Annotated in this window: 41 protein-coding genes and 3 pseudogenes (2 of these 44 running past the window's edge); 25 read left to right on the forward strand and 19 right to left on the reverse strand. The window is 42.8% G+C overall.

Annotated features, from left to right (window positions below; genetic code table 11):
- Nucleotides 1-696 carry the 3' portion of an alkene reductase gene (locus tag I6E84_RS07005; RefSeq protein WP_197217097.1) on the forward strand. It extends 441 nt beyond the left edge of the window, so the window shows 696 of its 1,137 coding nt (coding positions 442-1,137); its start codon lies beyond the left edge, outside the window; it ends in the stop codon at nucleotides 694-696.
- Nucleotides 697-913: 217 nt separating this feature from the next.
- On the forward strand, nucleotides 914-1,135 hold the full coding sequence (locus tag I6E84_RS07010; RefSeq protein WP_197217099.1) for a hypothetical protein: 222 nt from the start codon (nucleotides 914-916) through the stop codon (nucleotides 1,133-1,135).
- A gap of 238 nt (nucleotides 1,136-1,373) precedes the next feature.
- Here I6E84_RS07010 and I6E84_RS07015 read toward each other — a convergent pair whose 3' ends face one another.
- From I6E84_RS07015 to I6E84_RS07035, 5 genes are all read right to left on the reverse strand, one after another.
- A complete protein-coding gene (locus I6E84_RS07015; protein WP_197217100.1) occupies nucleotides 1,374-2,270 on the reverse strand; it encodes a 3-hydroxyacyl-CoA dehydrogenase in 897 nt (298 codons plus the stop codon).
- Between the two features lie 561 nt (nucleotides 2,271-2,831).
- Nucleotides 2,832-4,478 (reverse strand): BCCT family transporter, encoded by a 1,647-nt coding sequence (locus I6E84_RS07020; RefSeq protein ID WP_197217101.1) that lies wholly within the window; start codon nucleotides 4,476-4,478, stop codon nucleotides 2,832-2,834.
- 159 nt (nucleotides 4,479-4,637) lie between these two features.
- Nucleotides 4,638-7,145 (reverse strand): CoA transferase, encoded by a 2,508-nt coding sequence (locus I6E84_RS07025; RefSeq protein ID WP_197217102.1) that lies wholly within the window; start codon nucleotides 7,143-7,145, stop codon nucleotides 4,638-4,640.
- 234 nt (nucleotides 7,146-7,379) lie between these two features.
- On the reverse strand, nucleotides 7,380-8,870 hold the full coding sequence (locus tag I6E84_RS07030; RefSeq protein ID WP_197177067.1) for a CoA-acylating methylmalonate-semialdehyde dehydrogenase: 1,491 nt from the start codon (nucleotides 8,868-8,870) through the stop codon (nucleotides 7,380-7,382).
- Between the two features lie 59 nt (nucleotides 8,871-8,929).
- Nucleotides 8,930-10,120 carry an iron-containing alcohol dehydrogenase gene (locus I6E84_RS07035; RefSeq protein WP_197217103.1) on the reverse strand — a complete coding sequence of 397 codons (1,191 nt, stop codon included), beginning with the start codon at nucleotides 10,118-10,120 and terminating at the stop codon, nucleotides 8,930-8,932.
- 241 nt (nucleotides 10,121-10,361) lie between these two features.
- Between I6E84_RS07035 and I6E84_RS07040 the strand changes: the two genes are divergently transcribed.
- Entirely contained in the window at nucleotides 10,362-11,132 is a 771-nt protein-coding gene (locus tag I6E84_RS07040; protein WP_197217104.1) for an IclR family transcriptional regulator, read from the forward strand.
- 229 nt (nucleotides 11,133-11,361) lie between these two features.
- On the opposite strand, the gene I6E84_RS07045 is transcribed toward I6E84_RS07040, so the two are convergent.
- Both I6E84_RS07045 and I6E84_RS07050 read right to left on the reverse strand, forming a co-directional pair.
- Nucleotides 11,362-11,976, reverse strand: a complete 615-nt coding sequence (locus I6E84_RS07045) for a GNAT family N-acetyltransferase (protein WP_197217105.1) — start codon at nucleotides 11,974-11,976, stop codon at nucleotides 11,362-11,364.
- 138 nt (nucleotides 11,977-12,114) lie between these two features.
- Nucleotides 12,115-12,990, reverse strand: a complete 876-nt coding sequence (locus tag I6E84_RS07050; protein ID WP_197217107.1) for an MBL fold metallo-hydrolase — start codon at nucleotides 12,988-12,990, stop codon at nucleotides 12,115-12,117.
- Nucleotides 12,991-13,137: 147 nt separating this feature from the next.
- Between I6E84_RS07050 and I6E84_RS07055 the strand changes: the two genes are divergently transcribed.
- Nucleotides 13,138-14,031, forward strand: coding sequence for a LysR family transcriptional regulator (locus I6E84_RS07055; RefSeq protein WP_197217109.1), 894 nt, complete (start codon nucleotides 13,138-13,140; stop codon nucleotides 14,029-14,031).
- A gap of 168 nt (nucleotides 14,032-14,199) precedes the next feature.
- On the opposite strand, the gene I6E84_RS07060 is transcribed toward I6E84_RS07055, so the two are convergent.
- Nucleotides 14,200-14,805: a TetR family transcriptional regulator C-terminal domain-containing protein gene (locus I6E84_RS07060; RefSeq protein ID WP_320158634.1), complete on the reverse strand. Its 606-nt coding sequence runs from the start codon at nucleotides 14,803-14,805 to the stop codon at nucleotides 14,200-14,202.
- A gap of 567 nt (nucleotides 14,806-15,372) precedes the next feature.
- On the opposite strand from I6E84_RS07060, the gene rutA reads away from it, so the two are divergent.
- From rutA to I6E84_RS07110, 10 genes and pseudogenes are all read left to right on the forward strand, one after another.
- On the forward strand, nucleotides 15,373-16,476 hold the full coding sequence (gene rutA, locus I6E84_RS07065; RefSeq protein ID WP_197217111.1) for a pyrimidine utilization protein A: 1,104 nt from the start codon (nucleotides 15,373-15,375) through the stop codon (nucleotides 16,474-16,476).
- A 14-nt stretch (nucleotides 16,477-16,490) separates the two neighbouring features.
- Nucleotides 16,491-17,210 carry a pyrimidine utilization protein B gene (gene rutB, locus I6E84_RS07070; protein ID WP_197217113.1) on the forward strand — a complete coding sequence of 240 codons (720 nt, stop codon included), beginning with the start codon at nucleotides 16,491-16,493 and terminating at the stop codon, nucleotides 17,208-17,210.
- 75 nt (nucleotides 17,211-17,285) lie between these two features.
- On the forward strand, nucleotides 17,286-17,669 hold the full coding sequence (gene rutC / locus I6E84_RS07075; RefSeq protein WP_110923384.1) for a pyrimidine utilization protein C: 384 nt from the start codon (nucleotides 17,286-17,288) through the stop codon (nucleotides 17,667-17,669).
- Nucleotides 17,670-17,848: 179 nt separating this feature from the next.
- Nucleotides 17,849-18,385 (forward strand): NADH-dependent FMN reductase RutF, encoded by a 537-nt coding sequence (rutF, locus tag I6E84_RS07080; protein ID WP_227681351.1) that lies wholly within the window; start codon nucleotides 17,849-17,851, stop codon nucleotides 18,383-18,385.
- 33 nt (nucleotides 18,386-18,418) lie between these two features.
- The gene (locus I6E84_RS07085; protein WP_197217117.1) at nucleotides 18,419-19,777 is read left to right on the forward strand and encodes a solute carrier family 23 protein; all 1,359 of its coding nucleotides are present in this window, start codon (nucleotides 18,419-18,421) and stop codon (nucleotides 19,775-19,777) included.
- Nucleotides 19,778-19,816: 39 nt separating this feature from the next.
- Complete coding sequence (locus tag I6E84_RS07090; RefSeq protein WP_197217119.1) at nucleotides 19,817-21,316, forward strand: CoA-acylating methylmalonate-semialdehyde dehydrogenase; 1,500 nt, start codon at nucleotides 19,817-19,819, stop codon at nucleotides 21,314-21,316.
- Nucleotides 21,317-21,425: 109 nt separating this feature from the next.
- Nucleotides 21,426-22,103: pseudogene (gene ribB, locus I6E84_RS07095) on the forward strand (3,4-dihydroxy-2-butanone-4-phosphate synthase); the annotation flags it as partial.
- A 111-nt stretch (nucleotides 22,104-22,214) separates the two neighbouring features.
- Nucleotides 22,215-22,991, forward strand: coding sequence for a pyrimidine utilization protein D (rutD, locus tag I6E84_RS07100; protein ID WP_197217124.1), 777 nt, complete (start codon nucleotides 22,215-22,217; stop codon nucleotides 22,989-22,991).
- An 18-nt stretch (nucleotides 22,992-23,009) separates the two neighbouring features.
- Nucleotides 23,010-23,606, forward strand: coding sequence for a malonic semialdehyde reductase (locus I6E84_RS07105; protein ID WP_197217125.1), 597 nt, complete (start codon nucleotides 23,010-23,012; stop codon nucleotides 23,604-23,606).
- Nucleotides 23,607-24,313: 707 nt separating this feature from the next.
- Nucleotides 24,314-25,930, forward strand: a complete 1,617-nt coding sequence (locus I6E84_RS07110; protein ID WP_197217126.1) for an NAD(P)/FAD-dependent oxidoreductase — start codon at nucleotides 24,314-24,316, stop codon at nucleotides 25,928-25,930.
- Between the two features lie 309 nt (nucleotides 25,931-26,239).
- Here the strand turns inward: I6E84_RS07110 and I6E84_RS07115 are convergent, their stop codons facing one another.
- Nucleotides 26,240-27,130: a LysR family transcriptional regulator gene (locus I6E84_RS07115; RefSeq protein WP_197217127.1), complete on the reverse strand. Its 891-nt coding sequence runs from the start codon at nucleotides 27,128-27,130 to the stop codon at nucleotides 26,240-26,242.
- An 83-nt stretch (nucleotides 27,131-27,213) separates the two neighbouring features.
- Here I6E84_RS07115 and I6E84_RS07120 point away from each other — a divergent pair.
- The 3 genes and pseudogenes from I6E84_RS07120 (at nucleotide 27,214) to I6E84_RS07130 (ending at nucleotide 30,993) form a co-directional block, all read left to right on the forward strand.
- Nucleotides 27,214-28,130: pseudogene (locus tag I6E84_RS07120) on the forward strand (DMT family transporter).
- A gap of 457 nt (nucleotides 28,131-28,587) precedes the next feature.
- A complete protein-coding gene (locus I6E84_RS07125) occupies nucleotides 28,588-29,508 on the forward strand; it encodes a LysR family transcriptional regulator (RefSeq protein WP_197217129.1) in 921 nt (306 codons plus the stop codon).
- 168 nt (nucleotides 29,509-29,676) lie between these two features.
- The gene (locus I6E84_RS07130; RefSeq protein WP_197217130.1) at nucleotides 29,677-30,993 is read left to right on the forward strand and encodes an NAD(P)/FAD-dependent oxidoreductase; all 1,317 of its coding nucleotides are present in this window, start codon (nucleotides 29,677-29,679) and stop codon (nucleotides 30,991-30,993) included.
- A 360-nt stretch (nucleotides 30,994-31,353) separates the two neighbouring features.
- Here the strand turns inward: I6E84_RS07130 and I6E84_RS07135 are convergent, their stop codons facing one another.
- Nucleotides 31,354-32,292 carry a LysR substrate-binding domain-containing protein gene (locus I6E84_RS07135; RefSeq protein WP_197217132.1) on the reverse strand — a complete coding sequence of 313 codons (939 nt, stop codon included), beginning with the start codon at nucleotides 32,290-32,292 and terminating at the stop codon, nucleotides 31,354-31,356.
- Nucleotides 32,293-32,465: 173 nt separating this feature from the next.
- Here I6E84_RS07135 and I6E84_RS07140 point away from each other — a divergent pair, with 173 nt between their 5' ends.
- Nucleotides 32,466-33,239 (forward strand): SDR family NAD(P)-dependent oxidoreductase, encoded by a 774-nt coding sequence (locus tag I6E84_RS07140; RefSeq protein ID WP_110923530.1) that lies wholly within the window; start codon nucleotides 32,466-32,468, stop codon nucleotides 33,237-33,239.
- A 387-nt stretch (nucleotides 33,240-33,626) separates the two neighbouring features.
- Here the strand turns inward: I6E84_RS07140 and I6E84_RS07150 are convergent, their stop codons facing one another.
- The 5 genes from I6E84_RS07150 to arcD all read right to left on the reverse strand — a co-directional run bounded on the left by I6E84_RS07150 (nucleotide 33,627) and on the right by arcD (nucleotide 40,215).
- Nucleotides 33,627-34,448 (reverse strand): alpha/beta fold hydrolase, encoded by an 822-nt coding sequence (locus tag I6E84_RS07150; protein WP_197217134.1) that lies wholly within the window; start codon nucleotides 34,446-34,448, stop codon nucleotides 33,627-33,629.
- 649 nt (nucleotides 34,449-35,097) lie between these two features.
- Complete coding sequence (gene arcC / locus I6E84_RS07155) at nucleotides 35,098-36,051, reverse strand: carbamate kinase (RefSeq protein WP_197217135.1); 954 nt, start codon at nucleotides 36,049-36,051, stop codon at nucleotides 35,098-35,100.
- A 238-nt stretch (nucleotides 36,052-36,289) separates the two neighbouring features.
- Complete coding sequence (locus I6E84_RS07160) at nucleotides 36,290-37,300, reverse strand: ornithine carbamoyltransferase (protein WP_197217136.1); 1,011 nt, start codon at nucleotides 37,298-37,300, stop codon at nucleotides 36,290-36,292.
- Between the two features lie 89 nt (nucleotides 37,301-37,389).
- Nucleotides 37,390-38,634: an arginine deiminase gene (arcA, locus tag I6E84_RS07165; RefSeq protein WP_197217137.1), complete on the reverse strand. Its 1,245-nt coding sequence runs from the start codon at nucleotides 38,632-38,634 to the stop codon at nucleotides 37,390-37,392.
- A 144-nt stretch (nucleotides 38,635-38,778) separates the two neighbouring features.
- A complete protein-coding gene (gene arcD, locus I6E84_RS07170; protein ID WP_197102690.1) occupies nucleotides 38,779-40,215 on the reverse strand; it encodes an arginine-ornithine antiporter in 1,437 nt (478 codons plus the stop codon).
- Between the two features lie 689 nt (nucleotides 40,216-40,904).
- On the opposite strand from arcD, the gene I6E84_RS07175 reads away from it, so the two are divergent.
- From I6E84_RS07175 to I6E84_RS07200, 6 genes are all read left to right on the forward strand, one after another.
- Nucleotides 40,905-41,978 (forward strand): HlyD family secretion protein, encoded by a 1,074-nt coding sequence (locus I6E84_RS07175; protein WP_197217138.1) that lies wholly within the window; start codon nucleotides 40,905-40,907, stop codon nucleotides 41,976-41,978.
- 114 nt (nucleotides 41,979-42,092) lie between these two features.
- On the forward strand, nucleotides 42,093-44,864 hold the full coding sequence (gene rbbA, locus I6E84_RS07180; protein WP_197217139.1) for a ribosome-associated ATPase/putative transporter RbbA: 2,772 nt from the start codon (nucleotides 42,093-42,095) through the stop codon (nucleotides 44,862-44,864).
- Nucleotides 44,865-45,983, forward strand: a complete 1,119-nt coding sequence (locus I6E84_RS07185; protein ID WP_197217140.1) for an ABC transporter permease — start codon at nucleotides 44,865-44,867, stop codon at nucleotides 45,981-45,983.
- A 146-nt stretch (nucleotides 45,984-46,129) separates the two neighbouring features.
- Entirely contained in the window at nucleotides 46,130-47,599 is a 1,470-nt protein-coding gene (locus tag I6E84_RS07190; RefSeq protein ID WP_197217141.1) for an efflux transporter outer membrane subunit, read from the forward strand.
- Nucleotides 47,600-47,949: 350 nt separating this feature from the next.
- Nucleotides 47,950-49,329, forward strand: a complete 1,380-nt coding sequence (locus tag I6E84_RS07195) for a glutamate decarboxylase (protein ID WP_197217143.1) — start codon at nucleotides 47,950-47,952, stop codon at nucleotides 49,327-49,329.
- Nucleotides 49,330-49,338: 9 nt separating this feature from the next.
- Complete coding sequence (locus tag I6E84_RS07200) at nucleotides 49,339-51,126, forward strand: aspartate:alanine exchanger family transporter (RefSeq protein WP_197217145.1); 1,788 nt, start codon at nucleotides 49,339-49,341, stop codon at nucleotides 51,124-51,126.
- 572 nt (nucleotides 51,127-51,698) lie between these two features.
- Here I6E84_RS07200 and I6E84_RS07205 read toward each other — a convergent pair.
- Genes I6E84_RS07205 through I6E84_RS07220 form a run of 4 tightly spaced genes read right to left on the reverse strand, consistent with a single transcriptional unit; the run spans nucleotide 51,699 to nucleotide 56,416 of the window.
- Complete coding sequence (locus I6E84_RS07205; protein ID WP_197217146.1) at nucleotides 51,699-52,721, reverse strand: spore coat U domain-containing protein; 1,023 nt, start codon at nucleotides 52,719-52,721, stop codon at nucleotides 51,699-51,701.
- Nucleotides 52,721-55,180: a fimbria/pilus outer membrane usher protein gene (locus I6E84_RS07210; protein ID WP_197217149.1), complete on the reverse strand. Its 2,460-nt coding sequence runs from the start codon at nucleotides 55,178-55,180 to the stop codon at nucleotides 52,721-52,723. Before I6E84_RS07210 ends, I6E84_RS07205 begins: the two co-directional genes overlap by 1 nt.
- Nucleotides 55,131-55,892: a molecular chaperone gene (locus tag I6E84_RS07215; RefSeq protein ID WP_197217151.1), complete on the reverse strand. Its 762-nt coding sequence runs from the start codon at nucleotides 55,890-55,892 to the stop codon at nucleotides 55,131-55,133. The genes I6E84_RS07210 and I6E84_RS07215 overlap by 50 nt, the downstream gene beginning before the upstream one ends.
- Before the next feature lie 5 nt (nucleotides 55,893-55,897).
- A complete protein-coding gene (locus I6E84_RS07220; RefSeq protein WP_197217153.1) occupies nucleotides 55,898-56,416 on the reverse strand; it encodes a spore coat protein U domain-containing protein in 519 nt (172 codons plus the stop codon).
- Nucleotides 56,417-56,901: 485 nt separating this feature from the next.
- Between I6E84_RS07220 and I6E84_RS07225 the strand changes: the two are divergent.
- Nucleotides 56,902-57,671: pseudogene (locus tag I6E84_RS07225) on the forward strand (type I restriction-modification system subunit M); it runs 1,609 nt beyond the window's last position.

Consider the following 57,671-nt stretch of genomic DNA (forward strand, 5'->3'; position numbering starts at 1 on the left):
GCATTGGCCGATCCAAGCGATCCGCGTGCGCTCAGTACCGATGAAGTTGGTGAACTGGTAAGTATGTATGCGGCCGCTGCGCGCAATGCATTGGAAGCGGGGTTTGATGGGGTAGAGTTGCATTGTGCCAATGGCTATTTGGTCAATCAGTTTATTTCTGAACATAGCAACACACGTGATGACCAATATGGTGGGTCGTTGACCAATCGTTTGCGCTTCTTAAAAGAGATAGTAGCCGCTGTCAGTGATGTGGTTGGTGCTGATCGTTTGGGCGTGCGTTTTGCGCCATTATTTGCCAGTACCACTGAGACACGTGTGTATTTAGGCTTGGTAGAGTCAGACCCTCATCATACGTATATTGAGGCGATTAAAGTCCTTGAGCAAGCTGGCATTGCTTACTTGTCGATTGCTGAAGCTGATTGGGATAATGCGCCTGATTTACCAGACACTTTTTATCGAGCGGTCAGAGAAGAGTTTTCAGGCCGTATTATTTATGCTGGCAAGTACACGGTACAAAAAGCCGTGAACATTTTAGAAAAAGGCTACGGTGATTTATTCGCGTTTGGTCGTCCTTTTATCGCTAATCCAGATTTACCCGAGCGTATTGCTAATAACTGGCCATTGAATGAGGCAGACCCTGCCACTATGTATGGTGGTACCGATGTTGGCTATAGTGATTATCCTTACTATCGTTAATCCTCTATAAAAGAGTGACAGCGTTAACCTCGCTTGAAGTATCACATATACATCTGCACTCGGTTGCCTTGACTCTTTTTTAAATTGAATCAACTATATTAATAATAGTGAAGCATTTAAACAGTGAATGAGATAAGGCCATAAATGGCCTTATCTCCATTTGTAAATTTAACGCTTTTATATAAGCAGAGGCTTAATCATCAATCGGTATCATGCCATGAATCAGAATTCCAAAGACAGACTTATACGCATATTGGTAGGGTATGTTGGACTTTATCCAACGCTCTTGATCGTATTGACGTTATTGAAGCCTTTGACTCAAGGCTTAAGCCTACCAGTGGTGGTATTAATTGAAGCTATCATACTCGTTCCGCTGACACAGCTAGTTTCTTTTCCATTAGCGGGTAAGCTGGTTGATATACTAAGAAGAGGAAAATAATGGTTCTTTGCACAGCGCATTTACCGCAATATTTGTGTTTACCAAGCTGATTTCTAACGAACCTCTAACGAACTCCAAAGTTTGGTTATACAAATCTGATAGTAGGGTTGTTCTTCCGCACATTAAAAAAGACCTTCAATTGCTTGAAGGTCTTTTTGGTTTTATAAGTAATGTGAGCTTTCTAAGCATTTAACATAAAAGTCATGCTAACAAACTCTCATAAATAAAGAGCGGTTTTTTATTTCAAAAAGTCAGGTTGCATAAAGGCAGGGTTTGGATAAGTATAAAATCCTTCGCCAGTTGCAGCACCCATTTTATTTTGATCAATCATCTGCTCTTTTAGGTATTTAGCAGCCTTTAATCTTGCAGGATTTTGAGTCGTTTCAGCGGCTAGCTTAGTGATGTTGTAGGCCGTGTTTATACCGATAGTATCTAAGATGCCAAATGGTCCTACAGGCGCACCAGTCACTATCATCCATGTCTTATCTATTGTATGCGGGTCTGCAACCTCTTTGGCTAATAACTGCAGTCCTGCATCTATAAAGGGCGCCAATAAACTGTTCATTATGTAGCCAGGTTGTTCTTTGTACAGCGGCATTGCCACCATACCGATGGCAGTAGCAAAAGCAACAACGTCATCAAATACGTTAGGATCTGTGCCAGGATGTCCCATAATTTCAGCGACATTATGCATCCAAATCTTATTGGCAAAATGGAGCGCTAAAAACTGCGCAGGTCGTCCCGTTGATTCTGCAAACTGGCTAGGGAGTAGGGTTGAAGTATTGGTGGCAAATATGGTTTTCTCTGGCGCTAATTTGGCAAGCTTTCCATAAAATTCGATTTTAATTTGAGGAATCTCGGGAATGGCTTCAATCATTAGGTCAGCATCTTTGACTGCTTCTGCTAAGTCTGAGGTATAGCTCAGATTATCAAAAGCGTTGTCCAACTGCTCTTGAGTTGCCCTCAAATCCTTTCGAAAAGCTTTGCACATCAATTGAAATTTTGCCTTTGCTTTTTCCAAAACCTCATCATTGATATCATAGACACTGACATTAAAGCCATGAAATGCGGCTTGAAAAGCAATTTGATAGCCTAGGATGCCGCTTCCAGCGACTGTTACATTTTTATACGTCATTGTATTAATTTCCTAAAAATAGTGGATATAAGTCGCTAGATAAATGTTTAGAACTTATAACCCTATTATTAGATTGTTTTACCTCATTATTCAACCTTCATTTTTATAAAAACATTAAAGAGAACCCAAAAATATTGCTAGGCAAGCACTAGCTAATTTCACATCACTTGACTTATTATTTTGTTAAACAATTCAATAACTTGCTGTTAGTGCTTATAGGTTTACACCTGATTATTGTACGATGATTGAAAGCTGTTTCGATAGTATAATGACATTTTTAATGACTACTGATGTCAAAGTATTGTCGATGAGGTTGTGACAGAAAGGAAAGTATGGGTATGGGTAATGAGTTATATATTAGTGGTTTTCTATCAAGACAATGTGGAGATGGAAATACGTGGTAGTGTTACTTGCTACTAGGTAATGATAAGTAATCAATAATGAGTCGCCCTAGAATTGTCGTATTCTCTCAGAATATTGAGTTTCCAACAATCTCAGGGCGGTTCACTCGTTATTATTTAGCGTTGCGCGTGCTGTGTTTCCTAGGTTTGTATATCTATGTTATGGTTCGTCGACCGGTTTTATCGTCTCTAGCCTATCCGGACTGGTATCATAAAGAATGGCTTTGACCAGCGATATTCCCATTAGTACCATCACAAAACTAAAGGGCAAGGCACCAATAACCATCGCCGTTTTAATCGCACCCAATCCTCCGCTTATCAGCAGTACCCCAACAACCAATGCCAGTATTACGCCCCAAAAGATAATATGTGGACGGCCTTTTGGACCCTCGTTACCACCTGAATTGATGGTGTTGATAACTAAAATTGCCGAATCTAAAGTCGTGACTAAGTAGGTCAATAGTAAGACCAGAACTAAAATTGCCATTATCCAAGCAAAACCTGGTGATAGCATCACATCAAGCATTGCCAATAATTGAGATTCTTGACCCACGCTTGAGATGGCATTGGTGCCACCTAGTGTTAAGTCAATCGCGGTACCACCCACCATTGAAAACCAAATAAAACACATCAGAGCAGGTAGGATAACGGTACCGAATAAATAAGTCCGAATACTACGACCACGTGAAATGCGAGCAAAGAAAACACCAACAAAAGGACCAAAAGCAATCCACCATGCCCAATAAAACACAGACCAGTCTTTTTGCCATGTGGCAAGTGTGTCACCGACCACCGTACCATCTGGCTGCCAAACCGTAAATAGCAGCTTAGGAAGTGCGACGACATAGTCAAACACACCTAAGAAGAAAGATTGTAAACCAAAGAATGTCGAACCGAATATTAAGAAAAAGGCAAACAGAACCAGACTCAATCCCATGTTGATATTCGACAGCCATTTCACCCCTTTACCTAGCCCAGAAAGCGCAGATAGGGTTGCTATACTAACGATAACAACCAGTGCAACGATAATAGCTGCTGTTGATGACGTGCCATCAGCATTCATCAACCATTCGCCCAAACCAACACGGTACATACTAGAAACGAATTGCTCAACCCCAAACCCTAATGTCTGTGCAACGCCCAAGATAGTTGCAATAACGGCAACGATGTCAATGGTATTACCGAGCTTACCTGATAGTTTTTGGCCGAATAATGGCGCAAGACCTGAGCGAATGGTTAGCGGTAATTTACGTCGAAACGAAAAATAGGCCATCGATAATCCGACTAAGGAATAACAGATCCATGCGCTGAATCCCCAATGTAGAAAGGCCCATTTATAGGCATATCGTACATTGTCGGCACCAGAGCCCGTTGCCAACCCTTTGATCACTTCAGGGTTATTGGCAAAGTGATACATCGGCTCTGCGGTCGCAAAAGTCAACATACCAACACCGATACCTGCGCCAAAAATCATCGAAAACCATGAAAAGTTGGAGAACTCAGGTTTATCTCCGGTGTCCCCTAAAATCAACCTCCCATAGCGTGGCACAACGGCCAGAATCAACGCCAAAATTAAGAAAAAGGCGACGCATAAAATATACCATGTCGAAAAGTGATTGAGTAAGAAAGTATTGAGCGACCCTAATATCGTCGTTGAATTATCAGGAAAAATGACAGCCCAAACAATGAGCAGACCCAGTAAGATTTTAGCGGTAATCGTAACGTCTTTATTAAACCCTTCATAAAAACCTTCTGTGGCCACTTTAATCGGCAATTTGGTTAAAGGTTTTCTGCTGCTATTTTTCATATCTAATCCTTTAGATGGTCTTCCTTTTGTTCAAATGAGCATCAAGCTGCACTGTCCTTCGAGCAGCTTAACCCCTATCATCCAGGGCGTGTCATCAGCCAGATACCAACCAACTTGCATCATGGTTAGCAGGGCACTCCAACTGATGACACTGCCTATTTAACTTGGTAAAAACTCTTGACTCCAACTATCACTCAAATCACCACTGGCAATACTGGCGTCAATGTCTGCCTCGCTATAGCCAAGTTCTAGCATAATTTGACGGGTTGATTGCCCAAATTTTTCGGGTCTAGAGAGTGCATACACGATGCTGTTCGACGGACGAATAGCATAAGGATCAAGCTGTGTCACTGTATGGCCACTTGGATGATCTTCATAAATTGAGAAAGAATAACTACCATTGTCAGTACCTGGTGTGCCATCTGCTGTGCGGCTGTATTCAGCACGTAACGCATTAATATCTGCACAGACGACAGCTGCAATATCAGCAGCTTGTAGACGTTCAACCCAGTCATGAGCAGGCGCTTTTTGAAAAGTATTAGACAAGAATGCCGCACGTTCAGTTTTATCCAACTCACTGAAACCTTGTAAGTCTTCAACGTTTTCGAAGTTTTTTACATCGACTTCATACGCGTTTAATAACAAGTAGTTCCCTGAAGAGGTATAGTAAAAGCGCGTCAATTCATCATGGCCGTTGGTTTCACGACCTGATGGCTCATTGAATAACCCGCGTTTTTCAAAGTCATAGCAATAGGGGATTTGTAGCAAGGCACTATTGGCGACCAATGAAGTACGACCACGTCCAATGCGGCCTGTACGATATTTTTGATAGAGCGCCACGCCAATACTCATGGCGCCGCCAAAGCCGCACATGACATCAATGGTACCAACGTGTGCGTGCTCTTCAGGAGTATCCATAGCACCGCCGCAACGCAACATGATGCCGGTAGATGCCTGTACCACATCGTCATAGCCTATGAAATCACTACTCGGACCCTTACGGACACCGCTAAAACAATCAAGCTTACAGAATATAGCATCAGGATTTAAGACTTTTAGGCCTTCAGTATCTAAGCCCATTTTCTTGATTTGTGTGTCTGTTGCATTCCAAACAATAACGTCAACGGAACGAACCAACTTCTCGAACACTTCTCGTCCTGTGCCCTTGCTAATATCAGCAAGTATGGAGCGTTTACCGACCATTTGAGACATACCATAAATGACAGTATTCCAGCTGTCGTACAACGGAGAGGCAGAATCAAGCTTAATAACTTCTGCACCAAAACGCGCCAAATAACAGGCCGAATGCGGGCCTGCAATGACATTGCAAAGATCAAGTACTTTAATACCGTCTAACCAACCGATTTTTTCATCAACATTATTGATTGAAGGCAACTTGGTTTTGATTGCTTTTAATTTTTTCAATGCACCCTCAAAGTCGATAGGCTGCGGTGCTTTCGGTTGTAACATCAACTCGCCACATTCTTCTAGCCACACAATTGGGCCTGGCTGAATCATCTTGCCATAAGTGGGGTCATCAACTTCAATCATGAGTCCTGTTGTTTCTGCATGATCATCATGGATCCACTCTTGTAGCCAACGCTGCGGTGCACCAGGTATGCCGCGTTTACCAAAAATCTTCTGCCACTCTTTTGACGTACGTAATAAAAACGCCACTTTCATTTTTTCGGCAATACGATCTGCCCAATGTTTTGGCATGGGATAAACCCCAAGCGATGTATCAGATGTCCACTGACTAGAAGGCAAATAAGTGTCTTCCTCCTCAGTCAATCCTTCCTCAAGTAATTCGTCGTATAACCCCAATACTTGCAAACAACGCTTGGCGTGATGTTTATGGCTAGGGCATACCACGTAAAACATACGGCCATCTTTACACATGTAACTGCGGTAAAAAGGATCTAGCAGTTCTTGCAACGCTTCGTAGTCCATATTCATGGGAATACCTTCAACGCGGCGACGTTGAATCTCAACTTCACGTTGGGTCAAATAGCGTTCAGGTAGGTTTTCGATATCTATTGAGTTGTAGCAAAGACCTTCCATCACAGCCGCAGCAAGTGGAACTTCGATAGCATCGCCAAGCCCTGTGTTTTCACGTGCTTGTAGTGCAAAAACAACGGAAGAACCTGCTAGCATTGCGCCATAAGCAGAGGGTAGTGGTAGGGGTGAGAACGATGGGTTAATGCCCATGAGCACACGGTTTAAACCCATGTCAGTAAACACGCCCGAGCTCGCTGCTACAATGCTTTCATAGGCACGTAACTCACGGCGATTTTCGTCATTCGATGCAAATCCAGGGATTGACAGCGTGATCAGCTGTGGCCGCTCTTTTCGTAGCGCGACCAGATCTAATCCCATTTCTGCCATTTTTCCAGGGCGAAAGCCTTCGATAACGATGTCACTTTCTAAAATTAATTGCCTAGCTTGCGCCAAGCCTTCATCCGTCTTAAGATCGAGTATTAAAATCAATTTATTGCGATTCAATACCGCATTGGCTGGACTGTGCCACTTTGGGCCTGATGGTGGGTCTATATGAACCACGGTTGCGCCTAAGTCGCCAAGCATCATACCGACAGCGGGACCGGCAATATATTGACCAAAATCGATGACTTTGACACCCAGTAATGGCAATTCAAAAGTTTCTCGCATAGTTATCTATCCTTAGAATTTTATGGTACGACTATGAAAAATTAGAATTCAGTCAGAGCACTTGCCGGTCGTCCACTATTGGAGAGAGTCAGAAGCAAGCAGCATTTTTTGAATACAAACGACTGCTTTTAAGCGCACTGATTATGCAGTGCGCTTAAAAGGTAAGAGCTTTATAATGTAGCGCCTTTATAATGTAATGTTCTTAAAGGCTAGCGCCTTGAAAAGGCGGTGCTATTAAGTTGGCATAGAGAACTGTTTTTCTTCTCTCAATGCCGCACTAGGCCAGCGCTGCGTAATGGTCTTACGACGAGTGAAGAATCTTACGCCGTCTGGTCCGTACATGGCCAAGTCACCAAATAATGAACGCTTCCAGCCACCAAAGCTTTGAGACGCTACAGGTACTGGTAGTGGAATATTGACACCAACCATACCGACTTGAATGTTGTCAATAAAGTAACGCGCCGCTTCTCCATCTCTCGTATAAATACAGGTGCCGTTACCATATTCGTGATCGTTTATGAGTTGCACTGCCTCGGCCATGGTCTGCACACGCATTACCTGTAACACGGGACCGAAAATTTCTGCCTCGTAGCTGTGCATCTCTTTAGTGACATGATCAATCAGAGTAGGACCTACGAAAAATCCATTTTCATTGCCTTCTGGTGCAGCATCAGAGCCATCGATGATGAGCTCTGCACCTTGCTCGGCAGCACTTTTGATGTAATCTAAAATCTTAGATTTGTGTGCCGCTGTAATGACAGGGCCAAAGTCGTTGCTCTTATCTGAATGAAGGCCTAGTTTTAGCTCTTTAATAGCAGGCTGTAGGGCCGCAATCATCTTGTCAGCCGTTTCATCACCGACGGCAACAGCAACAGATAGTGCCATACAACGCTCTCCTGATGAGCCAAAAGCAGCACCCAATAGTGAGGTTACGACGTTGTCTAAGTCTGCATCTGGCATGACAATCGCGTGGTTTTTTGCACCGCCTAATGCTTGGCAACGTTTGCCTTGTGCAGCAGCTGTGGTATAGATGTATTCAGCGATAGGGGTCGAGCCGACAAAGCTAACGGCTTTGACATCTGGGTGATGCAAAATAGCATCAACGGCTTCTTTGCCACCATTTACGACGTTGATGACACCATCTGGTAGGCCTGCTTGCTGCAAAAGCTGCGCTATAAAAAGTGTGGCACTTGGGTCACGCTCAGACGGTTTTAATACAAAGGTATTGCCGCAAACGATGGCCATCGGGAACATCCACAATGGCACCATCACAGGGAAGTTAAACGGTGTGATACCAGCGACGACGCCTAGTGGATGAAACTCACTCCAAGAGTCTATATCGGTACTAACATTGCGGCTGTGCTCGCCTTTGAGCAGCTCAGGTGCGCCGCATGCATATTCGACGTTTTCAATACCGCGTTGTAGTTCGCCTGCTGCATCGTGTACGATTTTTCCGTGCTCTTCGCCAACCAGTCTGCAGATTTCATCCGCATTTTGCTCTAACAACTCTTTGAATTTGAACATGACGCGCGCGCGTTTTAGTGGCGAGGTTTTGCTCCATGCGGGAAAAGCCGCTTTAGCCGCAGCGACTGCTTCGCCGATTGTTTTTTCACCACCCAAAGCGACTTGCTTGCTGACTTCACCCGTTGATGGGTTGTAAACATCTTGAGTTTGGCTGTCATTATTTGACAGGCTGCCGTTAATAAAATGTCCGATCGTTTGCATCAGTTTAATTCCTTTAAACGTGTGAGTAATTAGTAGGTTAATCGTAAATGATGGCTGTCTTAACTGACTGAACTCTCAGCAACAGTGTTGTCAGCCCATAGCAAGGTATAGAGTTGAACCATTTCTTCTAGCGTAGGTATTCGAGGGTTGTTGTTAGGTGAACCTGATGCGAATGCTTGCTCACACATCGTGTTTATTAGCGCATCAAAATCTGCTTTTTGGACACCAAACTGTGCCAATGTGGGCACGTGAAGCTCATCATTTAAGCTTTTTAGATAATGGACCAAGCTGACGTTGGCCTGATCATCTGTCTCGCTATGATCCGCTATGCCTAGTGCACGCGCGCAGTCCGCATAACGGTCGGGGGCACTAGAAATGCCGAATTCTGTAATGGTTGGCAATAGCATCGCGTTTGATAGGCCATGTGGCACATGGAAAAAGGCACCAATCGGACGACTCATGCCATGTACCAGTGCTACTGAAGAGTTACAGAACGCTATACCTGCCAAGGTAGAACCTAGCATCATTGCTTCACGGGCGGTTTCATCTTTGCCGTCGTGATAAGCGGTTTGGATATTGGGTCCAATTAAGCGTAAGGCTGCGAGCGCCTGTTGGTCGCTATAGGCATTACGTTTGGGGCTGATATAGGCTTCGATAGCATGGGTCATCGCATCGATACCCGTATCTGCGGTAGTACGAGGCGGTACGCTGAGTGTGAGGCTATAGTCGATAATGGCTGCGACGGGCATAAATCCCATACCCACGCACAACAGCTTTTCGTTATTAGCCTCATCAGTAATGATGGTAAAGCGTGTCACTTCTGATCCTGTGCCTGCCGTCGTCGGTATGGCAATAATAGGCAAACCTGCTTCATCAACTTGACGAGGAAACTTATAATCACGAATCACGCCGCCAAATTTTCCTAGAATTGCAATGGCCTTTGCACTATCGATAGGGCTTCCGCCACCTAAAGCAATTAGACCATCGTAATCTTGTGCTTTTACTTGAGACACGCCAGCCTCAATAGAGCTTTCAGTAGGCTCTGGCACCGTATCTGAAAACACATCGGCATTGATTTGTGCTGCTTTCAAAATGGCTTGAATGTTATCGACATAGCCGAGTTTGACCATCATCTCGTCAGTGATAATAAGGGGTTTTTTCACCCCTAAGCTGGCCAATATTGCTGGCAGCTTTTGGCAGGCATCGCGTCCAATTTCCATCGTTCTTGGGAGCAGGATACTGTGTGACATAGTGACTCATCCTTGAATTAATGACTTCAGATATAAGCGTAGTAGTTCGCTCAATCGTCGTACGAGCTATTCACAAAAGTGTATAGTATTTAAATATTAAATTCATATAACGATAAATATATTATCGATATGTAAAAGGTAACAGGATGTTTTTGTAATAGCAAGACGCAAAAGCGTAAATTTTATCGTTATAATAAATAAATTTATTTGCTGCGAGTCAGCCAGAGGTTTAAACCAAACAATGAGTAATACTAAAAAGAAGGGCTCAAGCGTTGAGCGTGTCTTACAGATAGTAGAGGTACTGGCCAGCTCGCAAAGACCAATGAGTGTCAGCGATCTAGCAGAAACATTGGATGTGCCAGTGCCGAGTATGTATCGGCTATTGGATCAACTGCAGGGTCTTGGGTTTGTGCAGTTAGATTTGCCAGGAAAGGTCACTTGCGGTAAGCGCACTTATAAGCTTGCCATGAACTTATTGCAAAACAGTGACTTTAAAAATGAAAGGCTAGCGATACTGAACGAGCTGTCAGCGCAAATAGGGGAGACGGTGGGTATTTCGATTTTGCAAGACTTAGATGTGGTTTATATCGATCGCGTTATGTCGGATTGGCCGCTACAAATATTTCTACCTTCGGGCACGCATGTACCCGTTTGGGCCAGTGCCAGCGGCAAATTATTATTGGCACAGTTGGTGGATGAGAAATGCGAGCGCATCGTTGAAAAAATGTCGATACATGCGCTAACGACCAAAACGCAGACCGATAAAAAACAACTGATGCAAACGATTACTACAACGCGTGAGACGGGAGTAGGCATAGATAATGAGGAGTTTATTCCAGGTATGGTCGCGTGTGCGGTCATGATTCCTAATGGCGATCAGCAAGCATTTGCGACAGTGTTTACACACGGTCCGACAGTGAGAAAAAGTCTAGAAGAGTTGCTTAGTTATGTACCTCTTATGCAAGAAGCTGCTAATGAGCTATCGGTAATTTTCAATCAAAACTATGAATAGACAAGTAGGCGCAAAGCAGGGTAATAAATTACTATGAGTGTTAGTTGATCTTATAGCAAACGCCAGTCAGAACATCATCACCTCAGTAAAAAAGGTTGGTAACGCTATATTATATATAGCGTTACCAACCTTTTTTACTGCAAATCATATTTTGTAAGTAACAAGATACTGTACCGTCCAATTTAGTATATCTATGATGTCAAACCCATTTGTCGTTTTTACAAACTCGTTAAGATAAATGTTTGACATAGGTATAGTGCGTTATCTGCGGGTTTAGGTCGTTGGGATACTGATCAACACGTTGATAGCCATTGTTGTCGTAGTACTGATAAGTACACAAAGTATCTGTGTGCAGTGCATACGTGGTTACGCCCTGTGCCACGAGATAAGTCTCAAATGCCTGAATCAACGTTGCACCAATACGGTGGCGACGATAATCTGGATCTACACAGAAAAACTGTAATTCGTTATCAAAATCGACTTTCTTTCGTTTCGCGCTAGCCGATTCTTTTTTCTGTAAATCACTTAATACCTGTTGTCCTTGTTCAGATAGGCGCAGCTTGCTTTCTATCTGATCAATAATAGGCTTATCATCGAATAATAAAGCTTTATATGGATCGTGTTTAGTGACCCCTATTACCACACCGCAAATAATGTCACCATATTCTGCAACTTGTATGAAAGTAGCATGATGATAGTCTTTAGCTAGAAATAGGGTAGCCAGTTGCTTTAGAACCCGCTTATCTGTGGCGCTAGTAAATACACTCAAATTCATATTGACGACAAAAAGGTCGACAATGGCTGAAAAGTCTTCAGGCGTAGCACGACGATATTGTATTGTCATAAGTTGCTCTCTTTTATCATTAGAAGTGCTAGCGTATGCTTCTTGACAAAGCGTTCATACGGCAGCACCTTGACACTAACATCTGAATAATAGATATAGCCAGATGTTAGTATTTTTTACTTAATAGTTGTCCTATATTTACCACTCTATCTCACCTGTATTGACTTGACTGCTCAACTCTAAATCACCTCCTCCGGGCAACGCTGGATAAGCCGATTTCATGGTGGTAATCACTTTTTCTGATTGCTTAGAATCTTGTCTTTTTGCCTCATCGAGTGCTTGTTCAAAAGTTTTTAGATAATTGAGGGTAAAATCAACAGCGTAGTCTTTTTTGAGTAGGTTGCCTGAATAGTGGCCTGGAATAACAACGTTTGGCTTTAATTGCTTCATTTGTTCTAACGATTGCATCCAAGCGCTACGAGCTTCTTTAGTTTGAGTATCGGCAGTCCACACATGCATGCCTGATGTTACCGACACACCACCGAACACAGTTTTTGACTCTGGTACCCACATGTATGCTTGAGAGGTTCCGAACGCTTTGATTTCAATTTTATGGCCTTCTAAGGTCAGTGTAGACTGATTAAGTGTTTGAGGTACTGTAATTTTGGTAGGTGCATGTTTACCAAGGATTGGACCCCAATGCTCTAATTTTGCATCTTTAGTCGCCTCAATGTGTTCAACAATAGAAGGGCTAGACATAACCTTCACATTAGGGAAGGCTTTGACTAAAGGCTGAAGACCGAAATAGTAATCTGGATCGCCTGCCGTGATATAGATCATTTTAAGGTCTTTATTGCTTTTTTTAATCATATCAACCAATGCTTCACCGTCTTTGACACTAAACTGTGCATCGAACAAGATAGCATCTTTCTCGCCACTTGCCAGTACAGAGGTCACTGGAAAAATAGCATTTTTATCAGGTTTATATTCTTGTAGTTGTAGATCGGCTGCGTTTGCCTGGCTTGCAAGCAGTAGAACACTGGCCGCCATAGAAGCTGTCATTAATTTTTTCATAATCCACCTGTATTTTTGTTTGAGTAAATAGACCGCGTTAATGGCGGTATTCGTTGTTAGTGGCTATTCTATTCGATTGTATTTCGTTTAAATACGCTATAATCCGGTGTTTACTGTTTCAGTTTTCGCGCAAATAAGGATGGATGAATGGATAGGCTGACCGCTTTGCAAGTGTTCGTTACTATCGTCGAACAAGGTAGCTTGAGCCGTGCTGCGGACAATTTAGATATGTCTAGAGCTAAGGTAACGCGCTATCTGACAGAGCTTGAGAGCTGGATGGATATACGCTTATTACATCGCACGACTAGAAGTCTGAGCCTGACTGCCCCTGGTGAGCAGACCCTTGAGGTGGCCTATCAGTTGCTTGGATTGACTGACTCGTTGGATCAGATACGCAATCAAAATACTTTAGAGCTAAAAGGTCAGTTGCGAATCACTGCTAGCCTTTCGCTGATTGATAGCCTTTTGATGGATGTGGTTGGTCGCTTCGTATCTCACTGGCCGCAAACAGCGATTGATATTCTTACCACTGATGATTCTGTCAACTTAATTGATGCCCGTATTGACTTGGCGATTCGTATCACCAATGACTTGGAGCCAAATGTCGTTGCCAGACGTATCGGTGAGTGCCACTCTATCGTATGCGCTGCACCTGAGTATTTACAAAAACGTGGCAGACCTACAGATGTACAGTCGCTTGTACATCACAACTGTCTATCGTTTGCGTATTTTGGACGGTCTGCATGGGTGTTCGATGGGCCAAATGGTCCGGAGTCTGTTCCTATCTCTGGCAATATCAGCGCCAATATCTCTGAAGTCTTGCTTTCTGCCACGCTACGTGGACACGGGATCAGCTTGCAGCCATCTGGCGCAGTCAAATATTTGATTGCATCCGGCCAACTTATTGAGTTATTGCCTGAATGGAAACCTAAAACTTTGGGTGTTTATGTGGTTTATGCCAATCGAAAGCAGGTGACACCATTACAAAGAAGGTTTATTGATTTTCTCGCTGAAGAAATAAAGCATTCGCCTTACTGGTAGCAAGCAATGGATGAATATCGACTATTTATAAAACCCAATATTAGCAACATCACCTAAAAACGTTTAAATTAGCACTTAATTCCTTAGAACCCCTTATTCATGCCTTATAAGGAGTTCTATTGTGAGCTGTATTCTTTTAGGTGGTAGTTCTACTCAACTAATATCAAATTACACAATCAAACTGTCTACCAGAAGCTGAATGCTAGTGTCTAACGCACTATTAGCGAATTTCTTATTTCTTAAACTATGATTACAAACCGCTTCAGTTTGCGTGGAAAAATCAGAATAGTGCTGAGTTACGGCCCAAATATGGAAAATTAAATGGATGGCAGAAACGGACTTAATCTTGTTATCTGCAATCCATTCGTCAATCACTGCCACCTTTTCTCGAACCAAGGATTTTAAAGGTCCTTTTAATACGGCCATCAGGTGAGGGGCGCCTTGCATGATTTCTAATGCATATAGTCTTGACGCTGCAGGCGATTTTCTTGAAACTTTATATTTTTCTTCAATGTAGGTTATAAGCGCCTTTCTTGGATCTTGGTTGACATTCATCTCATTTAAAGGGGATAACCACTTACTAAGCACTCTTTCTAAAACGGCAACATACAGAACCTCTTTACTGTCGAAGTAGTAAAATATATTTGATTTAGATATATCAGCCTCTTCAGCGATTTTTTCCATTCGCGCCCCATTTAATCCCTCTTGGGAAAATACGATCAATGCAGCATTAATAATATGTTCTTTCTTTTTTAATATTTTTGAACTCGTCACGGTCTCTTCCTTTAGCACGTATTCTCTCACTATGTTGTCCCTCACTATAAAGTCATATAAACCTAATATTAAATGACAGTTGATTCAATTTAAAAAACGATCAAAGCAACCAAGCACATAAGCCACTAATTAACCCAAGCAAACATGCCAACTATGTCGACAGCGTTTAACACCGTATCGATTTATAAGTTCGCTGATGGTAGCGATATCGCGTCATCCAGTCTCAACAGCCTAATGTCATTCAAGCTCAGTAATCTAGTGTCAGTCAGTCTTCTTTTTATCACTCATTTAGAGCCATTCTCATCCAAATTGCCGTCAAAATGCGCTTTTTAAGCATTTCTACATTTGTGCACCATTTTATAACACTCTGCACCATTTTATAACACTCTGCACCATTGTTCTGCATATTTTTAGACCATATGGTTTAAAAAATTGTGGGTGTAAAAATACTAAGTATTTGATAAATAAAGATAAATTTCTATGGCATAAGTTTTGCTTCATAAAAAATATGAAATAATCTTTATTTCTTTTATCGCTCTTTTCTTCCTCAAACGTATAGGTGAAATTATGGAAATAGGTATTTTTTGTCCGATTGGCAACAATGGCTGGTTAATTTCAAAAAACGCGCCGCAGTACAAGCCAACATTTGAGCTTAATAAGCAAATTGTGCAACGTGCTGAGCACTATGGCTTCGATTTTGCGCTTTCAATGATTAAGCTACGCGGCTTTGGCGGGGAGACGGAGTTTTGGGATTATAACCTTGAAAGCTTCACCTTAATGGCGGGATTGGCTGCGGTTACGTCCAAGATAAAAATCTATGCCACATCGGCGACGTTGGTCATGCCACCTGCAATTGTAGCAAGAATGGCGTCGACGCTTGACAGTATCTCAAACGGGCGTTTTGGATTGAATGTCGTGACTGGCTGGCAAGAAGCAGAATATGGACAAATGGGAATGTGGCCAGGTGATGATTATTTTGGTAAGCGCTATGACTACCTATCTGAATATGTCCAAATTTTGAGAGATCTGTGGGCAACAGGCCAATCTGATTTGAAGGGTGAGTTCTTCCAGATGGATGACTGTCAAGTGAAGCCCATTCCCAAAGGTGATATGAAGATTATCTGTGCGGGTCAATCAGATACAGGTTTAGCGTTTTCTGCACAATATGCTGACTATAACTTTGTCTTTGGTAAAGGTCTAAACACACCTACCGCTTATGCTGGTATCAATGATCGCTTAAAGGTACACACGGACAAGACGGGTCGTAATGTTCCGACCTATGTGCTCTTTATGGTCATCGCAGATGAGACCGATGAAAAAGCCCAAGCAAAATGGCAGTCGTACAATGACGGTGCGGATTTCGAAGCCATTGATTGGTTGCAGTCACAAGGCGGTAAGGACAAAACATCTGGCAAAGATACCAATATTCGCCATATGGCCTCGAGCGTTTCACCAGTCAATATTAATATGGGGACGCTGGTCGGCTCTTTTGAAAATGTCGCTAGCATGTTAGATGAAGTCGGTGAGATACAAGGTACGGATGGCGTCCTACTGACCTTTGATGACTTCGTGCAAGGTGTTGAAGATTTTGGTAGTAAGATTCAACCGCTGATGAAGAGCCGCATCAATGTCGATACCCCAGTTGCCAGTCAAGCTGTCAGCGAAGCCTAATAAAAGGAGCGGATATGAATTCGGTTAATACAATTTGTGCAGACTTTACCAAGGAATCCTCTCCTGTTTTAGAGTCGTTGCCTGAACCTATCAAGTTAGATCCCTCCCAGACGGCATTGATCGTAGTAGATATGCAAAACGCTTATGCCAGTCAGGGCGGTTATCTAGATTTGGCCGGGTTTGATGTCACAGCGACCAAACCTGTCATAGATAAAATAAAGCAAGCCGTGGATATTGCACACAAAGCTGGCATACAAGTCATTTATTTTAGAAATGGCTGGGACGATAAATATGTGGAAGCCGGTGGTAGTGGGTCGCCCAATTATCACAAGTCAAACGCTCTAAAAACCATGCGTAATAATCCTGAAATTGAAGGAACGTTATTGGCAAAAGGTGGCTGGGATTATGAGTTGGTCGACGAGCTTAGCCCTGCGCCTCAAGACATCGTTATAGACAAACCTCGATATAGCGGCTTTGCTAACACCAATTTCGATAGTGTATTACGGTCACGGGGCATACGTAATCTATTGCTCACTGGTATCGCGACGAACGTTTGTGTTGAATCTACGCTTCGAGATGGGTTTTTCCTTGAGTATTTTGGGGTGTTGTTAGATGACGCTTGTTATCAGGCAGGGCCAGTAGAGGCTCATGAGGCCACACTATATAACGTAAAAACCTTTTTTGGTTGGGTGTCTGATGTTGCTAGCATGCAGCAGTGTTTTACAGATAGCTAATGTTTTGAATAGCCAGTTTTTAGCAACCTAAACCACGATTTTCATACTTAACCTAACCACACTAGGAATGTAGATATGTCTAAACAAGTGATTATCCCTGAAGGTACGAGCAAACCATTAGCCCCTTATGTACCAGCGACTAAGGCCGACAACATCGTTTATGTCTCCGGTACTTTGCCTTTCGATGAAAACAACGATGTTGTACATGTGGGTGATGCCGCTGCTCAAACTCGCCATGTGTTAACGACGATCAAAAACGTTATTCAAACTGCTGGCGGCGATATGGATGACGTGACGTTTAATTCAATCTTTGTAAAAGATTGGGCAGATTATGATGCCGTCAACCAAGTCTATGCAGAATTCTTTCCCAATGAAAAGCCAGCAAGATTTTGTATTCAATGTGGATTGGTTAAACCAGACGCTTTAGTCGAAATCGCGTCCATAGCGCACATTGGATAAGAAAGCCTGTTTAAAAATGACTGCAGTTAGTGAATTTAAAGTTACCTGACATGGAACCCCCTAGCATTGGACAGTAGTAGGGCGCTTTAGTTAACTACACATGTGGCGGAATATTGTTTAAAAGGAAATGACAGATGAATACAGTAATTAAAGAAAGCCAAGTAACGCAATCCTCATTAATGAAACATAAGTCTAAAGAATCATTCACCTCTACGGCAGGAAACTTAACTGACATGCAGCAATCTTTTAGAGATGCGATGAGTAATTTGGCTGCCGCCGTCAACATTATTACCACTGAGGGTCCAGCAGGGCGGGCAGGATTTACCGCCTCTGCCGTGTGTAGTGTCACTGACTCACCGCCAACCCTATTGGTGTGTTTAAACAGAAGTGCTTCTGTCTATCATTATTTTAAAGAAAACATGGTGCTATGCGTCAACACACTTGCTCTTGAACATAAAGATCTAAGCGGTGTGTTCGGGGGTAAAAAATCTCTGGAAGAAAGGTTCGATCAAGGCAGTTGGTCTACGCTGTCGACAGGATCGCCTGTATTAGAAGACGCCAGTATTTCTTTTGATTGCAAGATTAAGCTCATTAGCTCGGTGGGAACTCACGATATTCTTATTTGTGAAGTATTGGATATCAAACACAAGCCTGATTGTGACAGTCTCATCTATTTTAATCGAGACTACCATCAATTAAGTAAGTGCACGAACTAAGTAACATCCCTCTACTTTTTAAGGATATTGAAAATGGATAAATGGTTTGTTAAATGGCGTCCATATACTGGAAACCTAGAAACGACGCCGGTAGGTATCAATGAGTATCTACCCATGGGTAAAAGTGTGGTGTTAGGCGCACAGCACTCATTCGCAATGTTCGGCGCGACAATCTTAGCTCCCTTACTGATGGGCTTTGATCCTAGCTTAACGATGCTGATTACTGGCATAGGCACGATACTTTTCTTTCTCATTACTGGCGGGCACGTACCAAGTTATTTAGGCTCTAGCTTTGCCTTTATCGGGGCGGTAGCAGCAGTAACAGGCTATAGCGGTACTGGTATCAATCCAAATATTGGCATTGCGCTTGGGGGCACACTGGTCTGCGGGGTCTTATACGCATTGATGGGTCTGCTGGTGATGAAGACAGGTGCAGGATGGATTGAGAACTTGATGCCACCTGTGGTCACTGGGTCCATTGTGATGATTATCGGGTTGAACCTAGCGCCTGTCACCATACAAAGCGTCATCGGCAGTAGCTTTGATTCTTGGATGGCGTTAGTCACCGTGTTATGTATCTGTTCAGTCGCCGTATTCACCAAAGGTATGGTCAGACGCTTGTTATTATTAATAGGACTGGTCGCTGCGTATTTTATTTATTTCCTATTAACGAATGTGATGGGTATGGGCAAGCCTATTGATTTTTCTCCAATTGCGAATGCCGCTTGGTTCGGTATGCCAACCCTTTACTCTCCTGTCTTTGAGACCAGTGCCATATTAGTGATTGCACCCGTCTTTATCATCTTAATCGCTGAAAACCTTGGGCATTTCAAAGCAGTAGAGGCCATGACTGGCAAAAGTATCTCACCTTATATGGGTAGAGCGTTCTTCGCTGACGGTCTTTGTACCACGCTTTCGGCTTCGGTAGGCGGCACTGGTATGACGACTTATGCAGAAAACATCGGCGTCATGGCAGCGACCAAAATTTACTCTACAATCGTCTTTGTCATAGCAGGTGTGTTCGCCATTCTATTGGGCCTGTCACCTAAATTTGGCACCTTGATCAGTACTATTCCTGTGCCCATTTTGACCGGTGCTTCAATCGTTGTCTTTGGTTTAATTACGATTGCTGGTGCGCGTATTTGGATGAATGCAAAAATTGATTTCAGCAAGAATGGCAACATGTTGGTAGCCGCCGTTCCTGTCATCCTAGGCACTGGCAACTATTCACTAAACATTGCTGGCTTTGATTTAGGTGGTATCGGTACCGCTACTTTTTTAGCCATTCTTATGAACCTCGTTTTCAATTTTAAAAACAAACAAAAAGAAGTGAGCGTGACCACTGAGAGAGAAATCGCTACATCAGAACCGCTCTTAAAACTCAATCCATAAATTTAAACCCTATTCGATATTACTTTAAGGAATCGTGTCATGAATACAGAACCACGCAGCGTACAACAATTGATCAATGGCGAATTTACCGAATCAAATACCACAAAATGGATTGATATCACCAATCCAGCCACGCAAGAAGTTATCGCCAAGGTACCACAATCAACACCTAAGGAAATCGAGCAAGCTATCAAAACGGCATCTGAGGCCTTTCAGAGTTGGCGCACCACACCCATCAGCAAACGAGCCCGTGTTTTCCTAAAGTATCAACAATTGATACGTGAAAATATGGATGAGCTAGCGGCGCTACTGACTGAAGAACAAGGTAAGACTTTGGCAGATGCGAGAGGCGATGTGTTTAGAGGTCTTGAGGTCGTAGAACACGCCTCAGGTATCGGCAACTTGCAGCAAGGGGGCTACATTGAAAATGTCGCCAGTAGTGTTGATATGTATACCGTTCAGCAGCCAATAGGTGTCTGTGCAGGTATTACCCCCTTTAACTTTCCTGCCATGATTCCGCTATGGATGTTTCCAATGGCCATCGCCACAGGCAACACGTTCATCTTAAAACCCTCTGAACAAAACCCAATCGTGACCATGAGATTGGTCGAGTTGGCACTTGAAGCCGGTATACCAAAAGGCGTATTGAATGTGGTTCATGGTGGTAAAGATACGGTGGATGCGCTGTGCGATCACCCAGATATAAAAGCGATATCTTTTGTGGGTTCAACAGCGGTGGGCAAGCATGTGTATGATCGTGCCGGTCAGGCTGGCAAACGTGTGCAATGTATGATGGGTGCGAAGAACCATGCCGTTATCATGCCTGATGCCAATAAAGAACAAAGTCTGAATCAATTAGCAGGTGCAGCATTTGGTGCAGCAGGTCAGCGATGCATGGCACTGTCTGTTGTCGTATTAGTTGGCGAATCTAAACAGTGGGTTGATGAAATTGTAGAAAAGTCAGCACAGCTAGTAGTGTCTGCTGGCAAGGATGATAAAGATTTAGGTCCTCTAATATCTAAGCAAGCCAAAGCCCGTGTCGAGCGCTTAATCCAAGCGGGTATCGATGAAGGGGCGCATCTAAAACTAGATGGCCGTGGTTGTCAGGTAGCAGGTTATGAAGAGGGTAACTTTGTTGGTCCAACCATCTTAGATCATGTAACCACTGATATGAGCTGCTATACCGAAGAGATCTTTGGTCCTGTCCTATGCATTATGTATGCCGACACGCTTGAGGAAGCCATTGAGATTATCAATACCAATCCAAATGGTAATGGCACTGCCATTTTTACCCAGTCTGGCGCCCATGCACACAAGTTCCAACAAGATATCGATGTTGGACAGGTCGGTATTAATTTACCAATTCCAGTACCGCTACCGATGTTTTCGTTTACAGGGTCTAGAGCCAGTAAGCTCGGTGACTTAGGTCCTTATGGTAAGCAAGCGGTGCAGTTTTATACGCAGACTAAAACCGTGATATCACGTTGGTTTGATGAAGATGCTAGTGAAGGCGTAAATACTACTATTTCTATGAAGTAGCTATACGGCCGTATCAAACGTAGGACGTTATGTAGAGCGTGTGATTAATTGACAATAGGCTCTACATAACAACATACAAAAGCAAATATAAATGCAAATGGTGGATTTTATGAATATCAATACAATACCGGAAATCATTGAAGATATTAAAGCAGGAAAGATGGTCATAATCATGGATGATGAGGATCGGGAAAATGAAGGTGACCTGATTATGGCAGCCAGTTTGGCCAAACCTGATGATATTAATTTTATGATTACACATGCCAGAGGTTTGGTTTGTTTGACCTTGACCTCCGAGCGTTGCAAAAAATTAAAACTACCTCTGATGTGCAAAGACAATAAAGCACCCTATAGTACAAATTTCACCGTTTCCATTGATGCAGCAAAAGGCGTAAGTACAGGTATATCAACGGCAGATAGAGCTCAAACCATTAGAACTGCAGTATCTCAAGACGTTACCTTTGATGACGTCGTAACCCCAGGTCATATTTTTCCATTAGTGGCTAAAGAAGGGGGTGTTTTAGAGCGGGCTGGGCATACTGAGGCAGGTTGTGACCTAACGAGACTGGCTGGTTTAGAACCTGCTGCGGTTATTGTAGAGATTATCAACCAAGATGGTGAAATGGCTCGTAGAAATGATCTGATCAAATTCGCCGATACTCATAATCTAAAGGTTGGCACGATAGACGCGTTAATCAAATATATTAAGTCCCAAGAGACCGTTGAAGATAAAGGTAAAAGCGAAGTCGAAAACTTCGAAGAAACCGTAGCGTATGAGTATGATGAAAGCGATGAGCGTACTGTTGAATTGATTTAGTAGATTGGACTTAACTTGATTCCATAAGCTATTAGATACTTTTACCGCAATTTGAAATTTACTAAAATTGGATGAAACCCTATGTTAGTTAAAAAATATCCTTGTCAGAGCGACACGACAGAAACGATCGTATTTAGTTCAGGTTTAGGCGGGCATGCTGATTTTTGGTTACCTCAAATTGAGAGTTTTACCGAGCATTACAATGTGATTTGTTATGAACAAGAGGGGGTATCACCTGATAGCGAACTCTTACCCGATAACTATTCTATGCAAGATTTAGCAGAACAATTAATCGAAATTTTAAAACAAGAAGAGCTGTCTAACTGTCATTTCGTCGGTCACGCACTTGGCGGATTTATCGGTATGGAAGTCGCTTATAAAGCGCCAGAGTTGTTAGATAAACTGGTTATCTTAAATGGTTGGGAAAGCCTCGATCCTCACACTATCAAATGTTTTAGCATGCGACAAAGCTTGATAGAAAACACAGGTATAGAAGCATTTGTACGCGCCCAAGCGATATTTTTATACCCGCCTATATGGATCTCAGACAACATAGAGGTACTCACGCAAAAAGAAGATAAAGCCATCGCTAACTTTGCTCCCGTTAAGAACGTCTTAACGAGATTAAAAGCCTTGCAGTCTTATCAACCTCTAGTAAATGCTAAGCACATTAAAAACAAAACGTTGGTTTTAAGCAATCTTGATGATGTGTTGGTGCCATGGCAACGTGGTCTAGCTTTAGCCGATAATATGCAAAACGCTCAATTTGAGTTAATGCTGACGGGTGGACATGGCAGTACAATCACAGAGACCTGCTCAACCAATAGCAAAATCCTTCAATTCTTATCTAAAATTTAATATCAATTAGGAAGTACTATGACTGATTCCCTATCGTTATCTCCAGAAGGTCTTGATCAACTGTTTGGTAAAGCCAGATCCTTCAACGCTTGGCAAAAAAAAGACGTGCCAGATGCACTACTTGAAGAAATCTATCACTTAGTTAAAATGGCACCCACCTCGGCCAATTGTTCACCTGCACGGTTTGTATTTCTCAGATCTGATGACGCTAAAGCGCGCTTAGAGCCAGCACTGTCATCAGGTAATATCGAAAAAACAATGACAGCACCTATCACAGTGATTGTCGCTCATGATAATGAATTTTATGAGCAACTTCCTAAATTGTTTCCACATACGGATGCCAGATCATGGTTTAACTCTAGCCCTGAACTCATACAAGAGACGGCGTTTAGAAACAGCTCTATGCAAGCCGCTTATCTGATCTTGGCTTGTAGAGCCTTGGGTTTAGACACTGGCCCCATGTCTGGATTTAATAATGAACTGGTGGATAAAACCTTTCTTGAAGGTAGTAAATGGACTTCAAATCTACTGATTAATATAGGGTATGGCGAACCCGATCAATTATACAGCCGTTTGCCAAGATTGGATTTTGATGAGGCTTGTCAGATCTTATAAGAAACAAGTTATTCATTCACTGAACTGTCTTGTTTTAGGAGTAGTAGACTGAATTGATGACATGTGAAAGGATAGTTGTTTTTGGCTGCATCATATTCAGTCGCCAACTACCTAACAATTTGTAGTTCAAACCCTAGTAACAAAGTTCTTATCTAAATAAAAATATATGAGTGATAAAGCCTTGTGATTTTACAGGCTTAATGAATAGTAAAGGCAACCACTACGGGCATAGCTCCCCGCCTTGAACTCGAGTAAGTGTCTCCCAGACACTTACTCTTCCTCGCTCATTTTACCATGCGCTAACAGATAGTTTTTCGGGTGAGGAGCACTGCTCCGCAAGGAAGAATGAGCGGGTGTATCACCAAGACTATGAAATAAGATCTGAAGCCATCAATGATATCATTAAGTATATTGAGATTGATTATAATGAGGAGTAACTAGCAAAGTACCGCTTTGCAGCGACGTAAGACAAGAGCTGTGCTCGCAGTGAGACTAGGAACTAGGCTTAAAAAGGTTTGGGTTATAAATCGCCAAGACAGATGTGGTTTGATTATTATCGTCAGGTTGCGTGACTAAAGTCTCCCAAGCTTGACTATACAATACAAATCCGTAAATTTACCCTGCGTAATATAAAATATTTATTCGCTTATTTGTATCAGTACCAGTAAAATGCGAGACTGTTTTCTACACGAGCTTATGAGTAACCAATGATACGTTTAACTGAAATTAAATTGCCATTAAATCATGCACCTGAAGATCTAACGACTGCTATAACGACAAAACTTAAAATTTCTGCTGAGCAAATGGCGTCATTTGTGATGTTTAAACGTGGTTATGATGCTCGTAATAAAAGAAATATCCAATTAATCTATACGCTAGACATCACACTGACCGACTCGGATTTAACACATGATTTACTGGTTCAATTTGAGTCAGACAACCATGTTAAAGCAACGCCAGACACCAGTTATAAATATGTAGGTGAAGCGCCAAAAGATTTAACTGAGCGTCCTGTTGTTATTGGTTTTGGACCTTGTGGTTTGTTAGCAGCACTTACCCTTGCTCAAATGGGTTTTAAACCTATTATCATTGAACGCGGTAATGAAGTAAGACAACGCACCAAAGATACCTTTGGCTTTTGGCGTCAGCGTAAATTAAACACAGAATCTAACGTACAATTCGGTGAAGGCGGAGCAGGTACTTTTTCTGACGGTAAACTATATAGCCAAGTGAAAGATCCCAATCATTATGGCCGTAAAGTAATGACAGAATTTGTAAAAGCTGGCGCACCAGATGAAATTTTATTTGTCAGTAAACCGCACATAGGTACTTATAAGTTAGTCACTATGGTAGAAAAAATGCGTGCCGAGATCATAGCGCTTGGTGGGGAAGTCCGTTTTGCTACTCGCGTAGACGACTTACACATCACTGACTCAAAAGTAACTGGCGTGACACTTAATACTGGCGAAACCTTAAAAACTAACTATGTTGTTTTAGCCGTTGGTCACAGTGCCCGTGACACCTTCCAAATGATCCATGATAAAGGCGTGTATGTTGAAGCAAAACCTTTCTCGATTGGCTTTAGGATTGAACATAAACAGTCAACCATAGACCAAGCACGCTTTGGTGACAATGCTGGAAACGAAATACTTGGCGCTGCGGATTACAAACTGGTGCATCATTGTAAAAATGGTCGTTCTGTTTATAGCTTCTGTATGTGTCCAGGCGGGACTGTGGTTGCCGCAGCATCAGAAGAAGGCCGTGTTGTCACTAACGGCATGAGCCAATATTCAAGAAACGAGCGCAACGCCAACAGTGCTATTGTTGTAGGCATCGACCCAGAGCGAGATTACCCAAACCACCCCCTTGCTGGTATTGACTTACAAAGACAGCTAGAAACCTTAGCGTTTGAATTGGGCGGCAAAGATTACAGTGCACCAGCGCAAACCATTGGCGATTTCTTAAAAGGTAAACCAGACTCAGAATTAGGCGATGTAAAACCGTCTTACACACCAGGCATTACCTTAACCGACTTAAGCAAAGCACTGCCAGACTTTGCCGTGGATGCCATACGTGAAGCCATTCCAGCGTTTAATAAAAAAATCAAAGGATTTTCATCTGATGACGGTTTACTAACGGGTGTAGAAACCAGAACATCGTCACCAATCAGCATTAAGCGCAATAAAGAGTTCCAAAGCATTAACACTAAAGGACTATTCCCGGCTGGCGAAGGCGCTGGGTACGCAGGTGGCATATTATCCGCAGGGATTGATGGCATTAAAGTGGCCGAAGCTGTGGCAAAATCGATATTGAACATAGAGTGAGAGCGGCTCTAAACGGTAAGAAAATCCTAATATTAAAACGCTTAACTAGATAAAAACATGCGAGCGAAAAAGCCTTTCAAGCTATGAAATATAAAGCTTGAAAGGCTTTTTTGTGTTTTGAGAATGATGAATTGCTTTTGTATTTTTAATGGACTTTAAGGTTCTAAGCGCTTGAAAATCAAAAGCTTTGGCTCTCAATATATTTTGTAAAAATATGAATTTTATTGACTATAATAATTTAAATAATGGAAAATATTAAATTAAAATCAACTAAAACCCTGATTTTCACATAGCCGCTGTATTCTCGTCTTAATGTGTCAGTTTTCCCTTTTCTAATAATTGTCCGGCCATTTTTATGAATGCCTGTGCAGCAGGAGAGGCTTGGCGTTTACTGTGGAGTGCTAAACCAATCGTTCGTTTGTATTGCGGCGCTAGTTGTCGAACCACATAGCCATCGGTTGGTAACGCTTGAGGGAGTGCTAATTCAGCAACGAGGGCAACGCCTTCACCTTTTGAAACCAAGGTAATTGTCGTCATCAGTTGTGTTGTCCTGTAGCGAATATCAGGGATCAGATCCTCGGCTGCAAATAGCTTGGAAATAAGTTGCGCTGAACCTGCTTCGGTCAGAATAAAAGGAACCTGACATAAATCTTGAAGTACAATTTTATCTTTATTTGCCAATGAATGTGTTTTGGGAATAAGGGCAACCATTTGATCTTCAATCAATGCAAAAGTATCAAAATTCTCATCTGGAAGCACTACAAAGCCAACATCAACACGTCGCTCTTGTAACCATTGCACGACCTGTTGGTCATTTCCTTCATCAACACGCACCTCGATATTGGGAAATTGCTTACGGTAACTATCTAGGATCTCAGGAAGTAAGCGCAAAGAGGAAGTGGGACCGAAAGAACCAATATGCAGACTACCCAGCTGCAACCCCTTAATATCAGCAGCTTCTTGGCGTATGGTCTCAGACAACCCCAGTATTTCTCGAGCGCGGGGTAGTAATCGAGTGCCAGCGACAGTCAATTCCGCCTGTGACTTATTACGCTCGATAAGACTGACTCCTAAGTCCTCCTCGAGTTTTTTCAGTGCGTGCGAAACAGCTGACTGACTAATACCTAACTGTTGGGCTGCCAAGGTAAATCCGCACAGCTCTGCAACGACCACAAATATTTCAAGTTGGCTAAACGGCATGATCTTTTGCTCATTTTACTATGACTTAACATTAGTGAAATACTATAGCACATATCAGGTTAACTCTTATATTGAGCGACATCATGCAACCAATTAGCAATACCTCTAACGACTTGGCTTTACCCTCTATCTGGCCAATCTATTTCAAACTTATCTTAGTCGCCTTACTGTGGGGCGGGACTTTTATCGCAGGGCGTTTACTGACGGAATCGCTTTCACCTTTAATGTCAGCGATAGGCCGCTTTGGTCTGGCAGTATTTATACTCATTTTACTCACTATAAAATTAGAAGGTAGGCTACCAAAGCTATCGCTCAGGCAGGTCGCGATCACCTTCGCTCTCGGCCTTACTGGAATATTTACCTATAATCTGTTCTTTTTTACGGCGCTCTCTGAAATGCCAGCCTCCCGTACCGCTCTATTTGTTGCATTTAATCCTATCGCGACGGCGGTACTAGTTTCCCTTTTATATCGAGAAAAATTTTCATTGCAGATGTTGCTTGGGATCTCTTTGGCGGTATTGGGCGCACTAACCGTGATCAGTAATGGTCATCTACTTACCGTGATCCAAGACAGTGGTCAGGCTTTTGGCCGTGGTGAATTGTCAATGCTCTGCGCGGTAATCAGTTGGGCTATCTATACCGTCGTGGGACGGAAAGCGCTGCTTGGTTTATCACCTTTAGTGTCAACGACTTATGCCGCTATTTGGGGGTTGCTATTGCTATTAATGGTATGGTTGTTCAATCCAAACATGCAGGTGCTACCTGAGTTAAACTGGAAGATCGGTGCCGCTATTGGCTATTTGGCACCGTTATTCCTTTTATTTGGTATTATCAAGGAATCAAAACGATTGGCGCGGCGCAAACGTCGGTTTTTACTAACTTTGTTCCGTTATTTGGTGTGTTGCTCGGCGCTTTGCTACTCAATGAGCAGATCTCCTCTTCGATGTTACTCGGTGGCGCGCTGGTGATAACTGGAGTGGTTTTGACAAATCGGCGTTAAGAAAGTGGTGAATACCCGCATATTGAAATGATAAATATCAAGCGGTGTCGATAATACCTTATTCAAACCCATAGGCCCCTTACCTAGATAAAAATATGCGATCAAAAAAGCCTTTCAAGCTATGAAATATAAAGCTTGAAAGGCTTTTTTGTGTTTTCAGCATTAGGCTGCATAACTAAAATCTACCAAATGAATTTCTACAGCTTTGACAGCATAGGTTAAAAAACTAATAAATTGATTGGATATTAACAATTTTTAAAATGTTTTTTTAGAATTATTACAACATATTTATTATTCACAACTTAAAGAACATAAGCAGTACAGAGGATTTAATGGCACAAATTGATTCCAAATTGGAATGGCGTTAGTTTCCTAATTATTAAAATTGAGTTAAGATCGAAAAAGAAAATAATGGTCATAGGTACTGGAGTGCTGTATGAGGAAATCTCTTCCATTTATGAGTTCTTTAGTCTTTTTTGAAGCTTCAGCTAGGTTGGGGAGTTTTACTAAAGCCGCTAAAGAGCTCTGTATTACGCAGAGCGCGGTTAGTAAAAAGATTGGACTTTTAGAAGAGAGTTTAGGCTTTGAATTATTTGCTAGGGAACCAAGACAGTTGATCCTGACTGAAGCTGGGGAGGAGTTTTACAATGAAACGAAAAGTGTTCTGCATCAAATGTATGAAAGCATTAATAGGATAAAAAGATATGCTGATACCAATACAGTTACTATTACCTGTACTCAGGCAGTGTCTCACTACTGGTTATTCCCTAGAATAACTCGCTTTAATCTAAAGCATCCAGATATTGCTATCAACATTTATGCATCTAATGCCATCACCGAAGCTACCTGCACCCAATTTGATCTGGGGATTTTAAATGGCACTGATGATTGGAAGGCTGATTTTCATAGTCATCTTCTATTTTTTGAAAGGATATATCCGATATGCCAATACGAATACCCTATAGATAAACTATTGACTCCCGAGGAGATTCTGGACCAAAAATTGATTCACCTCGATCCTTCGGATTGGAAGTGGCCCACCTGGATTGATTGGTTTGCCAGTTTCGGCATTGAATTTAAGATTCCGAGTAATGCGCAGCTTTTCAATCAGGTAACCCTTGCTTTAGAAGCCTCTAGGCAGGGCATGGGCATCGGGCTTGGATGGGAGTTCATGACAGAACAAATGCTGGATAGACATGAATTGAAACGTGTCAGTGATGCATTTTATGCACCAAACATGGCTGACTTTCTGGTTTATAGGAAGTCAAGAGAGTTATCTGATGCAGCTAAGATATTTCGCGATTGGCTATTAGAAGACGTATCAGAATCTCAAGGGGAGGCAATAACATTGGATGGTTTTTCCAGCAATTTATCATAGCCTACTTGTGTGCTAGCTTGCCGATATAAACAGTATTTTTATTATTTTACTGTTTACTAGATATTTTATTGCGATTCCAGTATGGAATGGATGTGTTCTAAATATTCGTTTGTTAAAGAAAGAGAGACTCTCTAATATCACTCTAAATACTTATTCTGGAGTGAATAGATGAAAACATTAAAACGATTTCCTGCAGTGGATGGTTCACTGGGGTGGTACGAGAGCATGCCAGTCCAACGAACTCATCCTGTTAAGCAGGTCACTAAAAATCAGTACTTTGATTATATTGTTGTTGGAGCAGGTTTTACCGGGTTATCAACAGCCGGCCGTTTAGCAGAACTTGAGCCTGATTCTAAAATAGCAGTTATAGATGCGTTAATGGTAGGTCAGGGGACTTCTGGACGAAATGCTGGATTTATTATTGATCTTCCTCATAATTTAGATTCGAGTAAGTCGAGTGTACTTGCCGATACTCATGTTCGGGAACTGAATTGTTTTGCTATATCAAGACTGGATCAAATTCGACAAGAGCAAGGAGACAATGTTTATTGGAATCAAGTTGGTAAATATATGGCTGCTCATGAAGAAAAACACTTTAAAAATTTGGATTCTTTCACAAAAACATTAGATTCGATTAATTCAGATTACGAAATTGTAGAAGGGGCCGACTTAGAGTCTCGTCTCGGAACTGGATACTATAAGAAAGCTGTTTACACAAATGGTAATGTCTTAGTTAATCCGGCTGCGTTAGTGGTTTCTGTGGCTAAAAACTTACCTAATAATGTGGAAATTTTTGAAAACTCAAAAGTTACATCAGTCGATTTTAATCTAAAAAAACTCTATTTTGATAATGGTGTATTGACTGCTAATACTATTGTATTGGCAACTAATTCCTTCACTGAAGAGTTCGGCGGCTGCAAAAATAAATTAGCACCTGTTTTTACCTACGCTAGCTTAACCAAACCGCTAAATGAGCATGCACTTCATAAATTTAAGAAAGTTTCTCCATGGGGAGTTACTTCTGCCCACCCAGCTGGTACAACGGTTCGTTTTACACCTGACAACCGAATACTGATTCGTAATTCATTTGATGTTTTACCTGATTTGCTCAGTAATCAAAAAATGATTGATGAAGCTAAAGTACATCACCGCAGCTCTTTTATGGCACGTTTCCCTTCTTTGGACGCTATTCCCTTTGAATACAGTTGGGGAGGAATGTTGTGTATGACTATGAATCATGAACCTGTTTTTAGTGAGTCTTACCCAGGGGTTTATGCAATAGCTGCAATGAATGGTGTGGGTATAGCAAAAGGTACTTATCTTGGTTATTACATGGCAGAGATGATTAAGGGTAATAAAAGCGAGGATTTAGACTTTATTTTAAATAACTCCAATCCAAGCTGGGTGCCCCCCGATCCTTTCAAAACTATCGGAGCAAGAGTACGACTGTCGATTGAGCAGCGTACTGCAAAGGGCGAAAAGTAGTAAAATTAAAACCTGCCCCCTGCTGTCAAATCCGTATAGTTAAACTTGGGAGATTTTAGTTATGCAGTCTGATGCTGAAAGCTAAATCACACTTGTCTTGATTGGCTTTCTGGTGACACTAATCTATTAGCAGGCATTGGCTATCAAAGTATTGCAAAGTTACATGAACAAACCTTCACTCCATTTAAAAAACCTCGTGGTGGTCAATTGTTATAGAGATGCAAAATTAAATGCTACCTTATTAATTAAAGTCGCTAACTTGGGGTGAGAGCTTACGGGTAGTAAACGTAGTTTAACTACAGGGGTTATCTTTTACTCTGATAAATATCTTCTTTATTAGGGTGTATTTTTATAAAAATACTACTCACTTTTAAAAGCTTGATTTTCTACCTCTTTGAAAAGCCAGTTTTTAAATGCTTGTACTCTTGGCAGCGCCGCACATTCGGGGCGGTAAATAACATAATACGCCAAAGGTGATTCAAAATAAATATCAGGAAACAACCTCACTAACCGCCCAGCGGCTAGGTCATCTTTAGCCATTACACTGCGCGCTAATGCTACGCCGTGGCCGTCAATTGCTGATTGCAGTACGGCAGCAGAGTTATTGATTTGAATGCTTTTAGTGATCAGAGGACCTGTAACACCGGCTTTTTTTAACCATGATGACCACGACGGAAAACTGGTATGGGCATCCATTGATTGATCGTGTATCAGGGTTTCGTTCAATAATTTATCAATCGTGGTGAAGCGGGTTGGATCTTCTAGAAGTGTAGGTGAGCATACTGGGTATACTTCTTCATCCATTAGTTTTTCTGCGCCCAAGCCTTGCCAATTACCTATGCCAAAGCGTATGCCTATATCTATACGCTGAGAAGCAAAATCAACCGGTTTCAAATTTGTATTTAAATTTACATTGGTTTGCGTACAAATAGCTTGAAAGTGATGAAGCCTAGGCAATAACCACTTAGCGGCAAAGGCAGGGCTTACTGCAACCGTTAATACGCCGCTTATGGCATTGTCTTTTAAAATATCTAGCCCTTGGGCTAATTTATCAAATCCTTCCTGTATCAATGGCAAGGCACTTTGCGCAGTTTCAGTAATTATAAGCCGTGTTTTACCAGAGCTCATTCTGTGAAACAGCGGCGTGTCGAGCCACTCCTCTAATGTCTTTACCAGTTGCCCAACCGCTGCGGGAGTTACGTTTAGCTCGTTAGCAGCCGCTGAAAAACTCTGATGTCGTGCACTGGCTTCAAAAGCTTCAAAAGCTTTTAATGCATTGAGATGTATAGGTGATTTCATACGGTAAACTTTTTCTTTATTGACGGCTCAGATTATCTCGTTTGTTAAACAAAGTAAATAAGTTAAAAATACCTCCTAAGCCAAACAACTCGTCAACTGCTTGAAAGGCAATTTGATATTTTGTTTTATTGATACAACTAATGCAGCGCGAATGGGCGCTTGGAGAAATAATGATGACTAAGCAATTTTCAGGTAAAAAATTACTCGTTATTGGTGGCACTAGCGGAATGGGATTTGAAACGGCTCGTTTGATCTTAGAGCAAGGCGGACAAGCCGTTATCGTCGGCCACCGTAAAGAAAAAGCCCAAGCGGCAAAAGAGCAACTATCAGCTTTAGGTATTGTAGAGGTTTTAACAGCCGATTTAACGAGCGATGAAAGCGTGCAAAACTTAATTAATACTATTTCGCAAGATCACGCAGACGTAGATTTACTGGTTAATGCCGCTGGTGTTTTTGCCCCTAAACCATTTTTAGAGCACGAAGCAACTGATTACGATAAGTACATGCAAATTAACCGCGCATTATTTTTTATTACTCAAAAGGTAGCCGCTAATTTAATCTCAGCAAAACGCTCTGGCGCCATTGTAAATATAGGGTCTATGTGGGGCAAGCAAGCCATTGCCGCTACACCATCTTCAGCGTATTCAATGGCAAAAGCGGGCTTACATGCGCTAACTCAGCATTTAGCAATGGAATTAGCGGCCCATAATATTCGCGTTAATGCGGTATCGCCAGCAGTTGTACAAACGCCAATTTATGAAGGGTTTATCCCGAAAGCAGAAGTAAACGATGCACTGCAAGGCTTTAATAGCCTTCACCCAATTGGCCGTATAGGTACGTCACAAGATGTGGCAAACACTATTGCATTTTTATTAAGTGACAAAGCGGCTTGGGTAACGGGTGCTGTGTGGGATGTTGATGGTGGCGTAATGGCAGGACGCAACTAATAGCAATGGAACAGAATGTTTTTTAATGATGCTCACGCACAATTAAAAAGCGCTTAATGAGCGAAAATTTATAAAGCAAGAGCAATAACATACTGTTATTGCTCTTGCTTTATTTAGGTTAGATAAACGCGAGTCAAGTCGGATTTTTTACAAAAAGCCTCTCTGCTATCAATTAAATATAGTTGGTAAACAAGATCTCAATTTGGGGTTGAGTGAGTAATGCTAGACAGAATAGGCGGTGAAAAAGCCAGTGCAACGAGTATGGTACGCTACGCGTCAGAGTCCACTTTTCTAAGCCATGCTGACCCTATAATGGCATAGTAAATTTGAACGATGGATGGATTTGACGGCAAGGGTCAGTTTATGTGTCACCATACCACTCGTACTTTAGCTTAGAAACTGGTTGATATGCTCACCAATTTCATCAGGCTTCTCATCAATCAACCAATGAGCGACATCTTTAATCCAGACAAGCTCTGCGTTTGGAATCGCTTCTGCCAGCTTTGGTGCATGTTCCGGTTTTTGGAAAGGGTCTTTATCACCCCACATGATAAATGTCTGATGCGGAAGGTTACTAAGTTCGTCAGTAATGGCCTGAGTATATTCTTTGTTCAACCGTCTGAGGTTGCGAAAGAAGGCGTGCTTGCCATCGTCAGTTGACCAAGGTTCGAGATACATCTCAATAAGCTCATCCGTCATGACGCTCTTATCATATACACCTTTTGGCAGGAAACCTCGCATCATGCTTAAAAAGTCCTCTAAACTCATCTCCGACTCAGCACCAGGTTCCTGTAGCGGCTCAAAGTCTGGGATAGGCCATGAATCGAAGCAGATGCTATCTATCAAAACAAGCTTTCGAACTTTCTCTGGATAATTGACAGCTATCAACTGAGCAACACCTCCACCAATATCATGCCCAACAATATCTGCTTGCCGCGCACCTAGAACATCCATGAGTTTTACAATCATGTTGCTTTGCGCATTAATGGACACATCTGCGCTTTTCGGTTTTGCAGATTTCCCGTAGTTGAGAAGGTCGGGAGCGATGACCCGATGTGTTTTTGCAAGTTGTGGAATAATATTTCGCCACATGAGGCTATTTGTTGGAATCCCGTGCAGCAGGATTATTGGACTACCTGAACCCTGTTCCAAAAATGCAATCTTATGCCCGTCAATGTAGGTATGGTTTTCTGTTATTTGGGTGCTCATAGCATCCTCCTAAAGATGAATATTGATAATCGTGAAATCGTTCTACGGAAAGGGGAGACAGTTTTTGTCAGCTAAGACAAGCCAATAACCGACCCCAACGTTATAATAGTAATGTGAAGGAATTCTTCAGGAAGTATGCGGTCTCAGTGATCAACGGCAACACGGCTATCAAAAATAGCACTAACTGTGTACGGATCTTTGTTTATAAGAAGCTTAGTATAATCCCATTATTTCCTATTCTTCGTACTCAATAAAAAGCCTAATGCAATGGCTTTATTGAAATAACGCGACTCTACCAAAAACTGTCGTACTGAGGGTCGTACTGAAGTTAGATAAACCAACCTGATGAAAGTGATTTAATCATACATTAATAGCAAAGGTATTATGGTCTCAGCCGTTATAGGTTTGTACCTCAACCGTTGGTAGTTTGTTGAAAGGTGTAAGAGATTTATAGTGTCATGGCCTAGCTTAGATTTAGAAAACCACCTTCAGTCCCAGCAACGGCAATAGATATCGAAATTAAAAACATTGATATTGAGAAGAGAAAATTAGCAGATACCGTCAAATATGAGCAAACTGCTAAGCCGGTTATTTCAGGAACGACTCAAAAAATATTTTATATCTTAGAACTACAGATTAAATCGAGGAGTTATGCTGTGTTTTTCGGAGGTACAGCGGCATATGTGAGGCCTTCGTACTCCGTTGAGACACGAGTACCGCCACCTCCATCAAGTGTCTGACCAATATTGGTCAGTGAGCCGATGATGGCGGTGTTTCCAGTCGCACGCGCAAACTCGCAAGCTGCTGCAACTTTTGGCCCCATAGAACCCGCAGGAAGATCAATCTCACTTAAAGCATCTGGATGCGCCTGCAAGATGCCTCGTTGTTTGTCAGTCCCAAAGTCTGTATAAACATACGCCACATCAGTGGCAATCACCAATAACTCACATTCAAGGCTACGGGCAAGTAACGAGGCGCACAAATCTTTATCGATTACTGCCTCGACCCCTTGCAAACAGCCATCTTCATCAAATGCCGTTGGGATACCACCACCACCTGCACAGATCACAATCGCGCCTTTTTCAAGCAGCCACTGTATGGGTTTTAGCTCAAATATCTTTTTGGGCTTAGGGCTTGCAACCACTCGCCTAAAATATTGACCATCGGCTTTAACGACCCAGCCTTTTTGCGCACTTAGCTTTTCTGCTGCCTCTTTTGAGTATACAGGGCCAATAGGCTTGGTTGGATTGTTAAAAGCAGGGTCTTTACGGTCGACTTCTACTTGAGTGAGTAGGGTGGCAATGGATGAGTCTCTCGGCAGGACATTCCCAAGCTCTTGCTCGATGATGTAGCCAATCATACCTTCCGTTTCTGCGCCCAAAACGTCTAATGGATAAGTATCGACTTCAGTGTAAGCCGCGCCTTGCAACGCAAGCAAACCAACTTGAGGGCCATTACCGTGAGCAATAACTAACTCGTTACCCTCCGTGACCTTGCTGATTTGTTCAACAGCCGTCTTGATATTTTGGCGTTGGTTGTGAGCAGACAGCGGCTCTCCACGTTTTAATAAAGCATTACCACCTAAGGCAATTAGTAACCTCATGATATTTCCCTACGCATTGTCTTCAGTTAACGTCATATCAGGGCGTGTCTTCATTTCAAAAATAGTGATAAAAATGAGATAAATGGCAGTCAAACAAGAAAAATAGCGCAGATAATATCGAGATATTAGTCAGCTATTTGACGCCGTTTGGCAAGATTTAGCCACTTTTAACCTATTTAGATGACTATCGATTGAATTGAGGGCACGCCCCGGTAGCACGCGTTGCTAATGTTATACATTAGATATTACCAAGCGCCGAGACTAGAACGGCTTTAATCGTATGCATACGGTTTTCGGCTTGCTCAAATGCGATGTTGTAAGAGGATTCAAATACCTCTTCGGTCACTTCGATACCCTCTGCGAGCTGTGGGTATTTTTCAGTTATTTTTTTACCAACCTCGGTATCTGAGTTATGAAAAGCGGGCAAACAATGCATAAACTTCACGTTTGGATTGCCAGTGGCTTTTATTAGATCCATATTGACTTGATAAGCCATTAGCGCATCGATTCGCTCCGCCCAGCTCTCAATAGGCTCACCCATCGATACCCATACGTCGGTATGAACAAAATCAACCTCTTTTGCCGCCGTTTTTACGTCTTCGGTGATAGTCAGACGCGCGCCTGATGCTTTGGCAAAGTCTGCACAAGTGGCTAAAAAGTCTGCTTCAGGCCACAAATCTTTAGGGGCACAAAGGCGTACGTCCATACCCATCTTAGCGCCCATTAAATATAATGAGCGGCCCATGTTATTACGTGCATCACCAAAATAAGCATACTTAATCTGATGGATTGATTTATCGGTATGCTCACGCATGGTCATTACGTCTGCTAGCATTTGTGTGGGATGAAACTCATTCGTTAGGCCATTAAAGACAGGAATATCCGCATATTCTGCTAACTCATTGACAATCTTTTGACCGAACCCGCGATATTCGATGGCATCATACATACGGCTCAACACACGAGCAGTGTCTTTCATGCTCTCTTTGTAGCCGATCTGTGATGAGTTCGGGCCAATAAACGTCACATTGGCACCTTGGTCATATGCCGCTACTTCAAAAGCACAACGAGTGCGGGTTGAGGTCTTCTCAAAGATTAGCGCAATATTTTTGCCTAAAAGATGCTTTTGTTCTGTGCCTGAGTATTTCGCTCTTTTGAGGTCACGAGCCATATCCAAAAGATAGGTAAGCTCGCGTTCACTATGATGCATAAGGCTCAGCAGATCACGGTTGTGAAGATTGAAACTCATGATAATTCCTTAATTTTTAGTATGTGTTTATTTTGGATGGACTATCACTGTATTTGGCGCCGCTATGAGGAGGTAGGGTTCAATACGCCCTAATTCGTTGGATCGCGAATGATAGGGCAAGTCATGCAGTGACCACCACCACGTCCACGGCCCAGCTCGGAGCTTGGAATCGTAATCACTTCAATGCCTTGTTTGCGCAGTAACGTGTTGGTATAAGTGTTGCGGTCATAAGAGATGACAACGCCTGGCTCAAGGGCAAGGACATTGTTACCATCATCCCATTGCTCACGCTCAACTTCGTAGCTATTGCCGCCTGTTTCTACCACTCTTAATTTATCGACCCTTGCGGCTTCTTCTATCACTTTCAAAAAATGTCTGTCATCTTCGCGCACATCTATACCGTGTGGCTTGCTTTCATCAGGACGAATATGAAAGGTCGTAATATGATCTGTCACTGCTGGAAACACATTGACCAAATCAATATCGCAAAACGTAAATACGGTGTCCAAGTGCATTGCAGAACGTTGATTAGGTAAGGCTGCTACGATGATATGGTCAACCGAACCATCGATGAATAAAGTCTTGGCCAGTCTGGTAATCGCTTGTTGTGACGTTCGCTCACCCATACCAATCAGCACGGTTTTGTTGCCGATAGGCATGACATCACCACCTTCTAAGCTACAGCCACTGAGATCTTCTTCAGTATCATCCATCCAAATTTTGAAATCAGCACCTTTAAAGTCTGGATGAAATTTATAAATAGCAGAAATAAGGAGCGTTTCTTGCTGGCGAGCGGGCCAGTACATCGGGTTGAGCGTCACACCGCCATATATCCAGTTTGAGGAATCGCGAGGAAACTGAGTATTGGGCAGTGGTGGCAATACAAACTCAGTCGTACCTGACAGTGCGGATAATTTTTTGAGTGATGCCCCAATATCATTCGGTAACTCTTCAGTGGTGACGCCGCCAATTAAAAATGAAGACAGTTTCTTGTGCTCAAGTTTGGTTAACCAATCTCTCACTTCGCCAGCCAATAAAGTACCGACGTGATTATCAGTGATTTTATGATCCATAATCCACTGCATGGCATCATTATTATCAAGGGTTTGTGCGAGCAGTTGATGCATCTCAACCACCTCAATATCGCGATCTCGCATCTTTGTGACCATATCATAATGATCACTTTTGGCCTTGCTAACCCACATTACATCATCAAACAATAAATCATCGCAGTTTTGCGGTGTCAGTCTTTGATGGGCAAGACCTGGAGAACACACCATAACTTTGTGTAATTTACCGACTTCTGAATGAACACCTAAAGATTTGTCAGACATTTTTGTATCCTTATGCGATTTGGGTGCGATTATCTCACCACTGTTTAGAGGACGAACAATCTAAAAAAGCAACTGATGTGACGATTACGACGAACGGATTTTTCTGGTGATTACAACGGTAAGGCGTTTTATTTAATAGGGTCACTACAAGCTTAACGTACCGCTGTAGAGGCCATAGGCTGCATAGATGGCACTGACAGTAATGACTGCTAGCACCACTTTTTCGGCTGTATTGAACAGCTGATGCTTGTGCTCTCTGCGTGCTTTTATATAGAGAACCACACCAGGAAGATACAACAAAGCGGATAGTAAAAAGTACTGAATACCAGCGGCATACAACAGCCAAATACTATAAAACAGCGCGGTTACCCCAATAATAATATCTTTTGTGGCGCTTTCGGATGGTTTGTAGCCCTCTTTGCGATAGGCCACCAAAAATCCATAGGCAGCAGAAAAGAAATAGGGAATCAAAATCATGGAAGTGGACAGATAAAAAATATTGTTATAGGTGCTTTTACTAAAGTAGGTGATGACTAAGAATAGCTGTGTCGCTGCAGAAGACACCAATAGTGCATTTACCGGTACATCAACGGCATTTGTCTTATAAAAGAACCTCGGCATGGTTTCGTCTTTGGCGGCAACGAATAAAACTTCGGCACAAAATAGCGTCCAAGCCAATAAACCACCGAGTAGCGAGACGACCAAACCTACTGATATAAAGGTCGCGCCCCACGGGCCAACGGCATACTCTAGCAAATAAGCCATCGACGGGTTTTTCATCGCTGCCAGCTCAGGGAGGGATCTAACACCCATCGCTAAAAAGTTAACCAGCATTAATAGCACTAACGTAAAAATGAACCCCAATACGGTGGCTTTGCCAATATCAGAGCGTTTTTTGGCGCGTGCAGAATAGACACTAGCCCCTTCAATACCAATAAATACCCATACCGTCACCATCATCATGTTTTTAACTTGATCAGGAACTGACCCTAGATCCGTCTCTCTGCCCCAAAAGTCGCTATTAAAAAGATCCATATTAAAGACCGTAAAAATAATGACAATAAAGGTGAACAGCGGTATCACTTTGGCGATCGTAATCAACGTATTGACTGAGGTAGCCGTCTGGATACCTTTGGTAATCATGAAGTTGTATGCCCACAATAATACAGAGGCACCCACCAATGCAGTTAGGGTATTACCATCTCCAAACACATTAAAAAAATAACCCAGCGTACTAAATATCAGCACATAGTAACTGACGTTGCCCAACCAAGCAGAGAGCCAGTAGCCCCATGCAGAGTTGAAGCCCATATAGTTACCAAAGCCTGCCTGCGCGTAGGCATAAACCCCACTGTCAAGTTCAGGCTTGCGATGTGCTAAATTTTGGAACACGAAGGCAAGCATCAGCATACCGATGCCAGTGATGATCCAACCAATCAAGGACGCACCAGGGCTTGCGGTTTCAGCGATGTTTTGCGGTAATGAAAAGATACCACCGCCTATCATAGAGCCTACGACAAGGGCAATGAGTGCAGTAAAGTTTAGATTTTTCTCGGATGGATTATGCGTTGTTTCAGACATGGTGACGACCTTTTACTCTCTGATTGAGAAATATATGAAAGCAACAAAATAGATATGGCCTTGAAGAATACTTAAAAACATTGTTTAATATATGAAAACCCCATAATATTAGCATGGATTATTATATATTTGCTAGATGAATGATTTTTGCTTGTAATTTCTATGTGTCTATATCAACCAAACAGCCGTGGTATTTGACGGCAAAGGTATTTTTCACGGCAGTATTTTTTGTAAAAGCTATAACTCAGATAGGCTAAAGCTCATAAGGTTAGATTTTGTGGAACGTATGATGATTGAGAATAGATTCAGTTTCTGATGGTTTATTGAGGTGGTATCGAGTACCATAACCATAACCACAATAAAATTATGGATTTATTGGTATTTCTGACTAGGTCGTGTCCTAATCGGCCCAATATCCGATGAATCAACTGTATTGCCGAACACCTTATATACATCACTCAGCATCCTGCATTAGCGTAAAAAGTGTCTTGTGCTCACAAAGCGCTAATATTGCCCGTCATGGTGATCGACACGAGGTGTGCTTGAGCTGATTTCCTACACTCAACACGCCCTATACTAAAAATCATTAAAATTTTTAAATTGAGGACATGCCCTAATACGGTTAAAAGACGTATGGGTTGGTTGTTTTTTGTTTTATTTCCGCATATAAATAATATATAGGAACCGTTATGAAAAAAGCATGGGTTTTGGTTCTATTGCTTGTCGTGGCCGCTGCTGCCGGTTGGTATTACTGGCAACAGCAGCAGCTTGCACAAGCCCTACCGCTAGGAATAGTCAGCTCAAATGGTAGATTGGAGCTTGAGCGGTTTGATATTGCTAGCCTTTATCCAGGTAGAGTCGAGCAAATGCTGGTGGCGGAAGGAGAGGATGTCGAAGTCGATCAGCTGCTTGTGAAGCTGTCTTCTTCACAAAGCGAAAGTCAGTTAGTGGCGGCACAGGCAACCGAGCAGCGCGCACATGAAATGGTGTCGCAGGCACGGGCGGGTCGTAAGCAAGGAGAGCAGGCAATGGCGCGTGCCAACGCCCAAATCGATGCGCAGATTGAACAGCAAAAAATAGCCAAAATGGAGTTGGATAATGCTCGCAAGATGCGCCGCGAAGATTTGGTGTCAGATTCAGAAGTGACCAAACGCCAAGCGGCATATAATGGCGCGGTTGCGGTCGTGCAAGCGGCGAGAGCAGCGTACGCAGAAGCACAGGCAGCTGTTCAACAAATCGATGCTCAAGTAGCAGAAGCAAATGCTGGTGTCAATCAGGCCAAAGCTCAAGAAAAATCTGCAGCATCGATGAATGACGATATGTTGATACGCAGTCCTAAAGCGGGCCGTGTGGAATACCGAATTGCCGAGGTTGGTAGCGTGATTGCAGCAGGCAGCAAAATGGTCAGCCTGCTAGACACAGAAGATGTATCTATGACTATTTTTTTACCTAACGGGCAGATGAGTGGCTTACAAGTTGGTAATGACGCGAGAGTCGTGCTGGATGGTCTGGACAGTGTGTGGCCCGCAAAAGTCTCGTTTATTGCATCACAAGCACAGTTTACGCCCAAGTCAGTAGAAACACAGAACGAGCGCGAAAAGCTCATGTTTAAAGTGCGTATCAAGTTGCCTGTTGAAATAGCCAAAGAATACAAAGGCCTACTCAAAGGCGGCATGACAGGTAATGGTTATGTGCGTAGCAATACCGACGTAGTATGGCCGAGTAACCTTGCTATAAACCTTCCTAAAAAAGGCCAATCCTAGTTTCTCACGTTCGAGTATGACAGCAGAAAATGAGGTCATAAATTATTCAGAGGGTTTTACAACCGAAGAGTGATCTTTATGAATAAATTAACGATACAAACTGAGAGATAACGTATGGATAGCCAACATACCGCCGTTGAAATTAACGCTGTTTCGCATACATATGGCAAGACGGTTGCTCTTGATAATATTTCCCTAAATATTTTACAAGGGAGCACCGTTGGGCTAATTGGTCCTGATGGTGTTGGGAAATCAACGTTGTTGTCTCTTATTGCAGGGGTCAAGGTCATTCAAAATGGCTCCGTGCAAGTATTCGGTAAGGATATGGCAGAAAAATCTGCACGTGAGGCGCTGTCAAAACATATCGCCTTTATGCCACAAGGCTTAGGGCATAATCTTTATCCAACCCTGTCGGTATATGAGAATGTGGAATTTCATGCGCGACTGTTTGGATTGAATGCACATGAGCGCCATGTACGAATAGCCCGTTTGCTTGAGGCAACTGGGTTAGCACCATTTCCTGATCGTGCGGCTGGCAAGCTATCAGGCGGAATGAAGCAAAAACTGAGCTTATGCTGTGCATTGGTGCACAATCCTGACTTACTGATTCTGGATGAGCCAACCACAGGGGTAGACCCTTTATCACGCCGTCAATTCTGGTCATTAGTGGCCTCGCTACAAGCTGAACGTCAAGAGATGACGGTCATCGTGTCGACAGCCTATATTGATGAAGCCAAAAATTTTGAATACCTGCTAGCGATGGATGATGGCAAGCTCTTAGCCAATCAGCGGACGCAAACCGTTATGACAGAGCTGAATGTCACGTCACTTGAAGAAGCCTACATTAAGCTATTGCCACCAGAGAAACAAACGAATGCAGGCGCGTTGGTTATCACGCCATTTGTCCCTGATCCTGATGCACCGCCCGCTATTGAGGCAAAAAACCTAACCAAGCGTTTTGGAGACTTTACAGCGGTTGATAATGTCAGCTTTCGTATTGAGAAAGGTGAGATTTTTGGTTTTTTAGGCTCTAACGGTTGTGGCAAATCGACCACGATGAAAATGCTGACTGGATTGATTGATAAAACAGAGGGTTCAGCCAAACTGCTGGGTCAATCTATCGATGCAAATGATATAGCGACAAAAATGCGTGTCGGTTATATGTCGCAGTCTTTCTCGCTTTATGAAGAGTTGAGCGTACGTCAAAACTTAGAGCTGCATGCAACCCTTTATCAAATAGAAGGGGAGCGTGGACAGCAAGCTGTAAAGGATGCATTAGATAAATTTGACCTCAGTGCCGTGGCGGATACAGCGCCAGCCTCGTTGTCACTGGGTATCCGCCAACGATTACAGCTGGCAGCGGCTTGTCTACATCATCCCGAAGTATTGATTTTGGATGAGCCAACCTCAGGCGTCGATCCTGGTGCTCGTGATATGTTTTGGCGACAGCTATTGACGCTTTCACGAGAAGATAAAATCACGATATTTATCTCTACTCATTTTATGAATGAAGCCAGTCGATGCGATCGTATCTCTTTTATGCACCGTGGTCGCGTGCTGGTCGTTGGTACACCGACAGAGCTGACACATAATAAACAAGCGGAGGATCTCGAAGAAGCTTTTGTAGAGTATCTGCTCGAAGATGAAAAAAATGACACTGAACCCACCAGCCAAAACGACACGACTGAAAATACGTCAGCAGAATCAGCGATCATAGCGTCTGAACCTGATAGTCAAACCGACAAAACCGACACGCTTAAGTATTGGTTTACCACTGTGTGGACATTTGCCACGCGCGAATTTAAAGAGCTATTACGCGATAAAATCAGGCTGTTCTTTGCTATCGTTGGGCCCATTATTTTGATGGTCATGACCGGTTGGAGTATCTCTTTTGATGTGCACGATTTACCTTATACGCTACTGGATCAAGATTACTCTGCACAAAGTCGACAGTTGACGGAGTACTTTTCGGGCTCAGAATATTTTACATCTACGTCACCCGTAGACTCTATAAAGGCCGCTGAATACGCGCTTAGAAGCTCTGAGACGCAATTGGTTATTGATATTCCAGTGGATTATGGACGTGATTTATTGGCCAATAGACAACCAGAAGCGAGCTTTTATATTGATGGGACAGTGCCATTCAATGCGGCCAATATTGAGGGCTATGTAGGAGGGATTATGAGGATATATATCAAAGACCTTCTTCAAGATACTGGCTTGCCTATCGACTTAGACCCTGCCGCTGAAGTGGTTCCACGCTTTATGTATAACCAAGATTTCAAAAGTGTGAACGCGGTCATTCCCAGTGTGCTAATGATGATACTCATGTTGATTCCGGCAATGATGACCACGCTGGGTGTGGTACGTGAGCGTGAAGTTGGCTCGATATCAAACCTCTACACATCACCAGCCAGTGTGCCTCAATACCTACTTGGAAAACAGCTACCTTATGTCGTTCTGGGACTGATCAATTATCTCATACTTGTGCTCATGGCCATATTTTGGTTCAAAGTGCCCATAAAAGGCTCTTTTTTGGCGATGTCTTTTGGCGCATTGCTGTTGGTCTATGTGTCTACAGGACTGGGGCTTTTAGTGTCTAGTTTGGTTCGCACACAGGTTGCCGCCTTGTTTGTCACAGCCATCGTCACTCTGATACCCACCATTAACTACTCTGGGTTGTTGTACCCGCTCTCTAGTATGGACGGCATCGCTTATGCCATTGGGGTCGGGTTCCCCGCATCTTGGTATCAGCGTATCAGTATTGGCGGCTTTACTAAAGGACTGAGTTGGTCCAGTTTTTTGACGGAGTACATGGTTTTGACCGCTTTTGCCTTGGCATTTATCACATTTGCCTCTATTTTCCTGAAAAAGCAGGAGGTATAAGTGCAGACTTTTAAAAATATCTGGACGTTGACCATCAAAGAATTGCGCAGTCTGTTTGGAGACAAGATACTGTTTCTCATGATTGGCTTCGTGTTCTCTGTCACTATTTATTCTGTGGCAGAAGGCATCAATACGGATGTACGTAATGCGCCTGTAGGTATTATAGATTTAGACCGCACAGCCCTGACCAGACAAATTCGAGATGCTCTACAACAACCTTACTTTCTGCCTCCTGTCGATGTGAAACGCGAAGATGTCGATGAGTTGATGGACAAAAGCAAGCTTATTTTTGTGCTGGAATTTCCACCTGGGTTTGAACGAGATGTGCTGGCTGGACGAAAACCGCAAGTTCAGCTGTTAATTGATGCCACCACCATGACTCAAGCAGGTATTGGGCAAGCCTATATTCTCCAAATATTTAATCAGGAAGTGAGTGATTTTTTAAAACAAGCCGATCCACCGTTATTGGTCAAGCCAGTACTGAACATGATATTTAACCCAAACGGAGACAGCTACTGGTACACACCAGTTATGGAAGTCTGCAATATGATTGCGCTCTTGGCAATAGGGTTGTCCGGTGCTGCCGTTATCCGTGAACGCGAACGTGGCACCATCGAGCATCTGTTGGTGATGCCAGTCAATACAACAGAAATCGTGATTTCAAAAATACTTGCCAATAGCTTGGTGATTTTATGTGCCTCCATGTTATCGATGGTTTTTGTGGTCCAGTATCTGCTTGGCATTCCCATTAACGGGTCGCTGCTTTTATTCGGTAGTGGTGTGGTCGTGTATCTGTTCTCCATATCTTCTCTCGGCATTATGCTATCAACCATGGCACCGAGTATGCCGCAGTTTGCCTTATTGATGTTGCCTGTCTTAGTCGTATCATTACTCTTATCTGGCTCTATAGCACCGCGCAGCAATATGCCCGAAGCGGCACAAATGATAAGCGAGTATTGGCCCACGACTCAGTTTGTCAGCTTTACTCAAAATGTTTTATTCCGTAATGCTGGCTTGGACATTGTTTGGCCTGAGCTATTAGTCATGACAGGTATCGGCGTCGTGTTTCTTATTTTTGCTTTAGTACGATTTAAAGCGATGCTTGAAAAGCTAGGATAATGTGCAAAACAGGCTGGCCCAATTTGGCTCAATAAAAGCCAGTCATACGTATACCGATATCCTAAGAGACGTTATAGGGCGTGTTTGATATTCGACCATGGCACTGAATTAAAAATAATGATAGAGAAGATAAGGAGGAGAAGCGCATGTTTCCATTATCCAAAATTGTGAGTTTGGGAGCATTGGTCTTGATCTTAAGCGCCTGCCAAAGCACACAGGTTGTTCGCCAAAGTGACATTTCTATTCCGACGACATTTGACGAAAACAAAGCGGCGAAGGGCAGTCCAGAAATTAGCCACTGGTGGCGACAATGGCAAGATCCGCTATTAAGTCGCCTAATAGAGCAAGGCTTACAAGACAGTCCCGATATCCGAATCGCTGAAAGTCGTTTCGCAGAAGCAGTGGCAATCAGTCGTCTTGCCACTGCTGATCTTGGGCCACAAGCTGGCGCCAATGCTTCAGCGGGCATTATAAATGGTTCGGCTCATCTGTCTGCAAATGACAACCTCAGTCGTCTATTGGGTGCTAGTACAGCGCTGCTGGAGACGCACCAAGATATAGATAGCAGTCATGCTAATGCGGGATTCTCTGCTGCGTGGGAGCCAGATATATTTGGCAGAAAACAAAGTGATGCTGATGCCGCCCGTTATGCGGCGTTGGGTGTACAAGAAAAAATATATGGCGCGCAAATGCTACTGGCAGATCAAATTGCTGATCACTATTTTCAAGCCCGTGCCGCCCAGCAGCGTGAAGTCATTACCGCCCGCAATGTAGAGATATTGACGCGCTTTGAGCGATATATAAAAGGGCGTTTTCAAGCGGGTCAAGTCACCATGTATGAAGTTAATAATGTCCAAAGTAAACTCAATGCCATGCGTGCGAAAAAAAGCACAATCAATGCAGAGTATGCAATGCACGTACGTAGCATAGCCGTACTTATCGGGCAAGTACCGCAAGGTTTTGAGCTGCCTTCTACGACTGTGGACATTCTCAATTATCAACCGAGTGCGCCCAGTGGCCAAACGCCTCAAGGGTTGCTAGAACGTCGTCCAGATCTGCGTGCCTATGGTGCACAAGTCAATGCCTATTCTGCCAAACTGGCAAGTGCCAAAGCCGATCTGCTGCCACGTTTCTCCATTCGTTTTTTAGGTCAAGGCGGACGCATTGACGTTGACAGTGATGTGCCAGATTTGAAAGGTTGGGGCAGTATATTGAGTGTGGGTATACAAGTTCCCATTTTTACGAACGGTCGGATTAAGGCCAATATTGACAGCGCAGACGCTCGATTGCAAACGGCGCTGCTACAGTATGATCGAAGGCTACTGCGTGCGCTTGGTGAGGTGGATAATACCTATCAGGCACATCAGGCTCTACAGCAGCAACAAAAATTGCTGAATACGGCCTATCAGCAGTCTGCCAAGCGTGCCAGCGATGCCGAAAAGCTGTTTCGTTATGGCTATCAAACGTTAGATGAAGCTCTGACAGCGCAGCTCGACTCGGAACAAATACAAGAAAACTTGATTTACTCGCAGCTTGCTCGAGCACAAATGCTACTGAACCTTTATAAATCACTAGGAGGAGGATGGGGAGAGGATGTCACTGCGGAGGCATCGTAAATTCAGATAGCTTATGAGTGATCTATGTTGAAAAAACTGTAGAACTATCACCAAGACTACCAAACAAGATTCGAAGCCATCAGCGATATCACTAAAAATGCAGTTTAGTTATTATCGTCTGGTTGCGTAACTATGATTTTCCAAGTTAATGCCTACAAATATAGCCCATAATTTAGTTAGTTAATTTAAATATTTATTTAAGATAAATATTACTTTGTTTAACAATAACATAACTTTCATATAAATTTAACTTAACAATAAGGCAACATATTCTAACCTTGCAAAGGTATCTAATATTTATAGGTCGACACACACAATGATTTTTCAATCATATAAAGGAACGTTAGATTATGCCTTTACACAACCGAAATCAGATAGATCCTATTAGCGAAGACGTTTATGAAGACCCAATGAGTAATACGCTACTCAATAAATTTCAATTGCCTCAAAACAGTACCCAGCCAGAAGTTGTTGCTCAGTTTATAAAAGACGAGCTACTTCTCGATGGCAATGCCAAGCAGAATCTGGCTACATTTTGTACGACATGGATGGAAGATGAGGTTCATGACATCATGGACTTATGTGTCGATAAAAATATGATTGATAAGGATGAATATCCACAGACTGCTGAAATGGAAGCGCGTTGTGTTCATATCTTAGCGGATCTATGGAATAGCCCACAAGCTCATACGACTCTTGGTTGCTCAACTACTGGCTCATCAGAGGCTTGCATGCTTGGCGGATTAGCCATGAAGTGGCGTTGGCGTCAAAAACGCGAAGCAGCAGGATTAGATGCCTCAAAGCCCAATTTGGTCGTTGGGCCAGTACAGATTTGTTGGCATAAATTTGCGCGGTATTTTGATGTTGAGCTTCGTCAAATTCCACTTGAAGGTAATGAGGTTAGTACCAATCCCGAAAAAATAAAAGACTATGTTGATGAAAATACCATTGGTGTCATTCCTACCTTAGGGGTGACTTACACTTGTGTGTATGAAGACGTCGCTGCGATGGCAAAAGAGCTAGATGATATTCAAAGCGAAAAAGGATGGGACATACCTATTCATGTAGATGCCGCTTCGGGTGGATTTATAGCGCCCTTCATTCAACCTGAACTTGAGTGGGATTTTCGTATCGATAGAGTGAAGTCTATCAATGCGAGTGGTCATAAATACGGTCTGGCACCACTAGGTGTCGGCTGGGTAGTTTGGCGCTCAGAAGAAGACTTGCCAGAAGATTTGATATTCTATGTAGATTATCTAGGTGGAAACATGGCAACCTTTGCGCTTAACTTTTCTCGACCAGGTGGTCAAATTGTCGCGCAATACTATAATTTTTTACGATTAGGATTTGAGGGTTATAAAGGTGTTCAACAAGCTTGTGTGGATACCGCTCAATGGTTGGCAGATGAAATCTCAAAGTTAGGTCCGTTTGAGATGTTTTATGATGGACGAGGTGGTTTACCTGCTCTTAGTTATACCCTAAAAGAAGGAGACTGGGGTTTCAATCTCTATGATTTATCTGACAAAGTTCGCCAACATGGTTGGCAAATAGCCTCTTATCCACTACCAAACGATCGTCAGGACACCGTCATTCAACGTATTCTAATTCGTCATGGTATCAGTCGAGATATGGCCGCGTTGTTATTACGTGATATTAAAGCCGCTGTTGAATGCTATAAAGCGCATCCAGTTTCACATTCTAGCTCTACTCGTACCTTTCATCACACATAGAAGAGCATTATGAGTAATCCTACTGTAGTCGGTCAGATATTCGATAAGATAGAGCCTGTTACTGCTTCAGGCTTACATGGATTTTTTCAACTGCTGGATAATCAGCCCATAGTATTTATCTTGTTATCATTAGCTTTAGGTACTTATATTGGTAATCGTAGCATCAAGAATATCTCTTTAGGGTCAACAGCAGGTACTTTGCTGGTAGGGGTTGTGCTTTCGATGATTGCACAATCTGCTTATGATATTACTTATGCCATACCAGGGGTTCTTTCAACCTTTATGCTCCTTCTTTTTATGTATGCTTTAGGGCTTAAAGTTGGACCTCAGTTTTTTGCTGGATTAAAAAAAGGTGGTTTGGCATTCATTAGTATCGGCGTCATTGTCTGGTCACTAAACTGGATTATTTGCTTTTTTGGGGCAAAGTTTGCAGGCTTAGCACCTGGATACGCAACAGGACTTATCTCTGGTAGCTATACCATAACGGCCATACTAGGAGTGGGGCAAGGCGCTTTATCGAGTGGTGCCTATATACCACCGTCAGGAATAACAGCGGAAGAAGTTGGTGCCAATATGGCTGCAGCCTATGCCGTTAGCTATGTCTTATCCACTGTTGGTATTATTTTACTCATTCGCTATTTACCTAAGATTTTTGGTTACAACTCTGCTAAAGAGGCTAAAGCCGCTGAAGTTAATTATAATGGCGGTGCGACAGATCCTTTACCTGGAGCACCTCAGGCATTAACACTGGGTTTTTCACCGTATGATTTACGAGCCTTTTATGTGACTCACAAAAACATTGTTGGCAAAAGTATCTCAGCGTTAGTCAAAGAGTATCCGCAAGCGCCTATTTTACGTTTGGTTAGAAGTGGCGCGATTGTAGCGTTATCAGATGATCCTATCGTTCAACTGAACGATATCGTTACGGTTAGAGCCAATATTCATGATTTAATTTTTGTAGACAATGAGCTCATCGGACCTGAAGCTGATGATCAATTGGCCCGCAATGTTCCTATAGAAGTTGCAGATATTCACATCGGCTCTCATGATATCTCAGGTCAAAACATTCATGACCTCAGCGAGTTTGGAATAGGAGGTGTTACTGCTCAAGCTTTATTTAGAGCAGGTAATGAAATCCCCCTAGGTCCTAAAACACAGATTTATTTCGGAGATGTGATTAGACTAGCAGGTCCGGATGTGGCTTTAAATATGGCAGGGCAACGCTTGGGAGGACGAGTAATATTACCAACCATGAAGTCTGAAATAATTTATCTTGCCGTTGCGATGGTTATCGGATATTTAGTCGGTATTATAACGGTCCGAATTGCAGGTATTCCATTTGCACTAGGAACTTCAGCAGGGTGTATTCTTGCTGGGATTGCCGTTAGTTATTTTCGCAGTCGCAACCCTGAGTTTGGTGGTCCGATACATGAAGGCGCCAGAAGTTTCTTGCAAGATTTTGGTTTAAACGTTTTTGTGGCAGTTTTAGCCGCCAATGTTGGGCCTAAAGTCATTACAGCCTTACATGGTGATACTCTATTATGGCTAGCAGCAATCGGAATAGCAGGTGCGTTAATACCACCGCTCGTTGCCTTCTGGATAGGGGTGAAATTCTTTAAACTTAACTCAATCATTGCTGATGGTGCCGCAACTGGCGCTAGAAATAGTACACCTGGACTAAACGCCATTATGGAAGAGTCAAAAAGTTCAGTTGCTGCTATACCTTACCCTGTCAGTTATGCGCTTACGACCGTCTTAGCTTTGATTGGCGGTTATATTTCGATGATTTTATCTTGAGTTTTTAGGACTGAAATTAGTAGACAATGATTATTTCAAAATTCTAATATTGACAATCTCACCTAATAATAAAGGCCTGAGAAAGCTATAGATCTTATACTGAACTGCCCCAAGATTTTTGGAGCATTAACCTTCTAAAGAATGAGCGTTGAAATTAGCAGTTTGATATTCCGTTTAAAAGTATTTTCAGATATCTGCTAGATATACCCTTAAAATACTGTTATATAAAGTTATGATTTTGACATATTAAGTAATAAAAAACCCCCACAGCGTATAGGCTATGAGGTTTTTTTATTACTTCTGATAATATTTATTGGTGCGCCCACCAAGAGTGGGCTATAAGTCTAAGAGTCTTTAATACCAACCTATACAGAAATTTTATAATTAATTTTAACAACATATTTAACAACAATTCTATGTCGTTAGAATAGCGGCTCTACTATAAAAATAAGCAAATATTGCTTACAAGAAATATTGTTTGTACCTATATATTTTTAATATTGACGTATATATTGAGCACGAGAAGTAGAGCAGCCTTTATAATGTTAGAACTATTAGTAAAGCAGAAGCTATTAATAATTGACTTGAATGCTTACAATGTCAGAGTATTTATCAGGCCGAAAGTCGGCACTGAGAACAGTAACGTATACAGTCTTTAGTTGAGAGGTTCCATCGCCAGTACCTAGTACGCCATTCCCGACGTTATTCGAGGTGGCAGTATTTCCCCATATAACTTCATTAATTGAACGCAATTGATAAGGTATTTTATCGGTATTGTTGCCAGTACCACTCATCATACCAGCACCATTGACATTATTGTTGGATGGCATCAAGCCAATACTATAGGGTGCACCATTGGTGCAGGTCACGCCAATCGCGCTAGAATTATCGCCCATGATATTGTTTCTATTTGCAGAATGAGAACCTAAATTGATATCAGCAGTAGAGGTAACTAAACAGCTTGAAATTACGGTTGCTTGAACGGTAAATGGGAACATCTCTACTCCTGAGTTACCCGTTGAGCAATCAAGGTCAGATGAGGTGTCGTTAGCCCTAAACGTTAATGCGGTATGACTGCCATTGAAATCGTTGGTGTAAGTTCCGGATGTTGCGAGGGCATTGTTATAGTTTGAGAGCAAAGAGACGTTAATAGCTACGCTGCCTGAGATAAATGAGTTTTCGGCAATAGCAAGTGAGCCTGAGTTGAATTCAGAACCACTAGAATTTCGGGTACCCCAATCAATATTTCCTGGTAATGTCATGGTAAAAGCCAAGTTTGAATCGACAGACCCATTCTTCATGTAACGCGGAGGGTAAGTGCTGTTATTATTGCCACCGTCTACTGCAAGGCAAACCGATACATATCCTGCGGAGCCGCTATTGGTGCATCTATAGTTTAATGTAGCACTAATTCTTGCATCATCGGCGTTGGCGGGGGTGATAGAATCGCTAATGTTCACTTTACCGGTACTTCCCACTGCTGTATTCATACCTGCTTCACACGTAACATTGGGTACAGCATAAGCATTCCCTGATGGTAACCACCATGCACCTACTATCAAAAATATACTATATTTCCATCTTAAAAACTTCATTATTCTTTTACCTTTTGACAGATGAGAGGACCGATGAGTGGAATATCATCGCCCTGTTTATGATAATCAAAGCTGACCGTACAACTATCACTAGAGGGCATGATTACTTTTAGTACATTGTGCTCATCTAAGGTATCCAAATAGACTTCGCCATCAAATCCAATAACTGCTGAAGATGCATCTTTGTTCGTAAGTAACCGTACTTGACTGCCAAGCGGTAATGGCTGGTTAACGTTGTCGGTAAGGAGGACAGAGGCAGAGCGCACAGGTGTGATGCCAAATCTTACTAATACTCCAGCACGGTCAGTCGGCGTTGCTTCAATATCCACTTTGTCAATGTGCAGGTCAGCGGGCAAGTCCATAGGGTTAATAGCAATTTTATTGTCTTGATAAGCGTTCAATGGTGTTACCAATAATAGCCCCTGCTTATTCGTTGTACCTATGGGACTGTTTTGCAGCAGCACTGGTACATCGGCGATACCATCAGTGGAGACCACGGCAAAACCATTATTGATTTGGCGGGCAGCAAATAAGCCTCCACCCATCATGACCAGCGCGCCTGTACCGCTAGCATAAGTAGAATAATTATCGTTGTTGCTACTGATACCAGCTTGTAATCGACCGTATGGACCAAGATAATTCAATTCGGCTAAGCCATCGGTGCTGCTGTTGTTACTCGTACTGTGCCTTGCTTGCGCACGCCAGCCTATGCCGCCCGCATTTGGTGTTGATTGCGACACATCTGTTACCAAGGAATGACGCTCGTTAGTGCTCTGCACACTACTATTCAGCGAGATATTATGGTCTAAGGATAGCGAGGCCCCAAAAGAGACGCTGTTATTGGCAGAATTATGGATATCATGATTGTAATTGGCGTTCAGACTCAGTCGTCTCCCAAAGGACTTTCGCCAAGAGGCACTGGCAAATTGTGAGGTCTCTTGCTGCGTAAAAGCGACCTGATTATAACTAAGACCAAAACTGCCTAGAGATTGGGTGCTATAACCTGTTGAGAGTTGTTCACTTCGGCTGTTGGGAGCATTTCCGTAACGTGTGGCGACGTCACGGTAGTCACCATGAGTACCAGTGGCATTGAGACCGATATGGAAGCGACTATTATTCCAAGAGTAGTCTGCACTGTATTGCAATCCACCTTCACCTTGGCTGTCGCTACCCGCTAGTGAGGCAAATAAGACACCGCCTTTGCTACCTAATAACCAAGTGCCACCGACACCAGCATTACTAAGCCCCTCAGTCACTTCAGCATGGGTCTCTGCGGTAAAGCGATCACTGACTCCATAACGCCAAGTGCCAAAGCCGGCGATATCATTACCATAATCAAAAGATTTGAGGCCATAATTTTGGCGTACGGTACCGAGCTCTACTGACCAATCGGACAGCCCTGGCTGTAGTAAACGATGGGCATCATAAAGTGAGAAATTAAGCGTGGTGTTTTGTCCTAACGCATCAGTCAAGACGAGCTGGGCATTGCCCGCGCCGCTAAAACTGGGAGCTGTATTAAGCTCAAATGGACCGGCAGGTATGTCGCCGCTGTATTGCTTGAGACCATTAACATAGAGCTCTACCGCTGAGGGTAGCGTGGCCGAGCCAAAAAATGACGGCAGAGGCGTGGTGGCAATATAGGGCTGCAGGTCAAAGTTACTGCCAAATTGCAGTCCGCCTAAGCGTGTGGACCTTGTCCAGGATAGTGTACTTGTGAGTATGTCGCCGGCTCTGATAGTGAGTAACTTATCTGGAAATGATTTACTCCAGCTGGTATCCAATCGCACCGTGCGGCTGTCCCAATCCTTGCTACTAATAGCGCTATCAGCAAAACGATTGCCAGTTGTCAGGGCAGTAGAACTTAATACACCAAAGTCATTAAACGCGCGCAGTTCTGTATAAGCACTTAAGCTGGTCGCGTTGTCCTGTGTTTGTGTACCATAAAGGTTGTAATTTAACAGAATACCAGGTGATGCGGTCGGTTTTGTGCGTCTGCTATTGCGGGTATTAACGATGGTCGTGGAAAGGTTAAGTATGTTTAGTGGTGCAATAAGGCTGACCGTTTGCTGGCGTGCATCATAATCAATCTTGATGTCAGATAGAGTGTTTAGCGGCCTTGGTTCGATAGTATCGGGTGATAATATAAAGCCGAGTTGCTGCAATACGTTTGCACTTGCCCATAATTGCTCATTATAGTATTCGAAATGTGCTAAACCTTTGTCCGTTCCGTTAAGCTTAACCTCTAAATAGAGATCAAGCTTATCTGGATAACCCTTTGCGTCACGATTTTCACGGTTTAAATCAAGCTGTGCGAGACTGTCGTTGGTAAGGTCTGTAGAGCTCGCCGTGATATCGTTTGGTTCGATGGCATGGCTGATAGGTATCATTAAAGTTTGCAATAAGGCTATTTTAGCGATCGGAAGTGTCCAGCGTAACGTCTTGTATTGTCTCAGTGCCATTGATCGTTACCTTGAATTTACCGGCTATCGCACCCGCTATAAGGCCGGAGGGCGGTACTTTCAGTGTCCAGTTCATAGTGGCATCTGGTAAAATATAACCCAGTAAACCTTGATGTATATTAATATTATTACCCGCATCATTTACAACGCTCAGGCCAATCAACTTGGCATGACCATTGCCGCTATTGTGGACGCGTAATGTAATCTGTTCGCCATCTGGTAGCAAGGTATATTGCCATTTCAATTGTGGACTAGTCTCAACAATACCAATAGGCTGTACAAATACAGGTAAAGAGTAGCTCATCGCAAATTGCAAGCCACTCTTTTGCTTAGGGGACTTAATCGGTAGCTCATTAACCAAAATCCGATAACTAGTTTCCATTCCTTGCGGAGGTGCCTTAGCACGGATAATTCGAACCAGTTGTTTGTCACCGGGGTTGAGCTCAATCATTGGCGGACTGGCCAATAATCCTCGTGAGGGAGCGAGCTGATCGCCTGTTTCATCTTGTGACCACTGATAAACGCGCACTTGCGCATTTATCACTTCGTCACTCGAATTACTAAGGGTCAGGCCACTGGCGTTTTCTCTAGCTTGCAAGCTTAAAGAGATGGGAGAGACCTGTAGGCCACTTGCCATCGCTCCACTACAAGACAATAGCAAACTAGAGATAACAGCAGGTTTCGCAACACGGCGTAACCAGAGACTCGGCATGGTGATTAATAGGCTACAGAAATATTAATAGTATCGTCGTAAGCACCAGGTGTAACGTCGGCATCACTAGTCACTGTGAGATAGATAGGAGTAGTGATGGCGGTAGCATAATCTGCGAATTCGTCGGTAGATACTGTATTAGTAGTGCCCCACGCAGTGCCACTAGCTGAGCCAGATGTCAGTTTATACGCTACTTTTTCAGCGTCTAAATCTCCTCCAAGCAGAGTACCAGTACCGTCGAGGCTAGTGGTTGACGCAGGTGTTAGACCAATAACAGCCACAGAACCTTTAGAACAGTTTAAGATAAGGTTAGTGGTTGCCGTTACAGCTGTAGTTGCCTTTCCTGCTTCAGTTGTTGCAAGTACAACATCTAAAGGAGCTGCATCTATAGTACATATAGACTCAACGTCCATACTAACGCCAAAACTACTTGAGGTAGGGCTAGCAGCATTCGCACTAGACATAGCAGCGAATCCGCCAATAGTAACTAATGTAACAGTCATTAATGATTTTTTAAATTGCATGGTAAATCTCCAAAGGTTTAGATCTTTTAGGGTTTCGGTGATGAATTACAGCGTAATCAGTTGAATACGATGTGCTTGCCGAGCTAGATAGCAGAAATCTCGTTTTTTTAGCAATCTAGAACCCACTGGCTTAAGATAATTACCTGAGGCGAACTGACTCTTTCAGTTACAATAACTACGACTATCGTCAATATTTGTTGCTAAAGCATGACAGGGTTGTTTTAGAAGTTTGTGACTAACATGTATCCACGCTAATATCCAATTTTCCATATGTATTATTGACCGATGCGTCACTACAAATAACCTCATCAAATAGAGCCAACATTAAGTTTGCATACTAGCCTTTATATACTCTACTATCATACAATGAGCTTTATAAGCCGTCATAAGTCGATGTATTCTATCGCAGCACGTGTAGTCTGATTTTAAGCCTGTCCTATAACCCAAAGCACTCAACCCTGCCCAACAAACAATAAGACGAACCAATGACCAAAAACTTCTCTCAAACAGCGGCTTTCATCTGGTCTGTCGCTGATCTATTGCGTGGTGACTTCAAGCAGTCTCAATACGGCCGCATCATCTTGCCATTTACGCTACTGCGCCGCCTAGAGTGCGTATTAGCAGACACCAAAGCTGCTGTGGTTGCCGAGAGTGAGCGTATCGCTGATAAGGGTTTGCCAGAGGAAGCACAAGAAAAGTTCATCATACGTGCCAGCAAGCATGCGTTTTATAATACCTCGCCCATGGATCTTAGCAAGATTGGGTCAGAGTGATATCAAGGATAACCTTAATACCTACGTGCAATCCTTTTCTAAAGACGCGCGTGAGATATTTGAGCACTTTAAGTTTGAAGAGTTTGTCGGGCAACTGGCCGATGCTAACTTACTCTATAAAGTGGTGCAGAAGTTCGCCACTACCGATCTTAGCCCTGACGCTATCTCTAACCATGAAATGGGCTTTGTGTTTGAAGAGCTAATCCGCCGTTTTGCTGAAAGCTCAAACGAGACCGCAGGGGAGCATTTCACGCCGCGCGATATCGTGCGCCTGACGACTTCACTGGTGTTTATGGAAGATGATGACGCATTGACCAAAGACGGCATTATTCGCACCATTTATGACCCAACGTCGGTACGGGCGGCTTCCTATCCTCTGGTATGGAATACGTGCTAGAGCTGAACCCTGATGCGGTCATGCGTACCTATGGGCAAGAGCTCAACCCTGAGTCTTATGCCATCTGTAAAGCCGATATGCTTAT

Origin of the sequence: Psychrobacter sp. SCQQ22, from assembly GCF_015864605.1 — a bacterium.
In the GTDB taxonomy this organism is placed as follows: Bacteria; Pseudomonadota; Gammaproteobacteria; order Pseudomonadales; family Moraxellaceae; genus Psychrobacter; species Psychrobacter fozii.

Excerpts from the sequence above, each read along its gene's own strand:
- I6E84_RS07055 (WP_197217109.1), top strand. The coding sequence starts at position 13,138 with ATGGATAGGCTGACCGCTTTGCAAGTGTTCGTTACTATCGTCGAACAA.
- I6E84_RS07215 (WP_197217151.1), bottom strand. The coding sequence starts at position 55,892 with ATGCCGAGTCTCTGGTTACGCCGTGTTGCGAAACCTGCTGTTATCTCT.
- I6E84_RS07205 (WP_197217146.1), bottom strand. The coding sequence starts at position 52,721 with ATGAAGTTTTTAAGATGGAAATATAGTATATTTTTGATAGTAGGTGCA.
- I6E84_RS07160 (WP_197217136.1), bottom strand. The coding sequence starts at position 37,300 with ATGAGTTTCAATCTTCACAACCGTGATCTGCTGAGCCTTATGCATCAT.
- I6E84_RS07045 (WP_197217105.1), bottom strand. The coding sequence starts at position 11,976 with ATGACAATACAATATCGTCGTGCTACGCCTGAAGACTTTTCAGCCATT.
- I6E84_RS07200 (WP_197217145.1), top strand. The coding sequence starts at position 49,339 with ATGAGTAATCCTACTGTAGTCGGTCAGATATTCGATAAGATAGAGCCT.
- rutB (WP_197217113.1), top strand. The coding sequence starts at position 16,491 with ATGAATTCGGTTAATACAATTTGTGCAGACTTTACCAAGGAATCCTCT.
- I6E84_RS07025 (WP_197217102.1), bottom strand. The coding sequence starts at position 7,145 with ATGCGAGAAACTTTTGAATTGCCATTACTGGGTGTCAAAGTCATCGAT.
- I6E84_RS07175 (WP_197217138.1), top strand. The coding sequence starts at position 40,905 with ATGAAAAAAGCATGGGTTTTGGTTCTATTGCTTGTCGTGGCCGCTGCT.
- arcC (WP_197217135.1), bottom strand. The coding sequence starts at position 36,051 with ATGAGGTTACTAATTGCCTTAGGTGGTAATGCTTTATTAAAACGTGGA.
- I6E84_RS07015 (WP_197217100.1), bottom strand. The coding sequence starts at position 2,270 with ATGACGTATAAAAATGTAACAGTCGCTGGAAGCGGCATCCTAGGCTAT.
- I6E84_RS07135 (WP_197217132.1), bottom strand. The coding sequence starts at position 32,292 with ATGAAATCACCTATACATCTCAATGCATTAAAAGCTTTTGAAGCTTTT.
- rbbA (WP_197217139.1), top strand. The coding sequence starts at position 42,093 with ATGGATAGCCAACATACCGCCGTTGAAATTAACGCTGTTTCGCATACA.
- I6E84_RS07085 (WP_197217117.1), top strand. The coding sequence starts at position 18,419 with ATGGATAAATGGTTTGTTAAATGGCGTCCATATACTGGAAACCTAGAA.
- I6E84_RS07210 (WP_197217149.1), bottom strand. The coding sequence starts at position 55,180 with ATGGCACTGAGACAATACAAGACGTTACGCTGGACACTTCCGATCGCT.
- I6E84_RS07130 (WP_197217130.1), top strand. The coding sequence starts at position 29,677 with ATGAAAACATTAAAACGATTTCCTGCAGTGGATGGTTCACTGGGGTGG.
- I6E84_RS07040 (WP_197217104.1), top strand. The coding sequence starts at position 10,362 with ATGAGTAATACTAAAAAGAAGGGCTCAAGCGTTGAGCGTGTCTTACAG.
- I6E84_RS07035 (WP_197217103.1), bottom strand. The coding sequence starts at position 10,120 with ATGTCACACAGTATCCTGCTCCCAAGAACGATGGAAATTGGACGCGAT.
- rutD (WP_197217124.1), top strand. The coding sequence starts at position 22,215 with ATGTTAGTTAAAAAATATCCTTGTCAGAGCGACACGACAGAAACGATC.
- I6E84_RS07150 (WP_197217134.1), bottom strand. The coding sequence starts at position 34,448 with ATGAGCACCCAAATAACAGAAAACCATACCTACATTGACGGGCATAAG.
- I6E84_RS07010 (WP_197217099.1), top strand. The coding sequence starts at position 914 with ATGAATCAGAATTCCAAAGACAGACTTATACGCATATTGGTAGGGTAT.
- I6E84_RS07125 (WP_197217129.1), top strand. The coding sequence starts at position 28,588 with ATGAGTTCTTTAGTCTTTTTTGAAGCTTCAGCTAGGTTGGGGAGTTTT.
- I6E84_RS07030 (WP_197177067.1), bottom strand. The coding sequence starts at position 8,870 with ATGCAAACGATCGGACATTTTATTAACGGCAGCCTGTCAAATAATGAC.
- I6E84_RS07115 (WP_197217127.1), bottom strand. The coding sequence starts at position 27,130 with ATGCCGTTTAGCCAACTTGAAATATTTGTGGTCGTTGCAGAGCTGTGC.
- rutC (WP_110923384.1), top strand. The coding sequence starts at position 17,286 with ATGTCTAAACAAGTGATTATCCCTGAAGGTACGAGCAAACCATTAGCC.
- I6E84_RS07140 (WP_110923530.1), top strand. The coding sequence starts at position 32,466 with ATGACTAAGCAATTTTCAGGTAAAAAATTACTCGTTATTGGTGGCACT.
- I6E84_RS07220 (WP_197217153.1), bottom strand. The coding sequence starts at position 56,416 with ATGCAATTTAAAAAATCATTAATGACTGTTACATTAGTTACTATTGGC.
- I6E84_RS07190 (WP_197217141.1), top strand. The coding sequence starts at position 46,130 with ATGTTTCCATTATCCAAAATTGTGAGTTTGGGAGCATTGGTCTTGATC.
- I6E84_RS07050 (WP_197217107.1), bottom strand. The coding sequence starts at position 12,990 with ATGAAAAAATTAATGACAGCTTCTATGGCGGCCAGTGTTCTACTGCTT.
- I6E84_RS07105 (WP_197217125.1), top strand. The coding sequence starts at position 23,010 with ATGACTGATTCCCTATCGTTATCTCCAGAAGGTCTTGATCAACTGTTT.
- I6E84_RS07110 (WP_197217126.1), top strand. The coding sequence starts at position 24,314 with ATGATACGTTTAACTGAAATTAAATTGCCATTAAATCATGCACCTGAA.
- rutA (WP_197217111.1), top strand. The coding sequence starts at position 15,373 with ATGGAAATAGGTATTTTTTGTCCGATTGGCAACAATGGCTGGTTAATT.
- I6E84_RS07020 (WP_197217101.1), bottom strand. The coding sequence starts at position 4,478 with ATGAAAAATAGCAGCAGAAAACCTTTAACCAAATTGCCGATTAAAGTG.
- I6E84_RS07195 (WP_197217143.1), top strand. The coding sequence starts at position 47,950 with ATGCCTTTACACAACCGAAATCAGATAGATCCTATTAGCGAAGACGTT.
- arcA (WP_197217137.1), bottom strand. The coding sequence starts at position 38,634 with ATGTCTGACAAATCTTTAGGTGTTCATTCAGAAGTCGGTAAATTACAC.
- I6E84_RS07090 (WP_197217119.1), top strand. The coding sequence starts at position 19,817 with ATGAATACAGAACCACGCAGCGTACAACAATTGATCAATGGCGAATTT.
- arcD (WP_197102690.1), bottom strand. The coding sequence starts at position 40,215 with ATGTCTGAAACAACGCATAATCCATCCGAGAAAAATCTAAACTTTACT.
- rutF (WP_227681351.1), top strand. The coding sequence starts at position 17,849 with ATGAAACATAAGTCTAAAGAATCATTCACCTCTACGGCAGGAAACTTA.